The following is a 57,671-nucleotide window of genomic DNA, read 5'->3' on the forward strand; positions in this document are numbered from 1 at the left end:
TTCAAAAGTGTATTGTGTGAGTGACTTATGTACATTCACAGGGGCAACATTCTCTTGCTAATTTTTCTTTCCATTCACTTACAGCCAAAAAATCAAGAACAATGAAAAAGCATTTGTCAAAACTCAGCCTGAAAACCGACAAAGTCGTATCGCTTTCAAAGACCCAACTTCAAGATGCTCAAGGAGGTGCCGTGCCTTTTACGCAGAAAAAAACTTGTTTTTGTTTGTAGTAGCTATCTTTTAGCGGTCTTATGTGGCAGCCATCCTTCTCTAGGGTGGCTGTTTTTTTATAACCAATATTCGCGTTCTTATGGTGGCTTGCCTACGCTTCAAAAGAGATTTCTGACGGTTTAGCAAGATTGATTTTAGACCCTGAAAAAGTTCAACGAATTTTAAGCCTTACTCATCTAAGTGAACCATGACAAGTGTTTATACGCTTACTTCGGAGGATTTCTCCGCCGACTGTAGAACTATTTTGGATCGAATCTATCACCATATTGCGGGTCAGCCAACCGACGGGCACGCGTCGCTGTTGGGGGGGCAAATGGGCTATGCCTTGTTTGAGGCATATTATCACCGACATTTTGGGGTCAAGGACGATGGCCGAATTTGGGAACGGGTGTCATCAAGCCTCAACGCTATTCAAGAAGGCAAACTCATTCATTCGTTTGCGGGTGGAATCGCGGGGGTCGCGTGGGGCTTTTTACATTTGTTCAACGAAGGCTTATTGCAAGACGATGAAATAGACCCGCAGTCGATTGTCGAAGACCTCGACGAAGGGTTGTTTGAAAGTGCGATGTTGTTGTTGGCCGACGGCAATTTTGACTATTTGCACGGGGCGCTTGGGGTGTGTTTGTATTTTCTGGAACGAACTCCCAGTCCTAAAATAACGTCGTACATCGACCAAATTGTCGAACAGCTATCGCTGGTAGCCGTTCGTTTTCCGAGTGGTAGCATTACGTGGGAGTTTGATGATTTTGGGCGTCGAGGTTCGTCTTCACCTTCCTTGTACAATTTGGGTCTATCGCACGGAACCGCCAGTATTGTGGCTATTTTAACACTTCTTTACGAAAAAGGTCATGCGCCAGCCCGTTGTAAAGAACTGATTGCGGGGGCGCTTCGGTGGATGTGGAACGTCCGCAATAAAAGTGCGCAATCAGTGTTTCCGAGCGTGGTTCAAGCCAATGCGCCCGACCAAGAAAGCCGCCTTGCGTGGTGTTATGGAGATTTGGGCATTGCCAATACGTTTTTGTTGGCGGGGCAAAAACTCCAAAACGAATTTTGGGTCGAGATTGCCGAACAAACGATTACCCGTGCAGCGGCGCGCCGAGGCCGTGATGTGGCGATGAAAGACGCTGCACTTTGCCACGGAACCTTGGGAGCGGCGTATCTCTTTGGAAAATTTGCTAAAGCGTTTCCACAACACCTGCTGGAACCAACGGAAACCTATTGGCTTTCAAAGACATTTGACTATGTCCAACCGACTGAGAGCAGCGATGTTTTTTTGAGCTACAACGGCGACAGATACGAATCAAACCTATCATTGCTTGACGGAGAGGCGAGCATTGGCATGGCGCTTTTGACGTATTTGGGCGCAGCACGGGTGTGGGAGCGCTTTTTGTTGTTGTCTTGAAAAATAGCCTTGGTTTTATGCCTGCGGAGCGGTTGGGATGAACATTTCAATGCGCGTACCTGCGGCTTGGTTTTCGACATCAAACAAATCGACGACTTGAATTTTTGCTTTTTTATCCTTGTATTTCAACGATTCAAAAATGCCGCGTGTCATTTCTTGTCCTCGTGAAATATGTCCCTCTCGGCGTGGGGCAAACTGACGTCCTACGCCGTTGTCTTGAATCGTACAAAAAATATAATTTCCCTCACAACGGGCCGAAATGACCAGTTTTTTATCTCCTTCTTTGGGCATAAGGCCGTGCCAAATGGCATTTTCCACATAAGGCTGCAATAACATTGGAGGCAGGAGTGTGTCGAGCATATCTTCGTCTTCGTCGATGTTAAATTCATAGCTAAACTCATGACTAAATCGAAATGCTTCCATTTCGACGTACATTTTGAGGGTTTCGATAATTTCTTCAAAACGTAGGTATTGGTGGTTAGAATTTTCCATGATTCGACGCACCAAGCGCGAAAATTTAGAGAGGTACTTGGCTCCTTCAACGCCTCGGTTTTGGAGTAAATAATTTTGAACCGAATTAAGTGAATTGAACAAAAAATGGGGGTTCATTTGCGATTGAAGCGCTTTGAGTTTCCATTCGCTCATTTGAAGTTCTAGCTGGTTGCGAATTTGGAGCGTATTTAGCCGCCAACGAATCAGTCCTGCTACTATGATTCCGACCATCAAGGCGATAATTAATTTAAACCACCATGTTTCGGTAAAATAGGGCTCAACCGTAATTGTAAACTTCAACGGGGTTGTTGTCCAAAATCCAAAACTGTTGCCACTTTTGACCCTTAGGGTGTAGGTTTTGGGGGCTAAATTGGTAAACGAAACGGTATTTTGATTACCCATATTGACCCAGTCGTTACTAAAGCCTTCGAGTTGGTATTGATAGACGTTTTCGGTACTGGGCTCAAAATTGAGGGTTGAAAACTGGAGGTTGAGGATTTTTTCGTGCGGCTGTAACCTAATTGCTTGGCTCGTATCCAACGCCCTTGCCTGACCACTCACTTCTATAGCACTCACAACGATTTTTGGAAGTAGTTTTTTGGAGTTTACTTCGTTGATTTTCAGTATATTGATGTGATTGATGTGCCCCAGTAACAATTCGTTGGGGGGATGGTAATAAAAACCCACGGGTGAGTTACTGTAAAGCCCCTCAATCGTAGAAAGGTGGCGAACGCTACGCGTTGGAACGTTACCAATTTGAATGCCTTCGTTGGTGCTAAACCAAAAATTTCCCCGTGGATCTTCGAGTATATTGGAGCAGTAGGTGTCTAAAATGTCATCTTTTTTGTAATCAAAACTTGCCCCAATTTTACCCGATGTTTCAATTTTGTCCACTCCACCCCAGCCCGATAATAGAACGCTGTTATTAGCGCCATTCTGCAAAGAAAGGTTACACATTGAACTAATTTCTACTCCTTTGTTGAACGGGAGTTCGTGAACATTGACAAAGGTTTTTTGAGGTTCGTCCCAATAAAAAAGACCTTTGCCGCAGGTAGCAAACCATATTTTGCCATTGGCAGTTTGGGTGATTGATTTAATAAGATTGTCTTTGTAAATCTTTTGATAAGCTTCTTGGGTCCAAAGTGAGAGCGGCCGTAACGTTGGATAATCAAGAACATGCAGACCGTGATTTTGGGAGGAAATCCATAGACGTTTTTGGGCGTCAAGCAAAACGTCCGTAAAATTAGCGGAGACTAGGTTCATGATTTCTTTCCACGGGCGAAGTACTTTTTGTTGAAAGTCAATTTTGTAGATACCGTTGTCGGAAAGGGCAACGGCTTGATTCCCAATCCAGCGTAAACGATGAATGTACTCGGATTTGGGGAGAGGAAATAGCTGGATGGCTTGGGTTTCAGGTGCCCATTTGAGCACACCCGTGTGCGATAGCCCTAAGAGGTAGTGGCCATTAGGTAGTGGCAAGATTGAGGTAATGGTCACGGGGGCATTGACGGCCTTATGAGCAATGTGAAAGGTGCGAATGCCAATGTTTTTGTATCGATATTTGTAAAGGCCCATTTTGGTGCCCATCCACAATAGCCCATTTTCCTTGTCATCGAAAAAAGTTTTGATGGGGATACCGCTTTTGTAAAACGCTGGAAATGAATAAACCCGCTGTTGTTCAGGGTAAAAAGCCCGTAACCCAGTTTCAGTACCGAGTAAGAGAAGATGTTGCCCGTTGAGGTCGGCTACATCGACACCGCACAGAATATCTGCATTTTCAAACCCGCTGGAAAAATGCGTCAGGTGGTCGTTGGGGGCGATGCGCGTCAAGGTCCCATGATGGCTGCCTACCCAAACATTGCCATGAATGTCTTCAAATCCTTGGGTAAATCGAACGGCTTTGTGCTTTCCTTTTTCGACAATACCGTGGTCGAGCAAGCACTCAAGCTTGTCGGTGTTGGGAAGGTAGCGATACACGCCAATTTCGGAGATAATCCATAACCTACGGCGGCTATCTTCAAAAAAGCTGGCGTATTGGTAATCATTTTCATTGGTAGAAATACGGTAAAAATGAAGCTTTCCCGTGGCGGGGTCATAACGTTTTACGTGGGTATAATCGCATAACCATACGTGATTGCGGGTGTCCACGAAGGCTTTTTCGTGAAGGTCGTTTTTGGTGTCTTTGTCGGCGTAGTTGTTTTCGAGTAAAGTTTTAACTGTGAGCGAACGACGCTCAATTTTGCAAAACCCTTTGCTGTCGATGGAAGCGTAAATGGTACCTTTTGAATCGGCGGAGACTCCAGAAGCGTACCCGATTTGAGCATCTTTGAAGGTCAGAAAACGATACCCATCGTAGCGACAAATACTACGAGCGGTGCCAAGCCACAGAAAACCGTCAGGGTCTTTGGTAATCGACCATACATCGTTAGAAGGAAGCCCTTCTTTGGTGGTAATAGACTCAAAAGTGAGTTCGGGAATTTGTGCTTCTAACGAATAGCCCCCCACTACCAGCATACAAAACAAAAAAACGATGCGGTTCATAACTACACTATTTTGCCTGAGTTGACATAAAAATCAGAAAGAAGCGCTAAGAAATCGTCCTTTCTTCGTCGCGATACCTCGATTTCGGCCCCGTCGCTCATCCATACTTGTCCACCGTCGCCTTTGACGTAGCGCTTGATATGCTCCAAATTGATGATATTAGACTGGTGGACGCGAAAGAAATAATAATTGTCCAGAATCTCTTCGTACTCCTTTAGTAGCCTCGACACGACAATCACTTTGTGGTGGGTCAAATGGAATTTTGTATATGACCCCAGCGACTCACACTGAATGATATCGTTCATTTGTACAATATGAATGCCTTCGGCTGTGGGGAGAGCAATCCGCTGATGATCGTTTTTGAGGCGTTCTTTGAGTGAAGATGTTTTGGGATTTTGAATGTTTTCCTGCAAAATCGTCACCTGTTGTGGCGTGATGGAGGTCGCTTGAGATTTGTATTTTTCTACCGCCGCTTGGAGTTCGTCGGGATCAATAGGTTTGAGAAGATAATCGATGGCGCTGACCCGAAATGCTCGCACGGCGTACTCTTGATAGGCAGTGGTAAAAATCACTCCAAAATCAATTTTTTCAAAACACGCCAATAAGTCAAATCCTGATTTGCCAGGCATTTGAATGTCCAAAAAAACCAAGTTGGGACGTTGAAGGTGAATCAAGTCAAGGGCCGAATCAACGTTTTTGGCTTGTCCACTTATTTCTACCTCAGGGCACACGATTTGGAGAAGATTGGTGAGGGCTTGGCGGGCGTTGGCTTCGTCATCGACGATGATGGCACGGAGTTTTTCCATAAGAAACAAGATTGAGCAAAACAAGGTAGTTCTTTTTTGAGAAATGCCCTATTAGTTGACGATAAGTGGTACTTTTTACTTCAAATTAGGCGGCTTTGGGTTTATATCTGGGGAAAAGGTAACTGCTGAATATAGACCTTCCCAATTATCAATTCATCACTGCCAATTTTAGAAATAAACAGGCCGTTTATAAAGTAAGGCTCTATATAAATAAAGGAATCGGCAACTTTGGGGTAGCTGGTATTATAAAAATGAAGTGATATGCTATGAAAACAACGAAGTGGAAGAAACAAGTTTTGGGGCAAATACACCAACGTTTTGAATGGATGATGCTGATTATAGTGGCACTGATTGTGTTTTTGAGTTTGGTGTGGCGGTGAACTTGGAAGCTAGCCACATCTTTCCGAAAAGTAAAGTACCGTAGGCCAACGCAAAACGGCCGAATGTAAGCTCAAACTAACCGCGTACAAACTGTCAATTTTTCAAAACCTGAGAAAATGCAACTTTACATCGTCAATCACGACGACACAGGGATGCCGAAAACTGAACGTAGAGTAAGCACAATCAATCAACACGTTAAAACTCATGAAAAAGACAACCGAAAAAAACGCACCTAAAGCAGCCAAAACAGTATTGTCGAAAGACGCCGCCCAACACATTCAGGGAGGAGCTTATAAACTTCGTGGCAATACGGGATCTTAATCAAAGGAAATAAAAACGCTGTAAGAAGCGCTCAACAGGTAAGCAGTCTTACAGCGTTTTTAGCAACGCTTCCGTAGTAAAATACCACTACTTAAAAGCAAAAAACCACGCTTCGCTTCCCTTTTTTTGAGTCAGGCAGACCGTATCGCTAATTTCACTAAAAAATCAGCCACAGTCATGTCAACTACCTATTTTTCAACGGCCTTTGTACGAATGCCTCTCGCGGGGAGCGAAGCAATTGAAAACATTGATTGGGAAAAACTCAGCCACCAGCTCACCCAACCTGCTTTTTTAGAAGCGTTGTACATTGCTTCCCCTGCCCTGTACGAAGAAGTACAAAAATTGGATGTAACGCAGCATCCCGACGAAAAATCGAAGCGAATTGTTTATTCTCTCCTCAAATACCTCGCGAGGTACGCCACCCGCTGCACACCTTTTGGGTTGTTTGGAGGGTTTGCTACGTTGCCTATTACCACTGCATCCACAGCTGTGCGTATAGATAACATCGGTACTCCTCGTAAAGTGACGCGCCTCGACATGAACTACCTCTGCGCGCTCACCCAAGACCTTGAAAAACACCCTGATATTAAGCCTTTCCTTCGGTTTTACCCCAATACCAGCCTGTACAGCATCAACGGTCAATACCGCTACGTGGAGTATCGGTACAATGGCGGCGGAATGCGTGTTCATCACCTGAGTAGCGCCGAGCAGTCGGAGTACTTGGAGGCGGTGCTGGCCCGTGCTCAAAAGGGAGCGTCGCTGTATGCTTTGGCCGAAGTGCTTGTTTCGGAGGAGATTACGCTCCAAGAAGCCCTCGACTACGTCGAAGAGGTGGTGGCTTCGCAGCTACTGGTGAGCGAGCTAGAACCTGCGCTTACGGGCGGTGACTTTTTGACACAAATCATCGGGACGCTCCAAAAGATTGCGGAGATTGAAACGTCGGAACACATAGCGGAAATTTTGAGCCTTTTGGGCGAAGTTCAGCAGGCATTGTTGGCCATTGAGCAATCGGGGAGCGATTATGGTAGTGCTAAATTTGAAAAAGTGGAAGCTTTATTAAGCCAACTTCCGACGCCGTTTGACCGTAAAGTGTTGTTCCAAATTGATACTTATTTGCCCGAACTCTCAGGCCAATTGAACCGTGGCTTGTTGAATAAATTAGCTTCCAAAATCCCTACTTTATTAAAATTATCGCCCGCAGGAAATCCGATGCTCGACGAATTTCGGAATCGGTTTTATGAAAAATACGAAGACGAAGAAGTTCCTTTTGTGTTGGCCCTCGACCCCGAAGTGGGCATCGGGTATCCTGGAGGACAAGCCAAAAACGATATTTCGCCCTTGGTGGAAGGTGTATGGGTGGGTAGTAACCAGTCATCCAATCAAACCCTCAGTATTCCGCCTGAGCATAGCTATTTGCTGCAAAAAGTAGCCGAAGCTCAACTGACAGGTGCGTACGAAATTTGCCTCAAAGAAGAAGACCTGCGTGCCGTAGAAGTACGTCAGCCGCAGTTGCCGCTCACCAACACGGCCATGTTTTCGGTGATTCGTGAGGAGGGGCGGGAGAAAATCGTACTCGATACCTTTGGCGGTACGACGGGAACGTTTTTGCTCGGGCGCTTTGGCCATACCGACGCCTCGGTGTTGGCGTTGCTCAAAGAAATTAGTGCCGCCGAAGACCGCAGCGTCCCAGAGGTGATTTTTGCGGACATTGTCCACCTGCCCGAAGCGCGGACGGGCAACGTCATCATTCGCCCTCAATTGAAAAAGTACCAAATTCCGTTTTTGAGCAAAGCCTCCACGGCGCCCGAATTTGAAATCGCGCTTTCGGATTTAATGTTGAGCGTACGGGGCGGGACGATTTTTTTACGGTCAAAATCACTGAACAAAATCATCGTTCCGCGTTTGTCCAATGCCCACAATTTTTCGAGTACTCAGTCATTGGATACGTACCACTTTTTGTGTGCGTTACAATCGCAGCACGTGCGCTCGGGACTCAGTAATTTTACGGGCAGTTTTGCGCCATTGTTTATGTTTATTCCGCGTTTGGTACTCGACAACATCGTGTTGGCCGAAGCCCAGTGGAATTTCAAAGAGCAGCACGTGAAGTCGATGGTAGCGGCGTTTAAAAACAATAATTGGCCTGCGCTAAAAGCCGAAATTGAGGCGTGGAGAGCGCAATATTCGGTACCGAGGTACATCTGTTTGACGCAGTTCGACAATGAACTGTACGTCGATTTAGAAAACCAATGGTTGGCCGAAACCTTCTTAAACGAAATAAAATCACTGGAGCAGTTCAATATCAAAGAGTTTTTGCACTGTGCCGACTCGTCGGTGGTGCAGTCGGGACGGGGTTGGCACACCAATCAGTTTGTCGTTGCCTTTGATAATACCGCTTCGTATCCCGCAGTCTCGGCAGCCTCTCCTGCGTTGCCTGTACAAAACTCTACTCCAACGACGCGCAAATTTTTTACGGGTTCGGAGTGGCTCTATTATAAAGTTTATACGGGTATCAAAACCGCCGACCGCATTCTAACTGACGTGTTATATCCGTTGACGGAGCGTTTCAAGGCCAACGGTTGGACCGATAAGTTTTTCTTCATTCGCTACGCCGACCCGAACGTGCATTTTCGTTTGCGTTTTCATTTGGCAAACCCTGCGCACATCGGGCAAGTGGTGCAAGAATTGCACGATGCTTTGGCGCCGTACATGGCTAATAAAACGGTTACTTCGGTCATAAACGATACCTACAACCGTGAATTGGAGCGGTACGGAAGCAATTCTATCGATGCCATTGAAGACTACTTTCACCTCGATAGCGATACCATTTTGCGGTTTTTGTCGATGATTGACGGTCCCGAAGGCGAAGAATGCCGCTGGCGTTTTGGCATGAAACTTACTGATGACCTGCTAACGGCGTTTGGGTTTGATTTAAAACAAAAAATGGAGTTTACCGAAAAACGTGCTGCCGATTTTGGTCGTGAATTTGGGTATAATGCAGGGTTGAAAAAACAGCTGGATGCCCGTTATAAAGACGTTGAACCTGCGCTCCAAGAACTGTTTGCATTGGCGAATCCCGAACACGCGTTTTTCTACGAATTGTCAAACCAACGCACCGAAAATTTGCAGTTGATGATTGAGTACGTTCGGATGTTGCACGCGCAGAGGGAGTTACAAATTTCGTTGGAAGACTTGCTGGCGAGTTTGGTTCACATGAACATCAATCGCCTGTTTAGGAGCCAACAGCGCTTGGTGGAATACCTGGTTTTTTACCACCTCCATAAATATTACCGCATCAACTACGGACGCAACGTATTAGCAAAAAAAACAGCCGATTCCAACGTAATAGCCCAATGAAAGACTTCACAAAAACCATTTTTGGCGGTAAAATGAGCCCCTATGGATTAGTTGACCGATTCCCCCATATTCAACAAGGGGCGTCGATGGACTGTGGCCCTACTTCGTTGGCCATTATTTTTCGGCACTACGGCGTCGATAATGTCAAGCATTTGTTTACGCAGTTGGCCGAAATCAACCAAGAAGGGACGAGTTTGTACGCCTTGCTCGAAATTGCCGAAAATTACGGTTTTAAGGCCGAAGGCTATGAGCTGGATTATGACTATTTGCAGCAAATTCAGTTGCCCTGCATTGCCCATTACGAAGGGCAGCATTTTGTGGTCATTTACGAAGCCAACGACAATTTCGTGCGCGTTTCTGACCCTGCTTTTGGAAAAGTTCGGTATTCCAAAGAAGAGTTTACCAATAAGTGGAGCGGCATTGTACTCGAACTAAAACCCACCGAGGCTTTTTACCAAAATGCCGAACTTGCGGAGGCTGGGAAGAAAAATAAAGAAGAAAAACGCTCCATTTTTCAACAAATTTATTGGCCCATCATCAAAGAGAATAAGCGGGTATTGGGGGAAATCTTGTTGTTTTCGCTGTTGCTTGAGTTGGTGGGACTCGTGATGCCGCTTTTCACCCAAACCATGCTCGACGACGTACTGGTCAACCAAAACAAAAAATTGATGCTGGGTTTGTTGGTGGGGCTGGGGTTGGTGTTTATCGTGCAAGTTGTTCTCACTTACACGCGCAGTATGCTCATGGTGCATTATCGGTTTCGGTTTGAGGTCGATTTTATGACCCAATTTTTCGACCGTCTTATTTCGCTCAAACAAAAATACTACGATAGCCGCAAGCGGGAAGAGTTTATGTCGCGTTTTCAGGAGGGAATCGGGATTCGTCAACTTACGAATCCGATGATTATTCAAAACTTCCTCGACATTTTCTTCATGCTTATTTACTTCCCCGTGTTGTTTGCTTTTAGCGGGTCGTTGGGCTTGATTTCGCTGACTTGTTTTGTGGCTTACTGCGTTACCACGGTCTTTTTTATTCCTATTGTTAAAAACCTACGCTCGAAAGTCTATCATAAAAATCAGGCGTCGTTGGGCGGTTTTTTGGATACGTTGTTGGGGATTAAAACCGTCAAACTGTTGTCGCTCGAAAAATACAAATTGGTAAAGTGGAAACACCTTCACCGCGAGTCCATCAACTCGGTGATGCAAGACGAGCAAAAGCAGATTCTTATCAACTCCCTTCAGCGACTTATTTTTATTTTTAGCCAAATCGCGGTGTTTTGGGTGGGCGCTTATCAGGTGTTTACGGGCCAACTGAGCATTGGACAATACATGGCGTTTTCGTCTATTTTTATGACGCTGATGAACTCCGTCAATAGCGTAAGTACCCTTTGGATGATGATGACGCAGTTGACGGTGAGTTTTGAAAAAGTAAACGAAATTTTCTTAGAAGAGCGCGAAACGAGCAATTACCAAGAACAAATCAATGCCTGTTCGAGCAAAGTTGTGAAGTTTGAAAATGTATCGTTTCGGTATAGTCAACGCGAGGAAAAATACCAATTGCGTAACATTAACTGTGAAATCAAAAAAGGAGAGCGCATCGGTATTGTAGGGCGAAATGGCGCGGGGAAATCAACGTTTGTCAAACTGCTCGTGGGTCTTTATCCCGAATACGAAGGAAAAATACGTTTTGACGGCGTCGAGCTTCGTGAAATCAACCCCAAAGTGCTGCGTAGCCACGTACACATGTTCCCGCAGGATACGTATATTTTTAACGATACCATCAAAGAAAATATCCGCTGTGCCAACCTCGCTGCTTCCACGGAAGATGTCGTTGAGGCGGCCAAGCTGGCCGATTTGCACAATTTTGTCAAAGGCAATCACCTCGGGTACAACCAAATGGTGGGCAATTTTGGCGGAAACCTTTCGGGCGGACAAGTGCTCAAAATTGGTTTTGCCCGCTTGTTTATTTGCCCCGACCCCGACATTATTATTTTGGACGAGGCGAGTAGTGCCTTAGACGTAGAAACCGAACGGACGATTTTGGAAAATATCTATAAACGTTTTGAGGGTAAAACCATCATTTCGATTGCGCACCGCCTGCATACACTCAAAAAAGCTGACCGCATTTTGGTATTTGACGATGGAATGATTTCCGAACAAGGCAAGCACGAAGACCTCCTATCGCAGCGCGGCATTTACTATGATTTTATGAAAACGTACATTGATTACTAACACGCGTCAGACGATAGTCAGACGCAAAAAGAAAAGTTGTCAGACCGAATAGAGCAAACAACGACCGTCTGACTATCGTCTGACGGCTAGTACGCGTCAGACGATAGTCAGACGCAAAAACAAAAAGTTGTCAGACCGAACAGAGAGCAAACAGCGACCGTCTGACTATCGTCTGACGGCTAGTACGCGTCAGACGATAGTCAGACGCAAAGCAACCAAAATGTATTATAAACCTCAATGAGCCATGAATAATCCAGCATTCCAAGACCTTCAAGCCACGCAATACGAAGATTTGTACCACGTTGACGACGCGCCTGTGGCCGATTTGCGCATCAAAGCCCTCAGCCGAATGGGGTGGTGGGCCGTTATTTTTGCCCTGACGGGCGTATTGGCAGGCGCACTGATTATTTTGCCCGATACCATCCAAACCCCGTTTGTGCTAAAATCAGAAGTGACCGAAGACATTTATCGTTTTCCATCGGCGGTTTATGTGGAGCGGGTACACGTTCATAACGGTCAGCAAGTAAAGGCAGGCGATACGGTTCTTGAAATCAGCGCTCCCGACATTGCCGCCTTGACGGCAGACCTGACTTCTGCCCAAGCCCATTTGAAAAGTTTTGAACAGTTTAAATCAGTGGCAACGAAGAATGAACGGCAGATTATCGAAGTCAACATTCAGCGGATTCGAGAAGAAATTGCGTTGAAAAAATCACAGTTAGCCATTGCCGAGCAGAAATGGGTGTCGGAATCGCAAAAACTAGCCCACGAAGCGCAAGAAACGAAACGCCTTTTTGTAGTAAATCAGGAATTATACAAAAACGGAGATGTGAGTAAAAACGAACTTAATCAGTACGAAACGAATGCCTTGCGTTCCAAAAATGCGCAAGAAATTGCTTACCAAAGTTATTTGGAAAACCGTAACCTACTGCAGCGCGACATCGCTTCTAAAGAATTGGAAATAACTGGTTTAGAAAAACAAATTACCAAAAATAGCAACGACCATTTGCTCGAAGGCGACCGCCTTAAAGGAAGTTATTCGTCGGTGCAGCAGCGTTTGAAGGGAACTTACGGAGTTTTTGAAACGACAGCCGACAATCATTTGCTCTTAAAAGCCAAGCACAACGGCACTGTTTCGTTTGTGTTTGAAGGGGATAAAGAAGTAGCTCCAAGTACTATTTTGCTCAAAATGATTTATGAAGACGCTCCTTTGTACGCTTATACGCAGGTCAATTCGTCGCAAATTGGCAAAGTAAAAGTGGGACAAGAAGTGGTGATGAAGCTGGATGCCTATCCCGTGTACGAATGGGGCGGAGCAACGGGCATGGTATCAGAAGTATCGCTGACGCCTAACGAAAAGGGAATGTTCAACGTGCGGGTACAAGTCGAAGACTTACAAAAACTGCGCGGCCGCCTCAACATTGGTATGCTAGGTAAAGCCAATATCGTTACGGATGAACGTACGATTTTTGGGTACTTGTTCCGCAAGTTTCAAAAAACAACGTCCGCGTTAGTTGAGTAGGTATTTTAGAGAAGTTAGCCACCTTACTCAAAAAAATGTTACTTTTGGGCAACGTTAGTCACCAACACACTCGTCCCAAGCATGGAAAAATTAGACTGTCTCAATCAAGTCGCTGAGTTTCACCGTACCTTCAAACATCCTATTCTCTCTACTCCCCAAATTCCTTCTGAAGACCGCTGTAAATTGCGCGTTGCACTTATCGCCGAAGAGTTAAAAGAATTGGAAGTAGCTATTTTAGAAAAGGATATTGTTGGGGTGGCCGATGCACTTGCCGATATTCAGTATGTATTATCAGGAGCAGTTCTTGAATTTGGTTTGGGAGAACAGTTCAAAGCATTGTTTGACGAAGTTCAGCGCTCCAATATGAGCAAAGCTTGCAACACCGAGGAAGAAGCCCAAGCAACCGTAAAACACTTCCAAGACAAAGGCACGGAATGTTATTATGTCGAAGATGCAGGGAAGTATTTGGTGTACCGTACCGCCGATAACAAAACGCTCAAATCTATTTTTTATTCACCTGCCGATTTGGAAGGTGTCTTAAAATAATAAATTATGTCGTTTAAGAAACTTGTTTGGCATGGAGTTTGATGTCAAATTAAGTATAATAATAGAGTAGGGTAATTTGGCATTAGCCCCGTTCCATTGGAGCGGGGCCATGTTTTTTTATAGGGGGTAACTAATTCTTCTTAATTAATTTAAGGGTGCGCCGCCGACTAGGGAATTGTACTTGCAGTAAATAACTCCCTTCTGCCAAATGCGAAGTCGCAATTTCAAGTTCAGAAAGGCCATCGAGTGTAGCATTTTGGTAGATAGTACGGCCATCAACACCATACAGTATAAGTTCCTTTACAGGCTCAGTGGCATGATTCCAGTTCACTTTTAAAGTATGTTGGAAAGGGTTTGGAAATGCTTTTACGTCTTCGTCGGTGCTTATATCCAATGCTTCCGCAGCCAAGCGTGTCGTAGCCGAATGGCAAGGAGTGCTCTGTGAAGGCCCTGTTCCCGTGGGCGTAAAACTGCTGCTGTTGGTCACCACAATTTTATCAATGCGTATGCCATCTTCGCGCATCCAGATGTTGAGCACGTTGTAGCCCGGTGTAGTGACATTGGCCGTAACCCGAACGGCACTAACGGCTCCTACCCACGTCCACGCTGTGCCTCCGTTGTTATTGATACCATTGGTAAAGTTAGAAGAAACAGAAACCCCGTTGAGACCTACATAAAATGCGTCGTCGGAGGTGGTACTTGACCCTGCTGACATCCGAACCCAAACATAATACGTGCCGGGCGTGCTGATATTGAGTACGTAGTCGAGGCGAGGGCCGTTTAGACTTGTGCCTGTGTTTACACCAGTCCCCGTTACGCGCATAGCTACGCCGCCCGAAGCACTTGAGTTGGAAAACGACGACCAAGAACGTGAAGCTGCCGAACCCGTTCCTGCGGCAGCCGTGTTGTAATTTTCAGCTTCAACGGTTACAATACCCCCTGCGTCAGAATAACATTGGGCAGGAAAACAAGTACTAGAAGCACTTGTACTGCCTGGACAGTAAGTTTGGAAGGTAGAGGTTGCGGCTGTGCTTGAGAGCGAAGGGCAATTGGCCTTGACGCTGTATTCGTAGGTCGTAAATGACGTTAATCCCGCTAAAGCACTGGAAAGATTGGTCGAAGTTGAACTTTGCCAAGTACTGCTTCCCGTGGGGCGATAATCGAAGGTATAAGAAGAGGCACCACTGACACTTGCCCACGAAACGGTTGCGGTAGAACTACTAAGGTTCGTAACCGTTACACTGGTGGGCGTGGGGCAGCTAGGTGTGTTGTAGGTTTTGGTAACGGTTTGTTGCTGAACGTGCATTCCGTTATCAACACTGATGGTAAAAGTAATGGCTGTGCCTAGTGGCGTGGCGGAATCTATGGTAAAACCAATGCCATCATTGAGGGTTTGTAAAAATCCAACGGTAGCGTTTGTATAGGTTTTAGGAGCAGCTACCGAGGTAACATACGGGCTCGTTGACGATATACTAACGGTATAACTCGCATTTTTGAGGCTAAAGTTTTTGAACGTGTACTGAAGGGTACTATTGGTACTGGCAAAAGTAGCGGGGCCATTGTCGGTAGCAGTAGCATAGAAGGTTGAAACACGCAAAATTTTCTTGTTCATATCAATAGTGCTATTGCACAACGGAACAATGCGCGTAGAGGCAGGCCAAAATCCGTCAGACGAACTTCCTACTTCTGGGGTAAATCCAAACATTTTCACTTTACTTGTTTGTTGGCCATATTCCCAGTCGGGGGCGGTGCCGTTGGCCGTATAACCCACCGTTTGGTAGGCATTGCCTGCTACAAAGCCATTTTCTTGGGTGAAATAGGTGCTAATTTGCTGAAAAAGCGCTTGTTCGGGATTATTGTTGGGGTTGAGGCTCTCAAAAGGGTAGATTAAATAATTGCCGTAGGAGTGAAAATTGATGGTAGTAACAAACGGATGTTGTTGGCAAAACAGGTTGACGGCATTGGTTTCTGGTTCCGAAAAAGCGGCGGTACCTCGGTAGGTATCGGAGGTTTGGGTGGGAGAGGAGCCTGTATTGTTTAGCGCATAATTGTAGCCGTAATTGCGGTTTAGGTCAACCCCGTACGAGCCACCTGAATTGAGCCGACGGTTTTTGCGCCACATTCCTCCGCCGTTGGGGTTGGTGGTTTGGTTATAGACGTAGCCGTCGGGATTGAGGCAAGGCAAAATGTAGAGTTCTGAGCTGTTGAGTAACGTCTTGACTTCGGGGTCGGTGTTGTAATTTTCAAGTAAGTGCCACATAAAAAATACGAGCTGGGTAAGGCTCATAGGTTCACGGGCATGGTGGAGGGCATTCATCATGAGCTCAGGCTCGTTTTCATCTACGTCGGGGTTGTCACTGATTTTGACCATGTAAATGGGGCGGCTCTGCACAGAACTTCCTATCGAAACTTTGGAGGAAATCAGGTTAGGGTAGAGTGCTCGCATGTTGTCAAGAATAGCCTCTAACTGTTGAAAAGTGTAAAAACCACCCATACTTCCCGTACCAAAGTTAGCGGGAGTTGGTACGGCACTTGTTCGGGCCATTTGACCTATCTTGCGGTTTTGTTCATCCATTTTAAGATTGAAAGCTTGATACGATTTTTCAAGGTCTTCAATCAAGTAGTTTACTTTTATTCCATGTTTGCGAAAGACCCGTAGGTCGTTATCGGAGATTTCGGCCACTAACGTTTTTTTGTCAAAACTAAAGTGGTCAATTTCTAGGCCATCGTTAAACAACTTTTCCAATTGATAAGGGTCAATGTTGACCTGTATGCGGTGAAATTTAAGGCGATTTTGCCCAAAAGAAGTGCAGAAAGCTGCTAATAGCAGCATGGCGGAGCATAAAAATGGTTTCATAACGGACACGATATTTGGTTTATAACGTTGTAAAAAACGATGATAATGTTGTCATAAAAAATGACTTTTCCAAATACATATTCATGTAAAATAAAAAAGGCCGAACCTGTGTTCGACCTTTTCAGACATCAATCTCAATTTATAAAAAATTAACCCACCAGTTCTTAATTTAGTACTTCCTCAAGGGGAGTATATGTCAAGCCCCACGCATCGGCAACGGCTTTGTAAACAATCTTGCCATTTACGACGTTTAGACCTTTTTTCAATTCTTCGTTTTGAGTGCAAGCTTGTTGCCAACCTTTGTTTGCCAATTGAATTGCGTATGGCAAGGTCGCGTTGGTCAAAGCAAGTGTTGACGTATAAGGTACGGCTCCTGGCATGTTGGCTACGCAGTAGTGAACAATACCGTCGATTTCGTACGTTGGATTTTCGTGTGTGGTCGGCGTACAAGTCTCAATACATCCGCCTTGGTCAACGGCCACGTCCACCAATACCGTTCCTTTTTTCATCAACGAAAGCATGTCACGCGTGATGAGGTGAGGCGCCTTCGCACCAGGAATCAACACGGCTCCTACGATAAGGTCAGATTGTGAAACCAATTGACGAATGTTGTACTCGTTCGACATCACAGTGTCGGCATTGGCAGGAAGTACATCTTCCAAATAACGCAAACGGTTCAAGTTTACGTCCACAATCGTCACGTTAGCACCCAAGCCTGTCGCCATTTTGGCCGCCTGAGTTCCTACAATTCCACCGCCCAAAATCAATACATTGGCAGGTTTTACGCCTGCTACCCCGCCGAGCAAAATACCGCGTCCGCCCATTGGTTTTTCCAAATACTTGGCACCTTCCTGAATCGCCATCCGACCTGCTACTTCCGACATAGGTACCAAAAGTGGCAACGAGCGGTCTGCTTTTTCTACGGTTTCGTAGGCCAAACATACGGCGTTACGTTCAATCATTGCGTGCGTCAAAGGCTCCGACGAAGCAAAGTGAAAGTACGTAAACAGCAATTGATTTTCTTTGATTAATGCGTATTCCGACGCAATCGGCTCTTTCACCTTTACAATCATTTCGGCGATTTCGTACACCGCTTCAATGGTTGGGAGGATGGTTGCGCCCGCTTTTTCGTATTCCGAATCTTCAAATCCACTACCTACCCCTGCCGTTGACTGTATGTAAACGGGATGGCCATTTTTACGAAATTCTGCTACTCCTGCGGGAGTCAACGCTACGCGGTTTTCGTTGTTTTTGATTTCCTTAGGTACGCCGATAATCATTGTCGTAATTGGTTTAGAATAAGTGTCAGAATGTTGACTTTTGGAATACGGTACAAAATTACGGCGAACGAAAATATTTTCTGTTATTGAAAAATAAATAAGAAAATAAAACTTATTTATCGAAAAAAAGATGAAAAATTTCTATTATTGAACTGAATTTTGATTGAAAGACGAAAAATATTCGCCCCCTTTAGTATGGTTCATCTTGACGATACCGATTTGCAGATTTTGAGGCTGCTGCAAACCAATGCACAGCTGACAATCAAAGAGATTGCGACGCAGATTAATCTCTCCATTACGCCCGTTCATGACCGCATCAAAAAACTGGAACGGGAAGGCATCATCGAAAAATACGTGACGATGCTAAACCGCAAAAAACTAAACAAAGGCTTGGTGGTTTATTGTAATGTAACCCTCGATAAGCAGCAACATGAAAACTTTCGTGAGTTCAACGAAGCCATGCTTCAAATGCCTGAGGTGGTGGAATGCTGCGTGGTGTCGGGGACGTTTGATTACCTCATTAAAATCGTGGCCACCGATGTGGAGAGCTACCACGCCTTTTACCAAGAAAAATTAGCCAGTTTTAAAGCCATTTCGCACATCAGCAGTTTTTTTGTGATGTCGGAAGTGAAAAGCACGACGGCAATACCGATATGATACTTCAATCCATCAATAACATCGCCGAACTCTGCGCCCGTAAAGGAGTCCAAAACGTAGTGATTTCACCAGGGTCGCGAAGTGCGGCGCTTACCTTGGCGTTTGCGCGCCATCGTAGTATAAAAACAAAAGTAATTCCTGACGAACGAGTGGCGGGTTTTGTCGGTATGGGCATGGCACAATATAGCGGCCAAACGGTGGCTTTGGTATGTACCTCAGGCAGTGCGGCTTATAACCTTGCCCCTGCGGTAGTGGAAGCGTTTTTTCAAGAAATACCGTTACTGGTGTTGACCGCCGACCGCCCCAAAGAATGGATACACCAACAAGACGGGCAAACCATTTACCAAAATGAGTTGTACGGCAAGCACGTCAAAAAGTCGTTTGAACTTCCTGCGGATTATGCCCATCCTGATACCAATTGGTACATCGAACGCGTGCTCAACGAAGCGATAAATCTTTCCCAAACGTACCCCAAAGGGCCTGTACACGTCAACGTGCCGATTCGCGAACCGTTTTATCCCACGGCCAACGAAAAAATCACCTACGACCGCAACGTCCGTTTGGTCGAGCGACTTACAACGCAACCGACCCTTTCTCCCGAAACGTGGCACCGTTTGCAAGAGGAGTTTGAAAATACGTCTCGCGTACTGATTGCGGTAGGACAGCTTCCGCCTCAATCAACTTTATGGAAAATTTTAAAAGAATTTAGCGAAGAAATGGGCGTGCCCGTGTTGGGGGATATTATTTCAAACATTCCTGCCGACGATGCTTTTGTTCGCCACCATGATGTGTGTTTGCGGCCAAAAAATCACGAACAATTGGCTGATTTACAGCCTGATTTGTTAATCACCGTGGGGGATTCGTTTATTTCTAAAAACCTGAAACTGTTCCTGCGCAAGTTTGCTCCCGCGCGCCATTGGCACATCAAACCCACCGAGCAGCTGATAGATACCTTTCAAACCCTGTCGTTGCAAGTGCCCGTGGAGCCAGTTTATTTCTTTCAAAAATTGCTAGAGGATATTGATTACCAGCAGTTTGTGCATCAAGATGATGACAGTGAAGAGCGGACCCAATACCGCGAAAAATGGCTGCAAGCCGACCGTAACGCCCAACGGAAACTTGCACATTTTTTCCGCGAAGAAACCCGTTGGAATGAATTTACGTTGGTTGATTCTCTCATGCGTTCGTTGCCCGAAAATTGCGTCTTGCATTTGGCCAACAGTATGCCCGTGCGCTACGCAAACTTAGTGGGGACAAGCACCCAAGTTGAAGTGTTTGCCAATCGTGGTACGAGCGGGATTGATGGTTGCACAAGTACGGCCGTCGGTTCGGCGATGATGACCGATAAGTTGGTGTTTTTGCTGACGGGCGATGTCTCGTTTTTTTACGATCGCAATGCGCTTTGGCATCCACATCTTCCTGAAAACCTGCGCATTGTACTTTTTAATAATAACGGTGGAAATATTTTTAGGTTGATTGATGGGCCGTCGGCACAACCCGAACTGGAGCAATATTTTGAAACGCGTCACCATACATCGGCACGTAATTCGGCAGAGGATGCAGGCATGACCTATTTTGCTTTGGATAATAATACAAATAATCACCAGGACATGATGGCTGCTGTTTTGACTGGCACTGTCCGAGAAGACGCATTTGAGTCCATCTGGAAGCAATTTTTGCTTCAAAATGGCAAAGCCAAATTGTTAGAAATTTTTACCGATCCCGTGATGAATGGAAACGTTTTTGAGGCGTATCGAAAAATGAGCTAGCTTGAGCACTTAACTGTTTTAAAATAAGATAATGTTCCAAAGAGAGTGGATTGATTTCCAAGAATTTCCACCTCTTTATAACCCGCTTTTTGCATTAAATCAGGGAGTATTCCTTCGACATTATCGTTGGTGGTATAAAAATTGTCAAACACCTGTAACACAAAAAATAAAAACCTCATCAGCACGGTTTCTGATTTCCCCCAATCCGCAATGTGCAACTCTCCCTGTGGTTTCAGTACCCGATTGATTTCTTTAAAAGCTGTTATTTTCTGGGCAGTAGTCAAATGGTGAAATACCCAAGAAGATAAAACTTTATCAAAGACACAGTCGGGGAAAGGGAGGGTACTTCCTTCATGGGTTAACAACGTAATTGCTGACTTTTTTTGACTGATTTTCTTGTGAGCGATGGCCAATATCTGCGGGTCAGTATCTAAGCCAATAACTGTACCACTACTACACCGTTCTTCGATGAGTAGCGTTAGGGTAGCAGTACCGCAGCCAAAATCTAATACTTTTTCATTAGGCTGAAGTTGTGCTTGGTAAATCAAACGATTTTTGACTTTTAGCTCAGGCATGGTCAATCGGATAAACCAATCGTAGAAAGGCGTTAGAAAATGATATTTGAGGGCTGGGATGTAGGTCGTGGGCATCAGTTTTGGGGAGGTTGTGGGTACAATAGACAAATAAATGACTCATATTGCAGTAATTGCAAAACCTGCTGGACTTTATTTCCATAAACAAGCAATCCAATACGAAACCGCTCCTTTTCCACAAATGAATAATTTTACGCTCAATCGTCGTCGATTTCTTCAAGGGACTTCGGCTTCTATAGCATTATCCACCCTAGATGCTAGTGGTTTGAATTTGAATAATCCTGCCAAAACGTACCGCGTTGCCTTGATTGGAACGGGCTGGTACGGAAAAAGTGATTTGTTCCGCCTTATTCAAGTGGCTTCGGTAGAGGTAGTAGCCCTTTGTGATGTGGACAAAAACATGCTTGAAGCCGCTGGGAAGCTGGTGAGTCAACGCCAGAAATCAGGCAAAGTGCCCCTTTTGTACGGCGATTACCGCAAAATGCTCGCCGAAAACAAACTCGATATTGTGCTGATTGGCAGTCCTGACCACTGGCATGCCATGCAAGCGATTGACGCCGTTAAGGCGGGAGCGCACGTGTATGTACAAAAGCCGATTAGTGTCGATGTAATGGAAGGGGAAGCGATGGTAGCGGCTGCCCGTAAGTACAAGCGAGTGGTACAAGTAGGTACTCAGCGGAAAAGTACGCCGCACTTGATTGAGGCCAAAAAGAACATTGTAGATGCAGGTTTGTTGGGGAAAATATCGCACGTAGAAATGTGCTGTTATTATCACATGCGCAACAACGGAAATCCACCTGTACAAGCCGTTCCAGACTTCTTTGATTACGAAATGTGGACAGGCCCCGCCCCAATGCGCCCGTACGATGGTTTGCCGCACATTCGCTGGTGGCGGACGTTTAAAGAATACGGAAATGGTATCATGGGCGATATGTGTATTCACATGTTTGATACCGTGCGATGGATGTTGCATTTGGGCTGGCCTAAGCGCATTACATCGTCGGGGGGAATTTATGTGCAAAAAGAAGGTAAATCAAATATTTCAGATACGCAGTCGGCGATTTTTGAGTACGACGAACTGAACTGTGTATGGCAACACCGCACGTGGGGAACACCCGCAAACCCCGATTATCCGTGGTCGTTTACGCTCTACGGCGAAAAAGGGACGCTTTGGGCAAGCACGATGGCGTATGATTTTATTCCACAAGGAAAGGGTGAAAAGATTCATAAAGATGTGGTGTATGAAAAAGAAAAATACCCCGAAGATTTGACCGAAGAACGCATTGAGCTAAATGCCGCCCCCGCGACGCGCTTACACATGCTTGATTTTATTGCGGCTATTGAAAATAATTCGCGCCCAGTGGCAGATATTGAAGAAGGACACATTTCGACGGCTAGTTGTATTCTTGCCAATATGTCGATGGAATTAGGGCGTCCTTTGGTATATGATCCTAAAAAACGGGTGGTTGTAGGTGATGCCGAAGCAACAAAAAAATTGGTTCGACCCTACCGAGGCTCATGGGTGCATCCAGACCCCAATCGAGTCTAAAAACAAGGTTTTAGGAGCAGAAATGCTCCTTTTTCGTTTTTTAATTTAAGGTTAAAAATATCCCTAGACAAAGCTAACAGGAAGGTAGATTCAAAAATTTTGTGTTTATTTAGGGGATTTTTAATGCCCTTTTAATCTAGCAGCGTTACTTTACCCCATTATGCCCCAATTGATAGATTTAAGTACCTTCGGAGAAGATGAAGGGAAATTGACCGTTTTTGAGAAAATTTTACCAGGAGATATAAAACGAGCTTTTTATATTTACGGGGTTCCTTATGGCCAAGAGCGTGCAAAACATGGCCATTTTACAGCGACAAATGCTTTAATAATAGTAGCAGGGAGTTGTCGGGTTCAGGTTAGTCACAGTGGACAGGAAGATACGTATATTCTTAATTCGCCTTCGCAAGCACTCATTTTACATCCAGGAGATTGGCATATTATGGATCAATTTACGCCAGATGCGGTACTGTTGGTGATGTCAAATCAATACTACGATAAGAACGACTATTTCTTTGAAAAACCATGATACTTCATCTTGATCTTAAACGTACAAATCAGCCGTATCAGGCTGAAATAGCGGAAGCGATGCAACGCGTGGCGGAGTCAGGATGGTACGTTCTGGGAAAAGAAGTAGCGTCGTTTGAAGAAAATTGGGCGGCGTACTGTGGAGCGTCTCATTGTTTGGGAGTTGCCAACGGACTCAATGCCTTAGAACTTATTTTTAAAGCTTTTGATTTTCCAGCAGGAAGTGAAGTAATCGTTCCTGCCAATACTTATATTGCTTCCATTCTTTCGGTTACTTCTTTGGGTTTAACTCCGATTTGGGTAGAACCAGACCCCAAGACGTTCAACATTGACCCACGTAAGATTGAAGAAAAAATTACGCCTCGTACCAAAGCCATTTTAGCCGTACATCTCTACGGAAAATGCTGTGATATGAAACCCATTTGGGCCATTGCGCGCAAATACAGCTTGAAGATTGTGGAAGATGCAGCGCAAGCACACGGGGCTACCTATCAGGGTCACAAAGCGGGGAATTTGTCGGATGCGGCAGCCTTCAGTTTTTATCCTACCAAAAATTTGGGAGCACTCGGCGATGCGGGGGCGATTACAACCAACGATGCTGACTTGGCTCGCAAAATTGCCAGCTTGCGCAATTATGGTTCCACTATCAAGTATTACAACGACCACGTAGGAACCAATAGTCGTTTGGACGAATTGCAAGCGGCGATTTTGAACGTGAAATTGAAATATTTAGAAACGGAAAATCAGCGCCGCCGCGAACTAGCACGCTTTTATTTGTCTGAAATAAAACATCCTGATTTGGTGCTTCCGAGCCTCAAAACGCTTTACGAAGATGCGTGGCATTTGTTTGTGGTTCGCCACCCAAAACGGGAACAATTCATTGATTATTTGATGGAAAATGGCATTCAAGCCACGGTGCATTATCCCGTTCCGCCGCACAAACAAAAAGCCTATTCGGAATACAATCATTTGAGTTTGCCCATTTCGGAACAGATTCACAATGAAGTGATTAGTCTTCCTTTGAATCCTTCGCTGACCGACGAAGAGGCGCGCCATATTGTTCAAGTCATCAACCAATCTGTCTATCAACCCCATGCTGCTGTCGGTTATCATTCCCGTCTATAACAGCGAACAGACGATTAATCGACTCGTTGAGCATGTACTGGAAACGCTGAACCGAACCACCCTCGAAATCGTGTTGGTCAACGACGGTAGTCGCGACCGTTCGGAGCAAGTATGCACGGAATTAGCAAAGCGTTTTTCGGAAGTGAAATTTATTTCATTGCGTCGTAATTCAGGGGAGTTCAATGCCGTCATGTGCGGTTTGAACCATGCTTCGGGCGATTATTGTGTGATGATTGACGACGATTTTCAGAATCCTCCTACCGAAATTTTAAAACTCGTTGAAACGGCTCAACAGGGTGATTACGACGTGGTATATTCATTTTATGCCACCAAAAAACACTCCTGGTTTCGAAATTTTGGCAGTTGGCTGGTCAATCGTGTGACTACGTGGTTACTCGAAAAACCCAACGATTTGTACTTGTCGAGTTTCAAGTTGATTAATCAAGCTGTCGTTCAAGAAATTATCAAATACAAAGGCCCGTATCCGTACCTCGACGGCCTGATTTTTAGAGTCACCCGCAACGTGGGACGCGTGCAGGTGTCGCACAATGCCCGCGAAGAAGGGGAGTCGGGCTATACGTTGCGCAAACTTACGTCGCTCTTTATGACGATTTTGTTTGGGTATTCGCTCAAACCTTTGCGGTTGTTGACGGCCACGGGTTTGGCCTTTTCGGGCTTCTCACTATTGGCAGTGTTGATAGACTTGGTGTTGTACGCCATTCATTCTGAGTTTTTTATCCTCAATTCGGTACTCATTCTGCTTACTTTTTTTAGTGGATTGATTTTGACCTGTTTAGGAATTGTGGGGGAATACATTGGTCGTATTTTTATGGCCCAAAGCGGTTTGCCACAGTACGTGGAAAAAATGGTGGTTACAAAGGAGCCGCAAATAAAAAAATAAGAATTTTTAACGCGATTGCGATGATAGGTAAACAGGACGAATACGAACGGATGTTCAACGCTGAGCGCCAATTGTGGTGGTACAAAGTGCTGCACCAGAAGGCAACCGAGCGTATCAAACAACATTTTACGAACCCAACAAACCTTACGATTTTGGACGCAGGATGTGGAACGGGCGGAATGTTGATTTATTTAAAAGAGCAAGGTTTTAAGGCCATCGAAGGGTTTGATTATTCGGAAGATGGCGTCAAGTTTTCGCAGTCGCGCGGCTTGGATGTGACGTATTTTGACCTAACCAAAATTGCCGCTTATAAACCCGAAAAAAAGTTTGACGTTATTATCTGCAATGACGTTTTTACGTATTTTTCGGATGAAGTTATTGTAGATGTTTTAACCGCTATTAAGGCCAAATTGGCCCCAAACGGCATTTTTATTACCAATAATAATGCCCACGCTGCTTTTGCGGGAGTACACGATGTGGTGGTGGGAGGACAAAAAAGATTTGTCAAAGAAGACATGCAAAGGTTGGCAAAAGCCGCCGATTTGGAAGTGACCTACGCTACCTACTGGAGTTTCTTTTTATCGCCACTCATTATGGCTGTACGGGCATGGCAACGGTTTCAGATGAAACGGGGGTGGATTGACCTCAGTAAAGAGTCGTCTGATGTGGCCGTTCCGCCGTCTTTCATCAATAATACGCTGTATTGGTTGGTAAAAATTGAAGAAAGTATCATTGGCAAAGGCCCTTTCGGAAGTTCGGTTTTTGTGACAATGGCTCCTAAGAAAGTATGACAATAAAACGCGCTGAAACTTGGTGGAATATCCTCTTCGTCAGTAGTTTACTCGTGTTGATAGCCATTAGGTGGTTTTATCAAATTCCAACCGAACTGGATGTAGATACGAGTACCTGGATTAGTTCGGCCATCAGTACAGCGCACGCTGACCGCCCGCTTTGGACCTTACTCAATTACTCCGACAGCCGCCCACTCACGGTACTTCCTTTGGCGGTGGCCGAAATGGCAGGAATCAACGTAGATTGGGCACTGGCCGACGGGATTGGGGTCATGCTCTGGGTCGCGACGCTGACGTTTGTTTTTCTGATTTTCAAACATTGGTTTTCTTCGGCACGGTCATTTTTGTTTACCACTCCTCTGCTGCTCTTCCAAGCGTTTCATGTATGGCCTGGTTTTATGACCTACAATTCAGAACACGTTTGTATTCTGATGCTGACGGCGGGCTTTTGGGCGGTTATCAAACTGAAAGACAGCGCTTATCCTTCGTGGTGTTATTTCCTCTTAGGAGTGTGGCTGGGGCTTCTGCCGTTTGCCAAGTTTCAAACCATTCCGATGGGATTGATTTTGGCGCTTTTCCTCGTTTTTTTTCTCCTCAAAACCCAACAATGGAAACGCCTTTTGGCGCTGATAGGAGGCGGGGTTTTGCCGCTTTTGTTGGTAAATGGGTATTATTATCATTACGACCAACTGGAGACATTCTGGAATGATTATTTCTGGAATTATTATTACTACTCCTTTTCTACTGTTCATTCAAAACTAGAAACCAGCAACCGTTTCAGTCCACTTACCATTGGGCGATTTGTGCTTCAGCCTGCGGCTACCCGTGTTTTTTGGATAGTTCAAATGGTGCTAATCACGACAGGGGTTGTTCAGTTTTTACGATTTCCCTCACAGAGCGTAGGGGTTACTCGCTCCGTGATTGGCCTTTCGGTGGCAGTGGCCTTGGTAAGTTTGTACGCCGTTTTACAAGCAGGAAACCCGTTTGACCATTATTTATTGTTTTTGTTTGTTCCTTCGGTCGTGTTGGCGGGTTTTTGCTCGCTGTACTTTTCGCCAAAAATGTTTTCTAGCTTGTGGACAATTGCCCTTTTGGCAATTGCTTTGGAAGGTGCCAGAAATGCGGTGAATTTTCCTCTTGGAACTATCCCGAAATTGCCTAAGTCAGACGTACTAATCCGTAAGGCAATACGCGCGCACATTGGCCCCAACGAGACAATGACAATTTGGGGATATGCCGACCGTTTTTTTGTGTATGAACATTTGCCAGCGGGTAACCGCCTTCCGCACTCGTACTGGATTTATACCAAAAGCCCCTTGCAAACCCACCGTCAACGCGAATTGATTGATGATTTGGACCAAAATAAACCCGCGTTATTCCTAGACGCGATGGTGGCGCCCGTGTCAACCATTTATGTTCCTGACAATGTGAACTACCGCCACGAAAAATTTCCAATCATCGCAAAATATGTTCGGGAGCATTATACGTTGGTAGATGTAGTGAAAGGCGCTCGCTTTTACCGACGAAAAAAAGAGTAAATTTTGGTTCTGAGCAGTATATCAGCGAGAGAGTGTCAAGCGCTTCGTTAAATTTGTATTTATAAAAATGAGTAGTGAGTTAAATAACAAAAACATCATGTCAGACAAAAGCACCGAATTCCTTTATAATTACTTAAACAACGCTTCTCCGACGGGTTTTGAATCGTCGGGACAGCAAATTTGGCTGGATTATTTGAAGCCTTACATCGACGATTACCTCGTGGACACGTACGGAACGGCCGTGGGTATAATCAATCCCGACCAGCCGTATAAAGTGGTGATTGAAGCACACTCGGACGAGATTTCTTGGTTTGTCAATTACATCTCGGAAGATGGCTACATTTACGTTATTCGCAACGGGGGTTCGGATGCGCTGATTGCGCCGTCGATGCGGGTAAATTTGCACACAAAAAAGGGCACGGTCAAAGGAGTTTTTGGATGGCCTGCCATTCACGTGCGCGACCTTGCCAAAGAAGCTGCTCCTAAAGTGGCTGATTTGACGATTGACGTAGGGGCAAGCAGCAAAAAAGAAGTAGAAGAAATGGGCATCCACGTGGGTACGGTTGCTACGTTTTCGGATGGGTTGTTTGAAATGAACAATCGCTATTACGTAGGACGTGCGTTGGACAACCGCATGGGTGGATTTATGATTGCAGAAGTGGCGCGTCGTTTGAAAGAAAATAACGTTCAACTTCCTTTTACGCTCTACATCGTCAATGCTGTTCAGGAAGAGATTGGGCTGCGCGGAGCCGAGATGATTGTGCGCCGTCTGAAACCCGACTTGGCTATTTGTACCGACGTAACGCACGATACGCAGTCGCCGATGTACAAGAAAAAAGAACAAGGAGACATGAAGTGCGGCGGCGGGCCTGTATTGTGCTACGGCCCTGCGGTGCAAAACAACGTGTTGGATATGCTGATTGGGGTTGCCGAGGACAAAAAGATTCCGTTCCAACGCCAAGCTGTAAGCCGCTCGACGGGCACAGACACCGATGCTTTTGCCTACGCAACCGAAGGAGTTGCTTCAGCTTTAATTTCATTGCCATTGAAATACATGCACACCACTGTTGAAACTGTTCACAAAGATGACGTGCAAAATGTAATCAATCTCATGTATGAGGTGCTCGTTCAACTCAAAGGAAACGAGGATTTTAGATATATTAAATAAGAAATGTACTGCGGTTGTGAGCAACCGCAGGCACGCACTATTAGTGTACTAGTAGTTTATTTCGCTTCGGAGAAGCATGACTTGTTGGTTTTTGTTATGCTTCTCCGAAGCTAGTGTTTTCGACGCATTTTTTGCAGCAACAGGGTTTTGAGAAACCCTGCTGCGGTTAGGAGTAACCGCAGGCACGGCAGGTACGAGCCTCGCGTCTGCGACGCCATTACTCCAAAAATGACGTCAGATTAGCAATCACTTTTTGTGTCAAACGCACTTTAGATTCCTTCGTAAAACCTGCCGAACGCGGGTATAGTAAAACATTATTGAGCTCCGAAAATGGTTGGTAATGAGTGCCTATACCATCCGAATCGAAAATACCAAAAGAAGTAGGGACGTCGTAGTAACGAAGCAGAGGTTGGCGGGAAAAAGTGGCAATTTCTTGAACACCTTCTTCGGTAAGGCGGCAGGAATCAATGAGGGTAATTTGGTCAAATAACATCCCAAAAGCTTTTTGTGCGAAGGTGCAATAGTATGAAGAATTTGGCCTAAATTCACACATTCATTCACAAACTCTCCCTTTTCTATGCTCCAACTTAGACCTGTGTTGCTGTGTGCGTCGTTGATGCTGAGTACCAGCGCAATCGTACTGGCACAACCCGCTCCTCTTTCTTCTTTATACAAACAAACCAGCGACGTGCATCATTTGATGGCCAATTACGCCGCCGACCGAGGAAGCCTAATCCGTTTTTACGTCATCGAAAACTCTCCCGAACGCCGACAACGTCTCGAACGGCTTTCGACCGATTACCTCCAACAACTGAAAAAATTAGATTTTGATAAACTGCCCGTTGATAGTCAGGTCGATTACCTATTGTTTCAGCGCAATTTGCAGGTGGATTTACGTGAATTGGCCAAAGAAGCCAACGAAGTTTCGCAGACCCAAGCGTGGTTTCCGTTTGCCGACCGTATGTATGCCTTAGAAAAATCGCGCCGTCGGGGTACGTCGGTAGAGGGTGAAAAAATAGCCATTGAGTTAAACGCCCTGGCGCGTGAGGTGGCAGAAGCCCGAAAAATGGTCGAAAAACTCGATAAAATTGATCCAATTTTGGCCGATCGAGCGTCAGGAACGGCCACGGGGCTAAAATCGGCGATGAAAAGTGTGTTTGAGTTTTATAATGCCTACGACCCCGATTTTACGTGGTGGGTGCCACAGCCGTACCAAAAACTTGATAGTGCGTTGACGTCCTATGCCTCGTTTTTTGCCAAAAAAGCCAAAGTAGCTGCCCCTACAAAAGACGACGGAAGTGGCATCAATGGCGTGGCTGTGGGGCGTGATGAACTTATCCGACAGCTCGAATTTGAATTTATTTCGTACACGCCCGAAGAGCTCATTGACATTGCCAACAAAGAATTTGCGTGGTGTGACCGTGAGTTGCTCAAAGCATCCCGCGAAATGGGCTTTGGGGATGATTGGAAAAAAGCACAGGAAAAAGTAAAAAATTCGATGGTGCCCGTGGGCGAACAACCTGCCATGATTTTGCGACTTTACAACGAGTCGGTCGATTTTCTTAAAAAGAATGATTTGATCACGATTCCGCCAATTGCGGAAGAAACGTGGCGGATGGCGATGATGTCGGCCGAGCGCCAGAAGTTCAGCCCGTTCTTTTTGGGCGGAGAAACGATTCTGATTTCGTACCCTACGGCCGCCATGTCGCACGAAGATAAATTGATGAGTATGCGGGGAAATAACCCTCATTTTTCGCGTGCTACCGTTCACCACGAACTGATTGCGGGGCACCACTTACAAGGATTTATGAACAACCGTTACAAAACATACCGTCGTTTCCGTACGCCATTTTGGACCGAAGGCTGGGCTTTGTATTGGGAAATGATTTTGTGGGACATGAACTTTCCGCAGTCGCCCGAAGACCGCGTAGGGATGTTGTTTTGGCGAATGCACCGTTGCGCTCGGATTATCTTCTCGCTCAATTATCACTTGGGAAAATGGACGCCGCAGCAGTGTATTGACTTTTTGGTGGACAGGGTAGGGCACGAGCGTGCCAATGCTGAGGGAGAGGTACGCCGCTCGTTTGTCGGTGGGTACGAGCCGCTCTATCAGTTGGCGTATATGACGGGAGCGTTCCAGTTTTATGCCCTCAAAAAAGAACTGGTTGATTCCAAAAAGATGACTTACAAGCAGTTTCACGATGCCATCATGCAGCAAAATTCATTGCCCGTGGACATGGTACGCGCCGTGATGACCAACAAAAAGCTTTCGCCCGATTATAAGTCTTCGTGGAAGTTTTATGTGCCGCCTTTAATGAAGTAGATTTTTTGAACCATATAAGTCATATAAGAGATTATAAGTTTCTCTCTTATATGCCCTTATATGACTTATATGGTTGAAATAAAAACATTACTTCGGTGCTGTCATCTCTTGGTCAGTCGAAACAGGCGAACCAAAGGAAGGCGTGCCGTCTTTCAAGAACGTAAACGGCTGAATACGAGGCGAACGCTTACCACCACATCCCTGACCTGCTTCGCTGTTGGCGTGGTACAGAATCCAATTCTGACGTCCATCTGGCGATTTAAAGAAACTGTTGTGGCCAGCCGCGTGCGTGCCTTTGGTATTTTCGGCCCAAAACACGGGCGTTGGATGTTTTTTCCACGAGGCAAGTTTCATCAAATCATCGTTGGGAGAAGCGTAAATCATCCCCAATGAATAGAAGTCTGTCCAACAGCCGCTGGCAGAAAAAATGATATTGACCCGACCGTTGGGGCTTTTCAAAAATTGAGGTCCTTCGTTGACCAACACCAGCGGCTTATCGTCGGGGCCAGGACGGCTGATGGTGCCGTGTTTTTCCCACGAAAACTGAGGTTCTGAGATTTTGATTCGTTCGCCTACGCAGGTCCACGGGTTGCTCATTTTGCATAAATACACCGACTGTTGCCCGTTTTCGTCACCTTCCCAGCCCGACCACGTCAGGTAAAACAGCCCTTTGTGCTCAAACACCGAGCCATCAATCGCCCATTTATCCTGTGGCGTTTTGAGTTGGCCTTTCATGTTCCACGTTCCCTGTGTGGGGTCTGCCGAGGTATTTTCAAGCACAAATAAGCGGTGGTTGCGGTTGTGACCATCGTCGGCCGCGAAGTAGATGTACCATTTGCCTTTGAGAAAATGCAATTCAGGTGCCCAGATTTCTTTAGAATAAGGCCCCGTTGCAGGCGGTGTCCAAACCACCGTCGGTGAGGCAGAGGCAAGTTCGGTTAGGGTTTTTACTTTCCAAATGCTCAGATTTTTGCCCGTGGTGTGCATGTAATAGTAAAACCCATCTTTGTAAATCGACCAAGGGTCTGCTCCCGCGGGCAACAACGGATTTTTGAACGTTTGGGCGTGAATAAGGAAAGGAAAAAGTACTAAAAATATGATTTTTTTCATTGGATAAAATGCGCTTCTTTTGTTGAAAGTTACTGTTTTTTTTGGAACACGGATGACACAGATTGGACGGATATTCACGGATTTTGGATGAACTCACGCTCACCTAAAATTCGACATTCTACCCTCTACCTTCGACATTCCCTTTATACTTTCGGGTATTCCCAGCCTTTGCGGTAGGGGCGTTCGAGGAGTTTGTTGGCTTCGGGGTCGTTTTTGATGAGTCCTTTTTCACCGTCCCACTCAATACTTCGCCCTGCTTTCATCGAAAGCATTCCTAACAAAGCCATGTTTGAAGAACGGTAACCAATTTCAATGTCGCAGACCGACGGTTGGTTTTTCTCAATTGACATCAAAAAATCGGCCCACAAGTTGGCGATATTTTGCTGGTCGGGCATGTCAAGTTTGGCATCTTCGTGGATGACGGGCTTTTTAGAATCGGTCGGATAAAACGTCCAGCCGTCGAGCCAGCCCATGTGGAAAGTGCCTTCTGTTCCGTAAAAATAACAACCTACGGCCTGTTGTGGGTGCGTTTTTTCGGCGTTGTTTCCCGCAAACTGACGGTGTTCCCAAGTGGCCGTAAAATTCTCAAATTCATACACTGCCACTTGGTGGTCGGGGGCATCGGTATTGTCGGTTTTGATGGCGCGCCCACCCGTCGAAAACACCTTTCTGGGATATTTTTCTTCCATTACCCAAAGCAATTGGTCGAGCCAGTGAATGCCCCAATCGCCCAGTGTTCCGTTGGCATAATCTAAATATTGACGAAATCCACGCGGATGAATTTTGGTATTAAAAGGTCGCAACGGAGCAGGCCCACACCACATATCCCAATCAAGCCCTTGGGGTGTTTCGGAGTCGGGAGTTACTTGGCCTGGGCCGCCGCCGTAATGTACAAACGTTCGAACCATTCCGATTTTGCCCACTTTTCCCGAACGAATAAAATCGCGACCAGATAAGTTGTGGGGCGATACCCGACGGTGAGTTCCTACTTGCACAATTTTTCCAGTCTTGCGTGCAGCAGCTACCATGGCTTTGCCTTCGTTGATGGTATGGCTAATCGGCTTTTCCACATACACGTGCGCCCCTGCTTGCACGGCGGCGATGCAAATCAGCGGATGCCAATGGTCGGGCGTGGCGACGATGACGATTTCGGGTTTTTCGGTAGCTAAAAGCTCGCGGAAATCGCGGTAGAGTTTAGGCTTGTCGCCGCTGAGTTTTTCTACTTCGGCGGCGGTTTTGGTGAGCTGATTTTGATCCACGTCGCACAAGGCAACAACTTTAGATTGACCTGCGGCCATTGCCACGCGGAGAATATTGCCTCCCCACCAGCCTGTGCCAATGAGGGCAGTACGGTACTTAGAAGCACGGGGCGCGGCAATGCCGTAAGGCGAGAAAAGCGTGGCAGTAGCGCCAACGGCGGAACTTTGGATGAAAGTGCGACGATTCATGGGGGATGTGATAGGTGTTAAAATGAATGTTGGACGAAAGTATAAAGTCGGAAAATCGGTTTGGTTACTGAATGCTTGCTACCTTTGCGGTATGAATTACCTATCTGCAGAAAATATATCGAAGTCCTTTGGCGATAAGTGGCTGTTTAAGGGCATGACGCTGGGCTTGAGCCGAGGCGATAAAGTGGCGCTTATTGGGGCCAATGGTACGGGAAAAACGACGTTGATGACCATTTTGGCGGGGCTCACCCCTCCCGACGAAGGGGTAGTGAGTGTCCGAAAAGACATTCGAGTAGGGTACCTCGACCAAGCACCCGATTTTGACGGTCAGCTTCCTGTTATTGAAGTGATTTTTTCGGGTAAAAATCCCGTGGCGGCGGCGGTCAAAGAATATGAACGGGCTTTGTTGCTAGGCGATGACGCCGTGTTGGCGCGCGCCATTGAGCAAGTCGATTCGCTGGAAGCTTGGGATTTTGAGGCAAGGGTCAAGGAAATTTTGGGAAAACTAGGCATTTATGATGTTGAGGCAAAAATCGGGACACTGTCGGGCGGGCAGCGCAAGCGCGTCGCATTGGCCAAAGTGCTCATCGAAAGTCCTGACTTGGTGATTCTGGATGAGCCTACCAACCACCTCGACTTGAGCATGGTTGAGTGGCTTGAAAATTACCTCAACACCCAAAACACTACGCTCCTTTTGGTAACGCACGACCGTTACTTTTTGGATACGGTTTGTAATGTCATTGTTGAACTCGACAACGGAAATTTATATACTTACAAAGGCAATTACGCTTACTTTTTGGAGAAAAAAGCCGAGCGAGAAGCCGTAGAAGCGTCCGAAATCGACAAAGCGCGTAACTTATACCGCAAAGAACTCGACTGGATTCGTCGCCAACCCAAAGCGCGTGGAACCAAAGCCAAGTACCGCGTCGATGCGTTTGAAGATACCAAAGAAAAGGCACATCAGCGCAAATACGACAACCAAATTGAGCTAAATATCAAATCGACGCGGCTGGGAAGTAAAATTGTGGAATTGAACAGTGTTGGTAAAAAATACGGTGATAAAACCATCATCCACAATTTTTTATATACCTTCAAAAAAGGTGACCGTATCGGAATTGTGGGGAAAAATGGCGCAGGAAAGTCAACGTTGCTCAACATGATTACGGGCGAACTCCGTCCCGACAACGGCCAAGTTGTACGCGGCGATACGGTGCAGTTTGGCTATTACACACAATCGGATTTAGAGTACAAAGACGGCCAACGGGTGGTGGATTGGGTCAAAGACGTGGCCGAGGTGATTCGCTTAGGGACGGGCCAAACCGTGACGGCTTCGCAGTATTTGCAGGCATTTTTGTTTCCGCCCAATAAGCAAGGAACGATGATTGAAAAATTGAGCGGGGGCGAAAAACGCCGCTTGCAGCTTTTGCGTGTTATGATGCACGAGCCTAATTTTTTGATTCTCGATGAGCCTACCAACGACCTCGACATCACGACGCTGAACGTGCTTGAAGAGTTTTTGATGAATTTCCCTGGCTGTTTGGTGATTGTTTCCCACGACCGCTATTTCCTTGACCGTTTGGTAGATCACTTGTTTGTATTTGAAGACAACGGTCACATTCGCGATTTTCCAGGGAATTATACCGACTACCGCAATTTCTTAGCCGAAAATAAAGAGCAAGCAGCCGCTGCCAAACAGACGGTTGCTGCCCGTCCGCAGGCTACGTCGTCTACGCCTGTTTCGGCACCCGCCAAGCGCAAATTGTCGTTTAAAGAACAACGTGAATTTGAAACGTTGGAAAGCGACATGGCGAAACTGGAAAGTCAAAAAGCCGATTTTGTCGAAAAAATGAACGGTGGAGTTGGCTCGCACGAGGATTTTGCCACGTGGGCCAAAGCCGTGGAGCGCATTACCGAAGAATTGGAAGAAAAAGAAATGCGCTGGTTGGAGCTGAGTGAGTTTATGTAATCCTCACGCCTCAACGTACTGTATCTACGCTTCAGGCATTCTTTTTATGGGATGCGACAACAAAAAAATAGCTTTGAGGGTCTTTTTCCCTTAAAGCTATGACCTTCTTTGGAAATCTTGCCCTTTTGTTGGCTCTTATTGGCTACTTCAGTCTGGCTACCATGGCTGGCAAACCTACGCCTGGTGGAGATGCGGGCGTGGGTCATGCCTTTGCGTTGTTGTTTGCTTATGCCGCCGTCGCTGTTGGAATCACCATTGCTACGGCGTTGGTATTTTGGAAGGGTGGCCTTGGTTGGGTTTCCGAAAAACCGTCTCTTCGCAATGCGTTGGTTGTTTTGGGGTGGACATCGGTGATGGTTTTTAGCTTTTTTGCAGCCATGAATGGCGACGGTGGCGCACCGTGGATTATGCGTTTTTTGGGGAAATACGTCGCTGTTTGGGCTTTGCCGCCTTTATTGGTAGTGGGTTTTGTGCTTGTCAACCCTTGGCTGCAAAGTGTCATTCCAAACGTAATTTGGCAATGGGCGCTCAAAGGAACGGTGGTATTTTGTGCCGTATGTTGTCTGGCAATAATAGGTGAATGGCTCGCCAATATTCCCGTTCAAGCGGCTCAACGCGCCGAAGCCGCTACCAATGAAGAACTACAACGTAAGCAACAGTTTTTAAAAGAAATAGAAAATACCGACGCTCAAACGTCGTTAGTGACGATTTTGGTATTTACCAACAAATACCAAGATACCGAAGTCAGAAATGCCGCCTTGGCCAAAATCAAGTCTAATCCACAGTGGCAACAGTACCTCGTCAGTCGCTTAGAAACGCCTTGGGCGGGCGAGGTTTTTGCTTTTTTAGCCGATAACGACGTCCCCGACAAAAGTTTGTTTTTCAGGTCAATCGAAAAAGGAATCTTGGAAATGGCCAAGCAATTTGAAGATGGAATGCGCCGAACGCACACGTTTTACGATGGACAGTTTTATTCGGAAACGGAAGATGTACTCGAAACCATTGCCAAATTTGAAGGCTCAGAAATAAACTACGTTCCTGCGGTTCGGAAGCTGCGAGCGGCCTTGGATACACCGCTCGAAAGCTACCAAAATCGGGCCAACTTACGGTGTATTCCTGTCTTGGATAAGTGGCTCAAAAAGCACGCGCATTAACTTTCCTTTGGGCTATTTTTTAACACCTGCATAGTAGAAAAAAGTACCTTCAAAAAAGTTGGAACTTACGCCTTAATGACCAAAACCAACGGCTGGAAAGTATAAATCTACGCTTCAAAAAAGCATAATTGAGTACCCTGTTTATCTCCCTTACTTTTGAACCAACAATCAGTTTTATCCTCTAAACACTCTTTAATCAACTACAGCAATGGAAGCAAAATTTTGGTTCGACTCATGGGACAAGGGCGGTTTTTACACGAGTTTTCACCGTCGCGACATTCATCCGTTTGTTTTAACATACTTTACCCCCAGCGAATTACGCGGTAAAACTGTCCTTGTCCCTTTGTGCGGCAAAAGTCTTGATATGGTTTATCTCGCGGCTTTTGCCGACAAAGTCATAGGGGTTGAGCTTGTTGAAAAAGCCATCATTGAGTTTTTTGAGGAGAATAAATTATCGTATCACCAACCAGACGAAGAGACGTACGTCGCAGGCAATATTACCTTACTTAGAAAAGATTTTATGGCGCTTACGCCCGAAGACCTCGGCCCCATCGACTGGGTGTATGACCGTGCTTCGCTCGTAGCGCTACCGCTCGATATGCGCCAAGAATACCTGCGCGCCATCGACCGCCTCACTGACGTAGGTACTCAGTCGTTAGTAATCACACTCGAATATTTCCCCTTGATTAATTCCGCGCCGTTTAGCATCACTGCCCAAGAAATGGATGACTACTACGGACTGGGGCATTTTATCAACCATGCCGAAAGCCCGTTGTTGATGCAGCATGGAATGGTACGCCGCTGGAACTTAGAGTATTTGTACGAACATGGCTTTATTTTGTCAAAACATACCAATGGAGTGATTTTGGAGAAAAAAAACCTTGTTCAACCGCTGCACTATGAGCTAAATGCCGTAGGTTAGGGTTTTTGAACTCCCATGAGTGCTTTATACAACGAACTTGCCAAGGTCTATGACCAAATGTACCAGCAGCTCTTTGATTATGACCAAGAGTTTGCCTTTTATCACCAGCAATTACAAAACGCCACAGCCCAGTCGGTACTCGAACTGGGCTGTGGCACAGGGAATCTAGCCCAACGGTTTTGCGACGCAGGCTACGACTATTGGGGCATCGACCTGAGTGAGTCGATGGTAGAATTGGCTCGGCAGCGCGTTCCCAAAGCCAGCATTCATGCGGCTGATATGTGTAGTTTCGAGCTGGGGCGTACCTTCGATATGATTTGTATTACGGGTCGGAGTATAAGTTATTTGCTTCACAATCAGGATGTAGAGCAGTGCTTTGCTTCGGTTGCCCGCCATCTTGCTCCTCAAGGAAAATTTGTTTTTGATGCCATCGATGCCGCTGCTCTTTTTGACGATTTTCATCAAACCCGAACTGACGAAATTATGGTATCTCCTTACCGACGGTTGAGCCGAAGCACGCCCAATTTGAGCACGGGCTGGACGTGGGACTGGGTGTCGGATTATTACGAAGGGGACAGGTTGATTGGTCAAGACGAAGTGACATTGCGGGCTTTTTTGGTGGAAGAACTTCGATTGTTACTGGCTCGAAATGGTCTCACCCTAAGCCAGATTCTCGACAAAGACGCTTATGCCTGGAAAGACGCTTACTTTATTGCCCACAAAAAACGCTGACAATCATTGCCAGCGTTTTTTGTATTATCGTGTAAAGGGTTGCTCACAACCCGATGATATGTTATTAATTAGTTGAGCATAAATTTTAGTGTATTTGTAGTTTATATCGCTTCGGAGAAGCACAACCTTTGTAGTAGTAGAGGGGGCATCCATAAAACCCTTTTGCTTCGGAGAAGCATAACTTGTTGCTTTGTTATGCTTCTCCGAAGCAAAAATTAAAAAATCACCTGCTGTTACTACAAATGTTGCGCCTCTACCGAGGCTACTTTGAATTACTCAAAAACTTTTGCTTTATTACTTAACAAGCCTAGAACTTGAAGTTGAGGCTTGCGTTGAAAATAGCCCCTAATTGGCTAAACTGCGAACCATCGTAAGTCACGTTTGAGTAGCGTCCGTTGAACGTAATCAAGTTATATTGGTCCCAATATTTGGCAGATGGCACGTTGTTTTTGGCATCAAAACGCGTACGAGTACCTGTTTTGAGGTCAACAAAATCCCATTTTGGCATGACATTGAATAAGTTAGAGGCATTGAGCGTCAATGTGGCTTTTGACGTAAACGGAATCGTAATGCTCAAGTCAGTAACCACGGCTGGGACAAACTCCGTATCGGTATTTTCGTCTAAACCATTTTGGTGGAAACGAGTGGGGCCAAACAAGGTATTGTTGAGGTTGAACATAATTTTCTTGAGCGCGTAGTCAAAGCCAAGAATTGTTTTGTACTTAGGACGTGACGAAAACAAAAGCGCATCTTGTGTGCGGTCAAACACCGACTTGCCCGCATCGGCAATCAACTTCGTATTTTTTACTGACGTATATTTATTCTCGAAGGTGTAATTACCTGCCAAATTGACCGACAGCTTTCCTGGGCCAAGGAGCAAATTGCGTTGAGATACCACAAAGTCAAGTCCCGATGTTGTTGTATTTAGGGCATTTGAGAAGAAGCTTACCGCCACAATACCGTTGCTGGTCAAGATTTTATCTAAAGCGGTATTGCCCGCTGTTGTCCCCGCAATTTCCGAACCAAGTACGATACGGTCTTTCACTTTGATGTTATAGTAATCCAACGTAATGCTCAAGTTTTTGTTAGGGTTCAAGCCCAAACCAAGCGTGAAGTTGGTCGATTTTTCAGGCGTAAGTTTAGGTACCCCCAACGCAAATGCTTGCGGACTTACGTTGTTTACGATACCTTTTGTTTGAATACCTTGGCCAGGCACAAAGCTTGCTTGCGCCAACTGTTGGTAAATTTGATGCAACAACGGCGCGCGGAAACCCGTAGAATACGACCCACGAATGGTTACTTTATCGTTGTTGAATTTATAACGGCTACTGATTTTGAATACGTTGGCATTTCCAAAATCGCTATAGCGTTCGGCACGGAATGTACCATTGACTAAAAAATCTGGCGTAATATCATAACCTAAGTCCACGTATCCCCCGAAGTTGAAACGCGTGTTTGTTCCTGCGTTGTTAGGCGTTGTGCCTGGGAAAGAGTCGGCGCCTGAGCCTACGTACGAAGAAGTATCTCCTTCAAACACCGTAAATTTCTCCATCCGAAACTCCGACCCAATGGCAAAGCTAAGTTTGTCAGAGAGCTGTTTTGAAAGGTCAATGTTTCCTACATTGTGCGAGAAGGCATAGCCGCCTGGTTTAAAATAAATAGGGGAGTTTTTACCCAAACTACGGTTGCGGGTATTTGACACCGTATAAAGTTGCTTGTTGCCACCCGTTGTAAAGCTCAAATCAGTTTTCCAGCCGTTCTTTTCGCTACGTACCCCCATTGTTCCGTTGTAGTCGTTCAAATCACCCTGGAAGGTTGGTACGTAACCTACGTAAGTTTGACCCGCAGGGGTAAGAAGTCCGTCGTCGGTCGTACGCCAGTAAGGTGTGCGGTAATTGGCAAAACTGTTTACTTTTTTGTAAACGTAAGCAGCATTGAAATAAAACTCCGAGTTTTCGCCGACAGGTACTCCGCCGTTTACCAAAAACTTCGCGGCCGTGTTTTCAGGTTGGCCGTTGACGTTTCCTGCGTCAGGGTATTTGGCCAAAAATGCTTTTACGGTGGACAAATCAGCCCCAAATCCCAGGTTGCCATCGGCTTCGGCTTCAGCGCTTACAGTGCCCGGGCGGTTGGCCAAAGCGGTACGACTGAAGTCGATGGTGTAGTTGATGTACCCATTGCCAAAATTTGCCCCGTTGTTTACCGCAACTCCAACGTGTTGGCCATCGCCTTTGTGGGTGATACCCGTCGTAAGGGTAGCCGAACCGTAGTCAAATTTATCTTTTAGGATAATGTTCATTACCCCCGCAATCGCGTCCGAACCATATTGTGCCGAGGCTCCATCACGCAAGATTTCTACGCGCTTGATGGCTTGTTGAGGAATCGCCGAAATGTCCGCCCCACTTTCCCCACGTCCTGGTGAGGTTTGGATGTACATCAACGCACTGGTGTTTTTACGCTTTCCGTTAATCAAAATCAACGTACGGCTTGGCCCCATGTTACGGATTTCGTAAGGGTCAAGCAGCGATGTCGCATCGTTGACGGGCGTATTGACGGTGTTAAACGAAGGCACGCGGTATTGAAGGGCTTTGTCAAACGTCAATTGACCCGTAGTACGCAAATCGGCTGCCGAAAGAATATCAATCGGGAGTGGTGTATCGGTCATGGTACGTTTTGACGTACGGCTACCTACTGATACAATTACCTCGTTCAACGACTGCACACTCGGTACCAATTTGACGTCGATTTGGGTTTGGCTACCTACCGCAATTTCCTGCGTTGCAAAACCCACAAACGAAAACGACAACGTCCCGCCAGCGTCAGGAACGTTGATTTTGTATTGGCCTTGTGCGTCGGTTACTACCCCTTGGTTAGTTCCTTTGAGGGCAATACTTACGCCTGGCAGTGCTTCCCCTTTTTCGGCATCTACGACTTTTCCCGAAATCGACTTATCTACTGCTTGTACCATTTCAACCGTTGGAATAGCGCTTTCCACTGTCGAATTTTGCGGAGCTCCGCCTAAGTTCATGGCGCCCTTCTCGGCTTTTTGGGCAATGATATAACTTCCGTTATGGCTCTTCTTAAACTGAAGATTGGTGTTTTGAAGGATTTTACTGAGGTTATGTTCCAAGTTACGGCTGTAATTAACGGCATCCATTGACACCGAATAGCTACTTACGTTTCGATCAAAGAACAAAATGTCGCTTTTGTAATGGTTCTTCAAATCATGAAGCGCTTCTTTGAGCGACTTCTGAGCGGCGGCCGCAGTTGTTTTCATAGAGGCGCTGGCATGAGCGCGGGCAAGCAATTGAGCTGTGCTAGGGCTGTTGGCGCCTAGTACCATGCCTGCCATTAACATCATAGGTAAGTGTTTTTTCATAAGGCAGTGATTGTTGATTAGTTATAGATTTGTTTCTGAATAAATGATAATCTCATTTCCTTCGTGACGGTAGCGCAAATTGGCCGCTTCCGAAAGTGTTTCGAGCAATTCGCCTGCATTTTGGGCCGTAAACGAACCCGATACCGTCCAAGAACTTAGCTCTTGATTTTCGATGCGGACTTTTACCCCAAAGTTTTCGAGAAATAAGTGCGTAATGTCGTCCAACGGCGTTTCGTCAAACACAAAGCGGTGCTCTTTCCATGCTACGTATTTTTCGGGTTCACTGGTTACAGTTTGTTTCAGCTGGTTTTGCGGGTCAATCATCACCAAATCGCCAGGTTTCATCGTTACTTCTTTGGGCGTAGTGCCTTGGCGGTAGCGTAGCTGTACTTTTCCTTTGTTCAAGATTACTTTAGCACCGCGTTCACGGCTGAAGACCGTAAATTCAGTACCGAGCACCAAGACCTCGAATTTGCGATTGGTTTTGACAATAAAAGGCTGGTGTGTGGCGGTATGAACCACCGAAAACGCTCCTTCGCCTTGCAGGAATACTTCACGGGTATGATCGCCAAAACCAAAACGCGGTACTCGGAGCGAAGAGTTGGCATTGAGCGTAACCTGACTTCCGTCGTCCAAGCGAAAAGACGAAGTTTGGCCAAAAGCGGTGCGGTAGGTTTTATACAAAATCGTGTCTTGTTTGAGCCAAGCCGTCAAGCCCAAGGCCGCTACGACAGAAGCCGCCGCCCACCATTGAAAAGGTTTAAAAAATGTTCTTGATTTCGCAGTAGGAAAATGAGCTTCCTGAATACGAGCAAAATGGGTTTGAAGTGCTTCTTCTACATCGGGAACAAACTGCGGGTTTTGCTGCTCCCATCGAACAAGGGCGGCGTAAAATTTTTCTAGATTTTCGGAATACTTCACCCATTCGTCAATCTGTTGTTTTTCAAATACCGTCGCATTGCCCGCTAGGTATTTGCCCAACATGTCATCGGTTATGTGGACGTTTGTGGATTGCATTTGATTATGACCATTTATCGCGTAGGGTATCGCGTAGTTGTTTAAAGGCTTGGTAAAGGTGTGCTTCCACAGTACGAGACGAAACCGACAATTCTTCGGCAATCTCGTGGCTCCGTTTGCCATCGAAGCGGTTCATCAAATAAATCTGACGGCGCTTGATGGGCATGGCATTGATGGCATTCTGAATGTCTTGGTAAAGTTCTTCGTACTGGGTGATGGAGTCGGGGTGTTGTGCTTCGTGGGTACTTACCGACGCGGCATTTTCGAGGGCGGTTTTGCGCTGCATTTCCCGTCGTACGTAATCAAAACAGCGATGTCGGATGGTAGTAAATAGATAAGCCCTAAACGAAGTATCTATTTTTTTGTAAAGTTGTTCGCTGTGAAATTCGTAGAAAATATCCGACACCAAGTCTTCGGCAATGGCCTTTGAAGAAACAAATCGCAGCGCATGGCTACAAAGGGGAGTGTAATACAGCCTAAACAGCAAGGCAATGCCTGCATCGACACTTTGGCCGAACGCTTGCCTTACCCTATCCTCTACTTCTAGCGATAGGTTTTTAGGGGCTTCATCATTGGTTATCTGCCAAAAAGGAGTTCGTTCGGAGTTCGGCTTTGGTTGCTCCATTTGGTTTTTTTAAAGAGGTCAGTTTAAGGCATAGACGATTAACGAGTTTAAAATACTTAGTGTGAATAAATTTTTTTTTGGGTAATTTACAAAAAAAGGGACGTTTGTGAAAAACGCCCCTTTTTAATTTTATAAACTAGAAAATAGTTTATAATGATATTTTTATACTGTAAATGCTGGTTTATGACAAATTTGCTTTGGTATGGTTTATGTTGGGTTTTGCCCCTAAAAATAAACCAATCAGATACGTTACACGTCGCAAATCAACACGCATTTTTTCAAAGCTTCTAGCATTCCTGCTTTGTCTTTGGCTTTTGGTACAAATTCTTGTCCGATGTATCCTTTATAACCCGAGGCCACAATCGCTTTCACAATGGCAGGGTAATAAATTTCTTGGGTATCGTCGATTTCGTTACGACCAGGGTGCCCGCCTGTGTGGTAGTGACTGATGTATTTACCATAGCGCTGAATGTTGCGAATATGGTCGCCGCTCATGCTTTGCATGTGGTAAATGTCGTACAAGAGTTTGAATTTCTCAGACCCCACCATTTCGCACAGTACTGCTCCCCATTCTACATTATCGGCTTGATAATCAGGGTGACTAGCGCGTGAGCTCAATAACTCCATCGTGAGGGTTACGTTGTATTTTTCGGCCAACGGAATCAGGCGTTTAAGCCCTTTTTGGCAATTGAGCAATCCTTGATAATCGCCCAAACCACGGCGGTTTCCTGAGAAACAAATTACGTTGGTGATTCCGTACTCTTGGGCTTGGGGCAATAATTCTTCGTAGCATTTTACGATGATGTCGTGATTTTTAGGGTCGTTCAAAAAACTACCTAAGCCCGTTTTTTCAGGCCAAGGGTCGGCCCATCCCAAGGCAGAGGTCAAGCCGTAGTTTTTCATAATCGCCCACTCTTTGGGTCCTGTTAGCTCAATCGACTCAATGCCCATGTCTTTGCTGGCTTGGCAAAGTTCTTCGAAGGGGATAGAGGCGTAGCACCAGCGACTTACTGAGTGCTTGATATTTCCTTTGAGTTTAAGGGGGGCGTGCGCTTCAGCAGAATCGACAATAGCAGGAATCGTAGCCGCCGAAGCTCCTAAGGTTTTGAGGGCATCGCGGCGAGAAAGGTTTGATTTCATTGGTTACAATGGTAAGTGTTGCTTGTGCCATTTTTTTACACCTACAAAAGTGCCTTTCCCTGTTAAATTACTGCTAACGTAGCACATTACCTTTCGACCCATTTGCTGTCAGGCTGTTGTCAAATAAAACGATGATTGATTATTTGGCGACAGGAAGCTGAGTGCTGATGGCAATTCGATTCCAAGAATTGATAACGACCGCCACCATGATGAGTTGGGCAATGCTTTTTTCGTCGTAGTACTTTTGGGCATTTTGATAGGTAGCCTCCGACAAGCCTCCTTGGTGAATCAGTGTGATGTCTTCGACAACGGCCAACGCGGCTTTTTCTTCTTCCGAAAAAAGGTCGGTTTCTTTCCACGCATCCAATAACAGTAACCGTTTGGCGGTTTCGCCGTTTTTTAGGGCGCTGGTAGCGTGCATGTCGATACAGAAAGCACATTGGTTGAGCTGCGAAGCCCTTACTTTCATTAATTCTTTAGTCGTAAGCGGAATGCTGGTGTTTGCTAGGGTAGTTTCAACTCCGTACATGGCTTTCCATGCTTCGGGAAAAGCGTTCTGAATTTTTACTCGATTGCTCATTTTTACCTTTGTTTATGATGTTTGAAATGATGGTACAAAGGTGAGGCAACAACGGTAAAAAAAACTTAAACTGGTTTAAGAAATGCTTTTTTTCCTGATTTCGCTTAAATATTCAGGGGTAAAACCGAGGTAGGAGGCAATGAGGTATTGCGGAACGCGCTGGAGGAATTCGGGTTGGCTCTTCCGAAAAAAATGGTAAAGCTCTTCGCTAGAGTGTTCGTGCCGAAATTTGAGGCGCTTTTGAGTAGCGGCCAATGCTCTTTGATAAACGCATCTAAAGTATTTTTCCATCGCAGGGTGGGCTTCCAGCAGCTTGTCGTGGGCATCTCGGTGAAGCATTAACACCTCTGTGTTTTCGACTGCCTGAATGTAAAATTCTGCACTTGCCTGACTGATAAACGAGAAAGTATCGGTCATCCACCAGTTTTCGATGGCAAATTCGGTGGTTTGCTCGACGCCCTTTTCGCTGATAAAATATTTCCTTAAAATTCCCTTGGCCACAAAATAGGTTGCTTTGCAGACCTGCCCTTCGTTCAATAAATTTTCCTTTTTTTTGAGCGTTTGATGTTTGAAATAGCCGAAAATTTCGGCCATTTCGTCATCGCTAATGGAAACAAATTTATTGATATGTGCTTGTAGCAAGGGAGACATGTTGTGAAACACCTAGGAGTTAGCTTTCACGCCCCACCAAAAAATCGGCAAAATCGAGTAAAGGCTTTTTGCGTGCTTCGGCTACGGGCAGGTTTTGCAAAACGTCAAAACCATGGGCAAAATACGCATTGGCCTTGGCTTCCGCAATTTTGTCAATCCCCAGTTGGGTATAAATATCGGTCACGGCAGCTACTTTGGTGGCGGTGTCGTACGTACCTTGTTCCTGAGCCAGCCAGTAGTGAAGTTGTTCTTTGGTTTCCCCTTCGGCCAGCAAAAGGGCTTCGATGAGCATAAACGTTTTTTTGTTGGCAATGATGTCGCCGCCGACTTGCTTACCAAATTTCTCGGGGTCGCCATACACATCCAGCAAGTCATCTTTTAACTGAAAACCTAGCCCCATGCTTACGCCCGCGTCGTAGAGGGCCTGGGTGGTGGCGTCGTCGGCTCCTGCAATAATTCCGCCCAATTCCATGGCAAAACCCAGCAAAACAGACGTTTTGAGGCGAATCATTTCGATGTATTCTTCCTGCGACACGTCGGTACGCGTCTCAAAGTTCATGTCAAACTGTTGTCCTTCGCATACTTCTGCCGCCGTCCGATTAAAGCGTTTGATGACTTTTGGTAAATAGGCGGGTTCTACGTCCAACAAAAGTTCATAGGCATTGACCAGCATTACGTCGCCCGACAGAATTGCCGTATTGGCGTTCCATTTTTCGTGGACTGTCGGTTTGCCACGGCGCAAAGGTGCGCAGTCCATGATGTCGTCGTGCATGAGCGTAAAATTATGAAACACCTCGACGGCCACGGCGGGTTTGAGGGTTTTCTGCCAATCATCCGTAAAAAGGTGGGCCGAGAGTGTTGTCAAAAGAGGTCGTAAACGTTTGCCTCCCAACGACATGATGTACTGAATAGGTTCGTATAATTCGATGGGGTTTGCTCCGTAGGTGGTGTTATCGACTTGCTTGCCAATGGCCTCTAAGAAAGGTTGAAACGTCATGCTATAAATAGGAATAAAAAGCTTTGAAGCCCAAAATAAGGGAACTTATACGTATAAACGGTGGCTGGCCAAAAAAGTTTTGAGGAAATTATGTAAAAACCTTTGGCAAAGTCCCCAACTTTGGCAAAGTTCGCGAACGTACCACCCACAAGCTTGATTTTATGCTACGTCCTCTACAAACCCTTTTTTTTGCCTTTATTGGCAGTTTTTTATTGACAAGTTGTGCTACTTCCCAAACCAAATCGACGGCCAAAGTTAACAACGCACCGTCTGCTACCAAGTGGGGAGAGTTGGTGAGTAATTCGGCCGTTTTTCGTCAAAACCATACGGGATTTGCCTTGTATGACCTCGAAAAACAAGAAACCGTAGCCGAATACCAAGCCGACCGCTATTTTACACCCGCCTCCAACGCCAAACTTTTTACGCTCTACGCGGGGCTATGTATGCTCGGTGACTCTATCCCCGCCTTGCGCTATACCACCAAGGGTGATTCGCTGATTTTTTGGGGAACAGGCGATCCCTCTTTACTTCACCCCGATATGCCTGCCTCAAACGTTTTTGCTTTTCTGAAAAACTGGCGCGGCCATTTGTTTTATTATCCCCACAATTACACAGGCAAGCGCTTCGGGGCGGGTTGGTCGTGGGCCGATTATGCCGACTACTACCAAGCCGAGATTTCGCCTTTACCTTTGTACGGCAACGTCGTACGCTTTACCAACAACACCGTCAGTCCGCGTACGTTCAAAGACAGTTTGCGCACGGCGGCTTGGTCCGAAAAATTCAAACTAGCGCGCGACGAATTTGCCAACAATTTTTACTCGATGGGTTGGCCTACCAAATCGTTTACCGAAGATTTGCCCTTCCGCGTTGCCAACTCCACCATGGCCTATTTGCTTTCGGATACGCTCAAAAAAGAAGTTCGATTGTTTCCAAAAACAGCTCTTGGGCCACAGTTCAAGACAATTTACAGCTTGCCTATCGATACCCTCTACCGCCGTATGTTGCAGGTGAGCGACAACATGTTTGCTGAGCAAATTTTACTCTTATGCGCCTCCCAAATCGACCCGAACAACGAAGGCATCGACGCTACGAAAGCCATTGAGCACGTTAAAAAACAGTTTTTGGCCGACCTCCCCGACGAGCCTATTTGGGAAGATGGTTCGGGCTTATCGCGCTACAATTTGTTTACGCCGCGTTCGGTGGTGAAATTATTACAGAAAATATACGCAAAAGTTCCTCAACAAGAACGCCTCTTTGGGCTGATGGCGATTGGTGGAAAAGCGGGAACCATTCGGAATCAGTACAAAAGCAAAACGCCTTTTGTTTTTGCCAAAACGGGGTCGTTGGCCAACACGTATTGTTTGAGTGGTTATCTTCGTACCAAAAGCGGCAAAACGCTGATTTTTAGCTTGATGAACGGAGCTTATATCAAAAAAACGGCCGAAATTCGTGCAGAAGTAGAGAAAATTTTGACCGAAATTCACGAAAAGTACTAGACGTAATTACAGGTATGACAGTCAACGAACACATAAAACAGTCGAATCAAGGGCGCAACGCACAGTTGTTGGAACAAAAATACGAACGCATGTCGGAGGGGCTGTTCTTATTTTTTCGGGCAACTTCATCGGTCTTTTTTCAAGACTTTGCACAGCATTTTTCGACCACCGACCCGACCCGCGTTTGGGGGTGTGGAGATTTGCATTTGCAGAATTTTGGTACCTACAAAGCCGAAAATCGCTTGGTTTATTTTGACATTAACGATTTTGATGATGCCGCTCTACTGCCCGCTACTTGGGAGCTGGCACGGATGCTCACGAGCCTTTACATCGCAGGGGAAGAGCTGGATTTGGAACCCGAAGAAAACGAACAAATGGCGCTCGCGTTTTTGGATAGTTATACCAAAACCCTGGTTTCGGGAAAACCCATCGACATTGAGAGGCGCACTGCCACAGGCATGTTGGCCGAATTTTTTGACCAACTTGAAAAACGCCGCCGCAAGGATTTTATCAAAGCACGTACCGTTAAAGTAGAAGGTGAACGCAAACTCAACCTCGAAAATGGCAAGGTGTTGCCTATATCGGCACAAAAGCGTTCGGAAATCGAAACGTTGCTAACGGCTTGGCTTCAACAACACCCCAATCCGTTTTTTACCCGTATTTGTGACATCGGTGTGCGGCTTACGGGAACGGCCAGTTTGGGTTTAGAACGTTACGTGATTTTGGTCGAAAATACGAAAGAGAAACAGTATTTGCTCGATCTCAAAGAGGCAAGAACGTCCACGCTAGCACCGCTTTTGCCGCTTTCCCAGCCTACTTGGCCTACTGAAGCCGCTCGGATTGTGGGTATCCAAAGTCGGGTCAACAATGTACTACCAACCTTGTTTTGCGAAATCGTAGGTCAGGGAAAATCGTTTGTGTTGAAAGAACTTCAACCCGAGCAAGACAAGCTAGACTTTCATTTGTGGGATGGCGAGCTGGAAACGCTCGAAGACTTGATTCGAACCACGGCCGTTATTGTTGCCTCGGGGCATTTACGAAGTGCAGGGCGTCAAGGTTCGTCGATTGCCGATGAGTTGATTGACTTTGCGAAGCAACCGCAGTGGCAGCAAGACCTACTCACGTTTTGCCGCGAATATCCTAACAAAGTTCACCAAGATTATTTCGCTTTCTGTGAAGCGCATGAAGAGGGTTTTTTTGAATGATGTCGCCCATTATTCACTTTTTTGATGAAATAGAACGGCTTCCCGAGGAAGCCAAAGCGCTCATTGCCCAAAAAGCCAAGCTTCACCGATTTGCCAAGGGAGAAATCATTTTTCAGCAAGGCCAAGTCTGCCACCATATGTTTTTTATGGTGTCGGGCTTGGCGCGCGTTTTTCACGGAAAAGAAGACAAAGAAGTGGTCGATTGGCTAGCGACACAGGGAAACCCTTTTACGGCCATCGATAGCTTTTATGCTCGGCAGCCCAGTCGATATACGATTGAAATTTTGGAAGATTCGCAGGTGTATTCCATTGGGTATGATGACTTAGAAGCACTTTGTCGGCAGTTTCACGTCGTGGAGCGCATCGCCCGTTTGGTGACAATGGAGCAGTTTTTGATTTTACAAGAACGCGTTGACATGATTCAGTTTCAAAATGCCCAACAGCGGTACGACACCTTCCTTCGCCGCTTCCCCGACCTCAGCAACCGTCTCCAACTGACGCATATTGCCTCCTATTTGGGAATTACCCTCGAAACCTTGAGCCGTATCAGGGCCAAATATTGATTTTTTGACATTTGTCAAATGAAGTGTCTGACGCTTTCCAGACTTTTGGAGGTATAAACACTCGCCACCATGGACAAAACAAAAAGCCTTCACCGAATTTCGGGAATCATCATTGCCATCTTTGCCGCAGCCCACCTTTTTAATCACGCAATGGCGTGGTATGGCATCGAAACGCACCGCGACATAATGGAAGCCCTGCGCAACATATACCGCCAGCCCGTTGTTGAGACAGTACTTCTGTTGTGTTTTGGGTTTCAAGTATATAGTGGCATGAAGCAAGCGGTGGCCCTTAGAAAAGTGCCTCATTTGAGTTTAAACGACCGTTTGCAAATGTACGCTGGTTGGGCTTTTGCGTTTTTTATTGTCCAACACATTGGGGCAGTAGTTGGGCAGCGTCTCTACTTTGGTACCAACACCGACTTCTATTTTGCGGCTCGGGTAGTGTTAGAAGCACCTTTTAAGTATTACTTTGTCCCCTATTATTTTTTGGGAATCATGGCGTTGGGTATCCACGTAGCAGCTACGCACCGTAAAAAAATCGCTGGAATGGTGGGCGAAAAGCAAGCTACGTTTCATGGTTTAGTCATTACTGCCTTGGCTTTTTTTACTGCGATACTGATTTTGTATGTTTTTATGGGAGGGCGTTATGAAATTGCTATACCTAAAGTGTAGGAAGTGTATGGAGGTTTAGCATCATGTAGCCTCACTGAGTTTTCTGTGTACTTGGAGTAATAAACCGAGACATAAAAATTTTGTATTCTGAAATATAAACTTTCAAATAGCAAGATTTTTAGATAAAAAATTGTAATATGAAACCTTTTGGTTATTTTTGAAAAAAGGAAATGACCAAAAATGATACTCCGTACCATCGAACCACAATTGTTGGAAGCATTAGAAAATATGCCTGCTGTGGCGTTATTGGGCCCACGACAGGTAGGAAAGAGTACTTTAGCCCACAAAATTGCGGATGTTTACACTCAAAAACCCAAACTACTGCTTGACTTAGAATCCGAATTCGACCGTACTAAACTCACCAATCCTGAAGCGTATCTTGCTCAATTCGGAAACCATCTCATTATCATTGACGAAGTACAACGCCAACCCGAACTTTTCAGTACATTGCGTGTGCTGATTGACCAACGCAAGCGAGCAGGCGAGCGAGCAGGTCAGTTTTTACTGTTAGGTTCTGCATCCAGAGATTTGTTGCAACAAAGTTCTGAAAGCTTGGCAGGAAGGATTCGATACATGGAGTTGAGTCCTTTTCAAATAGACGAACTACCCGAAGAGCCTTTGGAAAAACGTTGGCTCAGGGGCGGCTATCCCGATAGTTTTTTGGCACCTAATGACCAAGAGAGTTGGAATTGGCGAGGCGATTTCATCGAAACTTACGTAGAGAGAGATATTCCACAGGTAGGTTTTAGGGTTTCATCGGCTCGTATGCGGACTTTCTGGAAGATGTTGGCACAGCTGCAGGGGCAGCAAATCAATCTTTCGATGCTTGGCAAATCGCTGGAAGTGAGTCATACCACTGTCAGGAGTTATCTGGATATTTTGGGCGAGCTTTTTATGGTGAGAGAATTGCCCCCTTGGTCGGGAAATACGCGAAAGCGATTACTTAAATCACCCAAGGTGTATATCCGAGATAGTGGTTTGCTACACCGCCTCGCCATGATTACCGACCTTGACGCGCTCCTTGGGCATCCGTTAGTAGGTTTCTCGTGGGAAGGGTTTGTGATAGAAAGTATCCTCAGCCATTTGAGTAATCAATGGCAGGTTTCCTACTATCGTACCGCCGAACAGACCGAAATAGATCTTATTTTGGAAAATGCTACCGAACGCTGGGCCATTGAAATAAAAAGAAACCTAACTCCCAAAGTGCCTGCGGGCTTTATTCGGGCTGCCGAAGACATCGAAGCCACTCACCGATGGATAGTATATAGTGGTTTTGAGCAATTTCCGATGCCACACCACACTACAGCCATTGGGTTAAGGGCATTTTTGGCGCTCTTGAAACGGAGTTGACGTTGAGCAAGCCCAAAGGTGTACTTGGTGGTAAAAAGAATAGAACAGAACAGAACAAGGCAAAAACCTAAACAGATTCTATATAAAAAAAACGGGCACCTCTCAGCGCCCGTTTTTCTGTTGTATATGAAACTTTTAATGGAAGAAATCCTTCATTTTTTCAAAAAAACCTTTCTCATTTTTTCCAGGTTTAGGCTGGAAGTTGGGAGAGTTGCGGAGTTTTTCGAGCAGGGCACGTTCGTCGTTACTTACTTGTTTTGGCGTCCAAATATTGATATGAATCAACTGATCACCACGGCCGTAGCCATTGAGTTCTTTGATTCCTTTTCCTTTCAAACGCAAAATTTTGCCGCCTTGAATACCCGCTTCAATCGGTACGCGTGCTTTTCCGTCGAGGGTAGGGACTTCAACGGCTGTTCCTAATGCGGCATCAATAAAGCTAAGGTGCAAGTCATACACCAAGTTGTTGCCATCGCGCTTCAACTGCTCGTCTTCTTCTTCCTCCACGACAATCAACAAATCTCCTGCGATACCGCCACGTGGAGGCACGTTTCCTTTGCCACTCATGGAAAGCTGCATTCCGTCGGCTACTCCGCCAGGAATTTTGATGCTAATTAAATCCTCCTCTAATACCCGTCCTTCACCTGCGCAAGCTTCACAACGTTCGGTGACAATTTTTCCGTCTCCGTTACACGTAGGGCAAGTGCTGGTCGATACCATTTGGCCGAGCATCGTACTTACTACTTTACGTACTTGGCCGTTTCCGTTACACGTATGGCAGGTTTTAAGTGAGCCGCCATTTTTAGCGCCGTTGCCGCCGCAAGTGTTGCAACTTACGTAGCGTTTTACTTTGATTTTTTTATCAGCTCCTTCGGCTACTTCGCGAAGGTCTAATTTGAGTTTGATGCGGAGGTCGGTTCCACGACGGACGCGACGGCCACCGCCGCCACCACCACCGCCAAACATATCCCCAAATGGCGACGAATCGCCAAATATATCCCCAAACTGAGAGAAAATATCGTTGATGTCGAAACCTTGGCCACCGCCAAAGCCGCCGTTTCCGCCCATGCCTGCGTGCCCAAACTGGTCATAACGTTTGCGTTTTTCGGCATCACTGAGCACTCCGTAGGCTTCGGCAGCTTCTTTAAATTTTTCTTCTGCCGACGGGTCGTCAGGATTTTTGTCAGGGTGGTATTTGATAGCCAACTTACGGTAGGCTTTCTTGATTTCATCCTCCGACGCCCCTTTGCTTACGCCAAGAATTTCGTAATAGTCTCTTTTTTGTGCCATTATCTTAACTGCCCACTACCACTTTTGCGTAGCGAATCACTTTTTCGTTCAAGAAATATCCTTTTTCTATTTCGTCAATCACCTTGCCCTTTAAGTCTGCACTAGGGGCTGGGAACTGCGTAATCGACTCGTGTAGGTCCGCATCAAATACTTCCCCTTTTGCCGTCATTGGTTTTAGACCTTTGGCTTCCAGTGTTTTGGAGAACTTGTTGTAAATCAACCCAACACCTTCTTTCAACGGGGCAATTTCGTTGACCGTTTCAAAAGAAGCCATCGCGCGTTCAAAATCATCAACGACTGGCAGTACTGCCTTCATCAATTCTTCATTGGCATTTGAAATAAGGTCGAGTTTCTCTTTGGCAGTACGGCGGCGGAAGTTTTCAAAGTCGGCGTATAAACGCAAATATTTGTCTTTCAATTCCGTTACTTCTGCTTCCAATTTTTCTGTTTTGGTTACTTCCGTTTCTTGCGCTATTTCTGTAGCCTCTGGTGTAGGCGTAGTTTCTTCTGCCACAATCTCTTCGTTTTGGATTGGTTCGTTCTCGGTTGTCATATTTTTAAAAATACCTTTATTGCTCTTTTTTATAACTACAAATATCTAAAATTTCTTTGCCACAGTAGCCAAAACTGACAGATTGGCAGATGTGCAACGGGTTGCTCACAACCCGCTTGAAAGCGGCAAAGATGAAAGGGCAAAATTTAAAAATGTAAATGTGCAAAACCTCAAGTGTGCCAAGGGTTGCTCACAACCCGCTCGAAATCGCAACAAATAAAACCTCAAACAGGAAACCCCCAACCTAAAACCCGCCCTGATCGTAGAAGGTACGGCGGCGTGAAAGTTTCAAATCTCGCAAAAGGGCGGATTTGGCGCGGATTTCAAAGTTGTAGTTGTTGGCACGGAAGCCTGACCCCGCAAAAGGCGTCCAGTTGAACGACATTTCCCAGCAGTGCAAGTCGCGAATGATACCGATATTGGTAATAGAAGGTGCTTTGGCTACGACGTCAACGCCCGTCGAATACGTAAACTTCCACTTAGGAGTCAAGCTAAAGTCACCCTGCATGGTCAGGGCCTGAATGGTCGTTGCTTTGGCCAAGCCTTGTTTTGTGTATCCGAAGTTGTAACTAAAATTAACCGTCCACGGAATGTTAAAATCGACATAGGCCGCAGGATTGGCATTAATCATCCGTTGTTGTTCTTCGGTATTAGGTGTATTTGCTTTTTTAGGCTTATCGGCACCTTTGGGGGCAAACCGCGTCGAAAAGGCGATGTTTATATTTGATAATTTAGCCAACCCTTGGTTTGCCATCACCGAATACTTATTGATTTTACGTCCAACCGTACCGTAGGCCGCGTCTTGCACGTAGGCGTAGGGGTCAAAACTAGCCGAGAAGTTGAAATTCAGGTTTTTAAACAACTGGGCATTGGCCGCCATGCTGATGTCGGACATATTGAGCGAGTCGGCCATGAGGTTATACGAACCGTTCAAACTCAAGTTGTCCAAAATAGATTTTTTCTCAAACTGCTTGCCCGTAGAATCAGATTTAGGGCGGAGTTTGGCCTCAAATAAGTTGTTCAAACTCCACGAAATTGCGGCGGCGGAGGTACCTGAGGTCGTTAAGTTTCCACCTACGGTACGATAACGGTTCAAGTAACGCACTTCGCCGCGCTCATTCACCACCGTTTTTTCGTACAAATTCGACTGGTCGGGCACATAACTAATACTCGCCGAAGGAATCACGGTATGACGAATGGCCTCCAAGCGTTTGCCTTTGATAAAAAATGTTCCGTAGAGGCGGGTGTTGACGCTGGCGCTGAACGAAACGTTGTTGGCAAAATAGAACCCTTTGAGGGTATCCACTTGTACTTTGTTTCCGCTGATGTATTTGTATTGAAACTTTTGTGTAAAGGCATCACCCGACATCGAAATCCCTGGTGTGATGTTGATGTAGCGGAATAGTTTAATGTTTGGCAAAGAAATCGGGATTGAAAAACGCCCCGTAAACTGTGAGTTTTTGATAAACTGGCTGAATGTTTCGGCGTTCAACGCATACGTAGTGATGGGACTTGTACTACTTCCGACCACGTTAGAGGGAGGATTTGCCCATACAAATCCCAAGCGTGCACTCGACGTATCGGCGTACACAATGTTGTTGTTGGCCGTCAGCCCTCCGCTGAAATCCATTCCCAAACGAAAACTTTCATACCACGCACCTGTTCCACCTTTGAGGGCAAAAGGAGCAATTTGGTTGATACCGAAATTAAAATCAATGCCTGCGTCAATCGCCCCAGGGTCAATTTGTTTGCCTTCGGCATCTACTTTAGAGCGGTCGGGGAAACGCTGGTTGACGCGCACGCTAGTTCCCATTCGCGCAAATTGCCCAAACTGTTTGTTGTATTGTACCGACGACCCCGCCACGTTTTGGATGTAGCGCTGGGTGCTAAATTCGTTGAACTGGTTAAAACTATTGCTACCGATGTTGACCGAAGCACCAAAACTCGACGTCCCGCGTGTCACGGGCGTGTGCGTCCAGTTGAGACTAAAGTCATTACGTGGTTTGTTCAACACTTTGATTTCGTTTCCTTGCACGTTGCGGTTGAAGCGCAGGTTAAAGTTTCCGTTGAAACGGTATTTGACCGCATACGGCATCGCTAGTCCTATTCCCCAGCTTCCTCGGGAGTAAATCTGCCCCGTAATGCTCATGTTGATTTTATCACTAATCGCCCAGTAGTAGCCCCCGTCGCGGAGGTAGTAACCACGTCCATTGGGTTCTTCGCCGTAGGTAGGCATGATGAGTCCCGATGTACCGATTTCTTTTTTCTTAGGAATGGGGAAAAAACCAAAAGGTAAACCAAGGGGCAAAGGCACATCGGCAATTACTAAATTGAACGGCCCCGAAATGACCTGTTTTTCGGGAATGACTTTGATTTTCTTGGCCGCGATGTGGAAGTGCGGATGAGTCAGGTTACAGGTTGTATAAATCGACCCACGAATGTACATATTGTCCTCGGCGTCTTTCTTTACCGTTGTTCCACGGATATTGCCATCGCCTTGTTGGGTCACAATACCTTTAATAAATCCTTTTCTTGTCTTGAAATTATACCGCAGTTCTTTGGTGTCGTACTTTTCGCCGTTGTCCTCAAAAATAGGTTCTCCAACCCATTTTTTGGAGGTTGTGTCGTAGGTTCCTTTGGCAAAAACCTCGTTGGTTGTCCAGTTTAAGCGAATGTAATCCGCCTGTAGCACAATGGCTCCGTAGGTGACTTTGGCTTGCCCATAAAGATGCACTTCTTGGGCGGTTGGATCCATGATGGTCGAATCTTTGGCGCTATAGACCACCGTGCTTTTGAGGTCGCTTTCGGCTTGGAGGGTATCTTTTTTGGTGCTATCGGCATTGGCCATGGTGACTCCAACGCGAGGAAGTGAGGCCGAGCGCTTTTGGAGCGAATCGGGAGCTACAACGGGATTCGTTGGTTTACGAGGAAGTAACCTTTGGGCCATTAACCCAAAGTTGCCCATCAAGATTAGGGCCAAACATAGCAGCCAATGGGCGGCACTTGCGATACTCTTCTGTGTTCGTGGAGACAACTTTACAACTACTTTATTTGCAAAAGTACGGCATTCCGCGTTTTGAAGGGACGAAAGTTTGTTAAAAGTTATTAAAGCCCTTTTTTACCTCCCCTCAATTTGCTTCTCTCATCAGTAAAATCAGACGAGCCAAGTCTTAAAACGTCAGACTGTTAAACTTCGTATCTTTTATGAAACACGTCTTTGCGGGGGTGCTAGTCATCGCCTTTCTACTGTCAAGTTTCAAGCAAGCGAATTTCGATGCTCCGCCGCCAAAACATCCTAATATCCTGTGGATTACGTGCGAAGACATGAGTTATCAGTTGGGTAGTTTTGGTAATAAAATCGTCAAAACGCCCCAGCTTGATCAACTTGCCGCCGAAGGTACGCGCTACACCAACGCGTTTGCTACTGCGGGTGTGTGCGCTCCTAGCCGTTCCGCGATTATTACGGGGATGTATCAACAATCCATCGGTACCCAACACATGCGTACCTTGGCCGCTTCAGCGGTGGCTTCCGACGCCTATCCGCCTGGTTTTAAGGGTTATTCGGCGGTTATTCCTGAGTATGTCAAATGTTTTCCTGAATACTTACGGGCGGTGGGTTATTATTGTACCAACAATTCCAAAGAAGATTATCAGTTTGAAGCTCCTCCGACCGCTTGGGATGAGAGTAGCACGCGGGCACATTGGCGCAATCGCCCCGATAAAAATCAACCATTTTTTGCCGTTTTTAATTTCACTGTCACGCACGAGTCGCAGGTATGGGCGCGGTCGAAAGAGCCTTTGCTCGTCAAACCCGAAGAAGTCACCGTACCTCCCTATTACCCCGATACCCCCGAAGTTCGCCTTGATATTGCGCGGCATTTGTCGAACGCCATGGTGATGGACCAACAAGCAGGAAAAATT

The 57,671-nt window shown here is 45.9% G+C and carries 44 protein-coding genes (1 of these 44 cut by a window edge); 26 read left to right on the forward strand and 18 right to left on the reverse strand.

What is annotated here, in order from left to right:
- Positions 1-101: 101 nt before the first annotated feature.
- Together AC23N5_RS13065 and AC23N5_RS13070 are read left to right on the forward strand one after the other, a co-directional pair.
- Entirely contained in the window at positions 102-230 is a 129-nt protein-coding gene (locus tag AC23N5_RS13065; RefSeq protein ID WP_221225519.1) for a class I lanthipeptide, read from the forward strand.
- 188 nt (positions 231-418) lie between these two features.
- Positions 419-1,633: a lanthionine synthetase LanC family protein gene (locus AC23N5_RS13070; RefSeq protein ID WP_487755925.1), complete on the forward strand. Its 1,215-nt coding sequence runs from the start codon at positions 419-421 to the stop codon at positions 1,631-1,633.
- Between the two features lie 15 nt (positions 1,634-1,648).
- On the opposite strand, the gene AC23N5_RS13075 is transcribed toward AC23N5_RS13070, so the two are convergent.
- The gene (locus tag AC23N5_RS13075; RefSeq protein ID WP_487755926.1) at positions 1,649-4,666 is read right to left on the reverse strand and encodes a two-component regulator propeller domain-containing protein; all 3,018 of its coding nucleotides are present in this window, start codon (positions 4,664-4,666) and stop codon (positions 1,649-1,651) included.
- 2 nt (positions 4,667-4,668) lie between these two features.
- Positions 4,669-5,472 carry a LytR/AlgR family response regulator transcription factor gene (locus AC23N5_RS13080; RefSeq protein WP_487755927.1) on the reverse strand — a complete coding sequence of 268 codons (804 nt, stop codon included), beginning with the start codon at positions 5,470-5,472 and terminating at the stop codon, positions 4,669-4,671.
- 879 nt (positions 5,473-6,351) lie between these two features.
- Here AC23N5_RS13080 and AC23N5_RS13085 point away from each other — a divergent pair.
- From AC23N5_RS13085 to AC23N5_RS13100, 4 genes are all read left to right on the forward strand, one after another.
- Complete coding sequence (locus AC23N5_RS13085) at positions 6,352-9,528, forward strand: lantibiotic dehydratase (protein WP_487755928.1); 3,177 nt, start codon at positions 6,352-6,354, stop codon at positions 9,526-9,528.
- On the forward strand, positions 9,525-11,759 hold the full coding sequence (locus AC23N5_RS13090; RefSeq protein WP_487755929.1) for a peptidase domain-containing ABC transporter: 2,235 nt from the start codon (positions 9,525-9,527) through the stop codon (positions 11,757-11,759). Before AC23N5_RS13085 ends, AC23N5_RS13090 begins: the two co-directional genes overlap by 4 nt.
- A 244-nt stretch (positions 11,760-12,003) precedes the next feature.
- On the forward strand, positions 12,004-13,278 hold the full coding sequence (locus AC23N5_RS13095) for an HlyD family secretion protein (protein ID WP_487755930.1): 1,275 nt from the start codon (positions 12,004-12,006) through the stop codon (positions 13,276-13,278).
- Positions 13,279-13,359: 81 nt separating this feature from the next.
- Positions 13,360-13,824, forward strand: coding sequence for a pyrophosphohydrolase domain-containing protein (locus tag AC23N5_RS13100; RefSeq protein WP_122934042.1), 465 nt, complete (start codon positions 13,360-13,362; stop codon positions 13,822-13,824).
- A 130-nt stretch (positions 13,825-13,954) separates the two neighbouring features.
- On the opposite strand, the gene AC23N5_RS13105 is transcribed toward AC23N5_RS13100, so the two are convergent.
- On the reverse strand, positions 13,955-16,681 hold the full coding sequence (locus AC23N5_RS13105; protein ID WP_487755931.1) for a M14 family zinc carboxypeptidase: 2,727 nt from the start codon (positions 16,679-16,681) through the stop codon (positions 13,955-13,957).
- A 164-nt stretch (positions 16,682-16,845) separates the two neighbouring features.
- Positions 16,846-17,961, reverse strand: a complete 1,116-nt coding sequence (gene ald, locus AC23N5_RS13110; RefSeq protein ID WP_487755932.1) for an alanine dehydrogenase — start codon at positions 17,959-17,961, stop codon at positions 16,846-16,848.
- A 195-nt stretch (positions 17,962-18,156) separates the two neighbouring features.
- Here ald and AC23N5_RS13115 point away from each other — a divergent pair, with 195 nt between their 5' ends.
- Positions 18,157-18,618, forward strand: a complete 462-nt coding sequence (locus AC23N5_RS13115) for an Lrp/AsnC family transcriptional regulator (protein ID WP_122934045.1) — start codon at positions 18,157-18,159, stop codon at positions 18,616-18,618.
- Complete coding sequence (menD, locus tag AC23N5_RS13120) at positions 18,615-20,387, forward strand: 2-succinyl-5-enolpyruvyl-6-hydroxy-3-cyclohexene-1-carboxylic-acid synthase (RefSeq protein WP_487755933.1); 1,773 nt, start codon at positions 18,615-18,617, stop codon at positions 20,385-20,387. The genes AC23N5_RS13115 and menD overlap by 4 nt, the downstream gene beginning before the upstream one ends.
- Here the strand turns inward: menD and AC23N5_RS13125 are convergent.
- Entirely contained in the window at positions 20,384-21,037 is a 654-nt protein-coding gene (locus AC23N5_RS13125; protein WP_487755934.1) for a class I SAM-dependent methyltransferase, read from the reverse strand. The two genes, menD and AC23N5_RS13125, sit on opposite strands and share 4 nt — an antisense overlap.
- 124 nt (positions 21,038-21,161) lie before the next feature.
- Here AC23N5_RS13125 and AC23N5_RS13130 point away from each other — a divergent pair, with 124 nt between their 5' ends.
- The 7 genes from AC23N5_RS13130 to AC23N5_RS13160 all read left to right on the forward strand — a co-directional run bounded on the left by AC23N5_RS13130 (position 21,162) and on the right by AC23N5_RS13160 (position 28,577).
- A complete protein-coding gene (locus tag AC23N5_RS13130; RefSeq protein ID WP_487756100.1) occupies positions 21,162-22,529 on the forward strand; it encodes a Gfo/Idh/MocA family protein in 1,368 nt (455 codons plus the stop codon).
- A 160-nt stretch (positions 22,530-22,689) separates the two neighbouring features.
- The gene (locus AC23N5_RS13135) at positions 22,690-23,055 is read left to right on the forward strand and encodes a sugar 3,4-ketoisomerase (RefSeq protein WP_183970885.1); all 366 of its coding nucleotides are present in this window, start codon (positions 22,690-22,692) and stop codon (positions 23,053-23,055) included.
- Positions 23,052-24,179 (forward strand): DegT/DnrJ/EryC1/StrS family aminotransferase, encoded by a 1,128-nt coding sequence (locus AC23N5_RS13140; RefSeq protein WP_183970886.1) that lies wholly within the window; start codon positions 23,052-23,054, stop codon positions 24,177-24,179. Before AC23N5_RS13135 ends, AC23N5_RS13140 begins: the two co-directional genes overlap by 4 nt.
- Positions 24,148-25,080 (forward strand): glycosyltransferase family 2 protein, encoded by a 933-nt coding sequence (locus AC23N5_RS13145; RefSeq protein WP_487755935.1) that lies wholly within the window; start codon positions 24,148-24,150, stop codon positions 25,078-25,080. The genes AC23N5_RS13140 and AC23N5_RS13145 overlap by 32 nt, the downstream gene beginning before the upstream one ends.
- Positions 25,081-25,100: 20 nt before the next feature.
- Positions 25,101-25,871, forward strand: a complete 771-nt coding sequence (locus AC23N5_RS13150) for a class I SAM-dependent DNA methyltransferase (protein WP_487755936.1) — start codon at positions 25,101-25,103, stop codon at positions 25,869-25,871.
- A complete protein-coding gene (locus tag AC23N5_RS13155; RefSeq protein ID WP_487755937.1) occupies positions 25,868-27,409 on the forward strand; it encodes a hypothetical protein in 1,542 nt (513 codons plus the stop codon). The genes AC23N5_RS13150 and AC23N5_RS13155 overlap by 4 nt, the downstream gene beginning before the upstream one ends.
- 97 nt (positions 27,410-27,506) lie before the next feature.
- On the forward strand, positions 27,507-28,577 hold the full coding sequence (locus tag AC23N5_RS13160; protein WP_487755938.1) for a M42 family metallopeptidase: 1,071 nt from the start codon (positions 27,507-27,509) through the stop codon (positions 28,575-28,577).
- A 217-nt stretch (positions 28,578-28,794) separates the two neighbouring features.
- On the opposite strand, the gene AC23N5_RS13165 is transcribed toward AC23N5_RS13160, so the two are convergent.
- Positions 28,795-29,070, reverse strand: a complete 276-nt coding sequence (locus tag AC23N5_RS13165) for a hypothetical protein (protein ID WP_487755939.1) — start codon at positions 29,068-29,070, stop codon at positions 28,795-28,797.
- Positions 29,071-29,154: 84 nt separating this feature from the next.
- Between AC23N5_RS13165 and AC23N5_RS13170 the strand changes: the two genes are divergently transcribed.
- Positions 29,155-30,900 carry a DUF885 family protein gene (locus tag AC23N5_RS13170; RefSeq protein WP_487755940.1) on the forward strand — a complete coding sequence of 582 codons (1,746 nt, stop codon included), beginning with the start codon at positions 29,155-29,157 and terminating at the stop codon, positions 30,898-30,900.
- 87 nt (positions 30,901-30,987) lie between these two features.
- On the opposite strand, the gene AC23N5_RS13175 is transcribed toward AC23N5_RS13170, so the two are convergent.
- Positions 30,988-32,010, reverse strand: coding sequence for a glycoside hydrolase family 43 protein (locus tag AC23N5_RS13175; RefSeq protein WP_487755941.1), 1,023 nt, complete (start codon positions 32,008-32,010; stop codon positions 30,988-30,990).
- Between the two features lie 143 nt (positions 32,011-32,153).
- The gene (locus AC23N5_RS13180) at positions 32,154-33,458 is read right to left on the reverse strand and encodes a Gfo/Idh/MocA family protein (RefSeq protein ID WP_183970896.1); all 1,305 of its coding nucleotides are present in this window, start codon (positions 33,456-33,458) and stop codon (positions 32,154-32,156) included.
- A 91-nt stretch (positions 33,459-33,549) separates the two neighbouring features.
- On the opposite strand from AC23N5_RS13180, the gene AC23N5_RS13185 reads away from it, so the two are divergent.
- From AC23N5_RS13185 to AC23N5_RS13200, 4 genes are all read left to right on the forward strand, one after another.
- On the forward strand, positions 33,550-35,424 hold the full coding sequence (locus AC23N5_RS13185; RefSeq protein WP_487755942.1) for an ABC-F family ATP-binding cassette domain-containing protein: 1,875 nt from the start codon (positions 33,550-33,552) through the stop codon (positions 35,422-35,424).
- A 98-nt stretch (positions 35,425-35,522) separates the two neighbouring features.
- Entirely contained in the window at positions 35,523-36,578 is a 1,056-nt protein-coding gene (locus tag AC23N5_RS13190; protein ID WP_487755943.1) for a hypothetical protein, read from the forward strand.
- Positions 36,579-36,786: 208 nt separating this feature from the next.
- Positions 36,787-37,500 carry a class I SAM-dependent methyltransferase gene (locus AC23N5_RS13195; RefSeq protein ID WP_487755944.1) on the forward strand — a complete coding sequence of 238 codons (714 nt, stop codon included), beginning with the start codon at positions 36,787-36,789 and terminating at the stop codon, positions 37,498-37,500.
- A gap of 15 nt (positions 37,501-37,515) precedes the next feature.
- Positions 37,516-38,232, forward strand: coding sequence for a class I SAM-dependent DNA methyltransferase (locus tag AC23N5_RS13200; protein ID WP_487755945.1), 717 nt, complete (start codon positions 37,516-37,518; stop codon positions 38,230-38,232).
- Between the two features lie 307 nt (positions 38,233-38,539).
- Here AC23N5_RS13200 and AC23N5_RS13205 read toward each other — a convergent pair whose 3' ends face one another.
- The 7 genes from AC23N5_RS13205 to AC23N5_RS13235 form a co-directional block, all read right to left on the reverse strand.
- Entirely contained in the window at positions 38,540-41,611 is a 3,072-nt protein-coding gene (locus tag AC23N5_RS13205) for a TonB-dependent receptor (protein WP_487755946.1), read from the reverse strand.
- Positions 41,612-41,632: 21 nt separating this feature from the next.
- A complete protein-coding gene (locus AC23N5_RS13210; protein ID WP_183970902.1) occupies positions 41,633-42,628 on the reverse strand; it encodes a FecR family protein in 996 nt (331 codons plus the stop codon).
- A gap of 4 nt (positions 42,629-42,632) precedes the next feature.
- On the reverse strand, positions 42,633-43,253 hold the full coding sequence (locus AC23N5_RS13215) for an RNA polymerase sigma-70 factor (RefSeq protein ID WP_183970903.1): 621 nt from the start codon (positions 43,251-43,253) through the stop codon (positions 42,633-42,635).
- Between the two features lie 249 nt (positions 43,254-43,502).
- A complete protein-coding gene (locus AC23N5_RS13220; protein WP_122934063.1) occupies positions 43,503-44,393 on the reverse strand; it encodes a hydroxypyruvate isomerase family protein in 891 nt (296 codons plus the stop codon).
- A gap of 139 nt (positions 44,394-44,532) precedes the next feature.
- On the reverse strand, positions 44,533-44,973 hold the full coding sequence (locus AC23N5_RS13225; RefSeq protein WP_487755947.1) for a carboxymuconolactone decarboxylase family protein: 441 nt from the start codon (positions 44,971-44,973) through the stop codon (positions 44,533-44,535).
- 75 nt (positions 44,974-45,048) lie between these two features.
- A complete protein-coding gene (locus tag AC23N5_RS13230) occupies positions 45,049-45,624 on the reverse strand; it encodes a Crp/Fnr family transcriptional regulator (RefSeq protein ID WP_487755948.1) in 576 nt (191 codons plus the stop codon).
- A 19-nt stretch (positions 45,625-45,643) separates the two neighbouring features.
- On the reverse strand, positions 45,644-46,621 hold the full coding sequence (locus AC23N5_RS13235; protein ID WP_487755949.1) for a polyprenyl synthetase family protein: 978 nt from the start codon (positions 46,619-46,621) through the stop codon (positions 45,644-45,646).
- Between the two features lie 161 nt (positions 46,622-46,782).
- On the opposite strand from AC23N5_RS13235, the gene AC23N5_RS13240 reads away from it, so the two are divergent.
- From AC23N5_RS13240 to AC23N5_RS13260, 5 genes are all read left to right on the forward strand, one after another.
- Positions 46,783-48,117: a D-alanyl-D-alanine carboxypeptidase/D-alanyl-D-alanine-endopeptidase gene (locus tag AC23N5_RS13240; protein WP_487755950.1), complete on the forward strand. Its 1,335-nt coding sequence runs from the start codon at positions 46,783-46,785 to the stop codon at positions 48,115-48,117.
- A 14-nt stretch (positions 48,118-48,131) separates the two neighbouring features.
- Complete coding sequence (locus tag AC23N5_RS13245) at positions 48,132-49,322, forward strand: DUF2252 domain-containing protein (protein ID WP_487755951.1); 1,191 nt, start codon at positions 48,132-48,134, stop codon at positions 49,320-49,322.
- Positions 49,319-49,885 (forward strand): Crp/Fnr family transcriptional regulator, encoded by a 567-nt coding sequence (locus tag AC23N5_RS13250; protein ID WP_183970909.1) that lies wholly within the window; start codon positions 49,319-49,321, stop codon positions 49,883-49,885. The genes AC23N5_RS13245 and AC23N5_RS13250 overlap by 4 nt, the downstream gene beginning before the upstream one ends.
- A 69-nt stretch (positions 49,886-49,954) precedes the next feature.
- Positions 49,955-50,557 carry a hypothetical protein gene (locus AC23N5_RS13255; protein ID WP_487755952.1) on the forward strand — a complete coding sequence of 201 codons (603 nt, stop codon included), beginning with the start codon at positions 49,955-49,957 and terminating at the stop codon, positions 50,555-50,557.
- A 180-nt stretch (positions 50,558-50,737) separates the two neighbouring features.
- Positions 50,738-51,907 carry an ATP-binding protein gene (locus tag AC23N5_RS13260; RefSeq protein WP_183970911.1) on the forward strand — a complete coding sequence of 390 codons (1,170 nt, stop codon included), beginning with the start codon at positions 50,738-50,740 and terminating at the stop codon, positions 51,905-51,907.
- 135 nt (positions 51,908-52,042) lie between these two features.
- Here the strand turns inward: AC23N5_RS13260 and dnaJ are convergent, their stop codons facing one another.
- The 3 genes from dnaJ to AC23N5_RS13275 form a co-directional block, all read right to left on the reverse strand.
- On the reverse strand, positions 52,043-53,197 hold the full coding sequence (gene dnaJ, locus AC23N5_RS13265) for a molecular chaperone DnaJ (protein ID WP_183970912.1): 1,155 nt from the start codon (positions 53,195-53,197) through the stop codon (positions 52,043-52,045).
- Between the two features lie 4 nt (positions 53,198-53,201).
- The gene (locus AC23N5_RS13270; RefSeq protein WP_487755953.1) at positions 53,202-53,750 is read right to left on the reverse strand and encodes a nucleotide exchange factor GrpE; all 549 of its coding nucleotides are present in this window, start codon (positions 53,748-53,750) and stop codon (positions 53,202-53,204) included.
- A gap of 244 nt (positions 53,751-53,994) precedes the next feature.
- Positions 53,995-56,784, reverse strand: coding sequence for a putative LPS assembly protein LptD (locus tag AC23N5_RS13275; protein ID WP_487755954.1), 2,790 nt, complete (start codon positions 56,782-56,784; stop codon positions 53,995-53,997).
- A 170-nt stretch (positions 56,785-56,954) separates the two neighbouring features.
- Between AC23N5_RS13275 and AC23N5_RS13280 the strand changes: the two genes are divergently transcribed.
- Positions 56,955-57,671, forward strand: partial view of a sulfatase family protein gene (locus AC23N5_RS13280; protein WP_487755955.1) — the start only. The gene runs 924 nt beyond the window's last position; 717 of the gene's 1,641 nt are visible here — the first part of the coding sequence; it begins with the start codon at positions 56,955-56,957; its stop codon lies off the right edge, out of view.

This window comes from Runella sp. R5_40, assembly GCF_057652295.1.

What these genes read in the sequence shown, in the direction of transcription:
- AC23N5_RS13135 (WP_183970885.1), top strand. Translation starts at nt 22,690, where the DNA reads ATGCCCCAATTGATAGATTTAAGTACCTTCGGAGAAGATGAAGGGAAA.
- AC23N5_RS13075 (WP_487755926.1), bottom strand. Translation starts at nt 4,666, where the DNA reads ATGAACCGCATCGTTTTTTTGTTTTGTATGCTGGTAGTGGGGGGCTAT.
- AC23N5_RS13100 (WP_122934042.1), top strand. Translation starts at nt 13,360, where the DNA reads ATGGAAAAATTAGACTGTCTCAATCAAGTCGCTGAGTTTCACCGTACC.
- AC23N5_RS13130 (WP_487756100.1), top strand. Translation starts at nt 21,162, where the DNA reads ATGAATAATTTTACGCTCAATCGTCGTCGATTTCTTCAAGGGACTTCG.
- AC23N5_RS13065 (WP_221225519.1), top strand. Translation starts at nt 102, where the DNA reads ATGAAAAAGCATTTGTCAAAACTCAGCCTGAAAACCGACAAAGTCGTA.
- dnaJ (WP_183970912.1), bottom strand. Translation starts at nt 53,197, where the DNA reads ATGGCACAAAAAAGAGACTATTACGAAATTCTTGGCGTAAGCAAAGGG.
- AC23N5_RS13245 (WP_487755951.1), top strand. Translation starts at nt 48,132, where the DNA reads ATGACAGTCAACGAACACATAAAACAGTCGAATCAAGGGCGCAACGCA.
- AC23N5_RS13215 (WP_183970903.1), bottom strand. Translation starts at nt 43,253, where the DNA reads ATGGAGCAACCAAAGCCGAACTCCGAACGAACTCCTTTTTGGCAGATA.
- AC23N5_RS13255 (WP_487755952.1), top strand. Translation starts at nt 49,955, where the DNA reads ATGGACAAAACAAAAAGCCTTCACCGAATTTCGGGAATCATCATTGCC.
- AC23N5_RS13260 (WP_183970911.1), top strand. Translation starts at nt 50,738, where the DNA reads ATGATACTCCGTACCATCGAACCACAATTGTTGGAAGCATTAGAAAAT.
- AC23N5_RS13270 (WP_487755953.1), bottom strand. Translation starts at nt 53,750, where the DNA reads ATGACAACCGAGAACGAACCAATCCAAAACGAAGAGATTGTGGCAGAA.
- AC23N5_RS13115 (WP_122934045.1), top strand. Translation starts at nt 18,157, where the DNA reads ATGGTTCATCTTGACGATACCGATTTGCAGATTTTGAGGCTGCTGCAA.
- AC23N5_RS13095 (WP_487755930.1), top strand. Translation starts at nt 12,004, where the DNA reads ATGAATAATCCAGCATTCCAAGACCTTCAAGCCACGCAATACGAAGAT.
- AC23N5_RS13090 (WP_487755929.1), top strand. Translation starts at nt 9,525, where the DNA reads ATGAAAGACTTCACAAAAACCATTTTTGGCGGTAAAATGAGCCCCTAT.
- AC23N5_RS13170 (WP_487755940.1), top strand. Translation starts at nt 29,155, where the DNA reads ATGCTCCAACTTAGACCTGTGTTGCTGTGTGCGTCGTTGATGCTGAGT.
- AC23N5_RS13230 (WP_487755948.1), bottom strand. Translation starts at nt 45,624, where the DNA reads ATGTCTCCCTTGCTACAAGCACATATCAATAAATTTGTTTCCATTAGC.
- ald (WP_487755932.1), bottom strand. Translation starts at nt 17,961, where the DNA reads ATGATTATCGGCGTACCTAAGGAAATCAAAAACAACGAAAACCGCGTA.
- AC23N5_RS13140 (WP_183970886.1), top strand. Translation starts at nt 23,052, where the DNA reads ATGATACTTCATCTTGATCTTAAACGTACAAATCAGCCGTATCAGGCT.
- AC23N5_RS13105 (WP_487755931.1), bottom strand. Translation starts at nt 16,681, where the DNA reads ATGAAACCATTTTTATGCTCCGCCATGCTGCTATTAGCAGCTTTCTGC.
- AC23N5_RS13175 (WP_487755941.1), bottom strand. Translation starts at nt 32,010, where the DNA reads ATGAAAAAAATCATATTTTTAGTACTTTTTCCTTTCCTTATTCACGCC.
- AC23N5_RS13205 (WP_487755946.1), bottom strand. Translation starts at nt 41,611, where the DNA reads ATGAAAAAACACTTACCTATGATGTTAATGGCAGGCATGGTACTAGGC.
- AC23N5_RS13180 (WP_183970896.1), bottom strand. Translation starts at nt 33,458, where the DNA reads ATGAATCGTCGCACTTTCATCCAAAGTTCCGCCGTTGGCGCTACTGCC.
- AC23N5_RS13160 (WP_487755938.1), top strand. Translation starts at nt 27,507, where the DNA reads ATGTCAGACAAAAGCACCGAATTCCTTTATAATTACTTAAACAACGCT.
- AC23N5_RS13185 (WP_487755942.1), top strand. Translation starts at nt 33,550, where the DNA reads ATGAATTACCTATCTGCAGAAAATATATCGAAGTCCTTTGGCGATAAG.
- AC23N5_RS13250 (WP_183970909.1), top strand. Translation starts at nt 49,319, where the DNA reads ATGATGTCGCCCATTATTCACTTTTTTGATGAAATAGAACGGCTTCCC.
- AC23N5_RS13235 (WP_487755949.1), bottom strand. Translation starts at nt 46,621, where the DNA reads ATGACGTTTCAACCTTTCTTAGAGGCCATTGGCAAGCAAGTCGATAAC.
- AC23N5_RS13225 (WP_487755947.1), bottom strand. Translation starts at nt 44,973, where the DNA reads ATGAGCAATCGAGTAAAAATTCAGAACGCTTTTCCCGAAGCATGGAAA.
- AC23N5_RS13200 (WP_487755945.1), top strand. Translation starts at nt 37,516, where the DNA reads ATGAGTGCTTTATACAACGAACTTGCCAAGGTCTATGACCAAATGTAC.
- AC23N5_RS13125 (WP_487755934.1), bottom strand. Translation starts at nt 21,037, where the DNA reads ATGCCCACGACCTACATCCCAGCCCTCAAATATCATTTTCTAACGCCT.
- AC23N5_RS13070 (WP_487755925.1), top strand. Translation starts at nt 419, where the DNA reads ATGACAAGTGTTTATACGCTTACTTCGGAGGATTTCTCCGCCGACTGT.
- AC23N5_RS13240 (WP_487755950.1), top strand. Translation starts at nt 46,783, where the DNA reads ATGCTACGTCCTCTACAAACCCTTTTTTTTGCCTTTATTGGCAGTTTT.
- AC23N5_RS13145 (WP_487755935.1), top strand. Translation starts at nt 24,148, where the DNA reads ATGCTGCTGTCGGTTATCATTCCCGTCTATAACAGCGAACAGACGATT.
- menD (WP_487755933.1), top strand. Translation starts at nt 18,615, where the DNA reads ATGATACTTCAATCCATCAATAACATCGCCGAACTCTGCGCCCGTAAA.
- AC23N5_RS13085 (WP_487755928.1), top strand. Translation starts at nt 6,352, where the DNA reads ATGTCAACTACCTATTTTTCAACGGCCTTTGTACGAATGCCTCTCGCG.
- AC23N5_RS13195 (WP_487755944.1), top strand. Translation starts at nt 36,787, where the DNA reads ATGGAAGCAAAATTTTGGTTCGACTCATGGGACAAGGGCGGTTTTTAC.
- AC23N5_RS13165 (WP_487755939.1), bottom strand. Translation starts at nt 29,070, where the DNA reads ATGTTATTTGACCAAATTACCCTCATTGATTCCTGCCGCCTTACCGAA.
- AC23N5_RS13080 (WP_487755927.1), bottom strand. Translation starts at nt 5,472, where the DNA reads ATGGAAAAACTCCGTGCCATCATCGTCGATGACGAAGCCAACGCCCGC.
- AC23N5_RS13220 (WP_122934063.1), bottom strand. Translation starts at nt 44,393, where the DNA reads ATGAAATCAAACCTTTCTCGCCGCGATGCCCTCAAAACCTTAGGAGCT.
- AC23N5_RS13190 (WP_487755943.1), top strand. Translation starts at nt 35,523, where the DNA reads ATGACCTTCTTTGGAAATCTTGCCCTTTTGTTGGCTCTTATTGGCTAC.
- AC23N5_RS13150 (WP_487755936.1), top strand. Translation starts at nt 25,101, where the DNA reads ATGATAGGTAAACAGGACGAATACGAACGGATGTTCAACGCTGAGCGC.
- AC23N5_RS13155 (WP_487755937.1), top strand. Translation starts at nt 25,868, where the DNA reads ATGACAATAAAACGCGCTGAAACTTGGTGGAATATCCTCTTCGTCAGT.
- AC23N5_RS13210 (WP_183970902.1), bottom strand. Translation starts at nt 42,628, where the DNA reads ATGCAATCCACAAACGTCCACATAACCGATGACATGTTGGGCAAATAC.